At 32.5% G+C, this 44,450-nt stretch carries 38 protein-coding genes and 2 tRNA genes; 20 read left to right on the forward strand and 20 right to left on the reverse strand.

The annotated features are described in order from the left end of the window. On the reverse strand, positions 1-457 hold a 457-nt coding region (locus ABJD66_RS09015; protein ID WP_348130636.1), incomplete at its 3' end, for a DUF1599 domain-containing protein. A 116-nt stretch (positions 458-573) separates the two neighbouring features. Between ABJD66_RS09015 and folP the strand changes: the two genes are divergently transcribed. From folP to ABJD66_RS09030, 3 genes are read left to right on the forward strand one after another with little or no spacing between them, the layout of a single operon-like run. Continuing rightward, positions 574-1,410 carry a dihydropteroate synthase gene (gene folP, locus ABJD66_RS09020; RefSeq protein WP_348130639.1) on the forward strand — a complete coding sequence of 279 codons (837 nt, stop codon included), beginning with the start codon at positions 574-576 and terminating at the stop codon, positions 1,408-1,410. Positions 1,411-1,454: 44 nt separating this feature from the next. Then, complete coding sequence (gene cdaA / locus ABJD66_RS09025; protein ID WP_013621882.1) at positions 1,455-2,243, forward strand: diadenylate cyclase CdaA; 789 nt, start codon at positions 1,455-1,457, stop codon at positions 2,241-2,243. Position 2,244: 1 nt separating this feature from the next. Then, positions 2,245-3,024: a DUF3667 domain-containing protein gene (locus ABJD66_RS09030; protein WP_348130642.1), complete on the forward strand. Its 780-nt coding sequence runs from the start codon at positions 2,245-2,247 to the stop codon at positions 3,022-3,024. Position 3,025: 1 nt separating this feature from the next. Here the strand turns inward: ABJD66_RS09030 and ABJD66_RS09035 are convergent, their stop codons facing one another. After that, complete coding sequence (locus ABJD66_RS09035; RefSeq protein WP_303543987.1) at positions 3,026-4,801, reverse strand: ABC transporter ATP-binding protein; 1,776 nt, start codon at positions 4,799-4,801, stop codon at positions 3,026-3,028. Next, complete coding sequence (gene truA / locus ABJD66_RS09040) at positions 4,794-5,546, reverse strand: tRNA pseudouridine(38-40) synthase TruA (RefSeq protein WP_100896570.1); 753 nt, start codon at positions 5,544-5,546, stop codon at positions 4,794-4,796. Before truA ends, ABJD66_RS09035 begins: the two co-directional genes overlap by 8 nt. Positions 5,547-5,684: 138 nt before the next feature. Between truA and ABJD66_RS09045 the strand changes: the two genes are divergently transcribed. The 3 genes from ABJD66_RS09045 (at position 5,685) to ABJD66_RS09055 (ending at position 7,456) form a co-directional block, all read left to right on the forward strand. Then, positions 5,685-6,179: a metallophosphoesterase family protein gene (locus tag ABJD66_RS09045; protein WP_100896571.1), complete on the forward strand. Its 495-nt coding sequence runs from the start codon at positions 5,685-5,687 to the stop codon at positions 6,177-6,179. 165 nt (positions 6,180-6,344) lie between these two features. Continuing rightward, positions 6,345-7,178 (forward strand): helix-turn-helix domain-containing protein, encoded by an 834-nt coding sequence (locus tag ABJD66_RS09050; protein ID WP_303543982.1) that lies wholly within the window; start codon positions 6,345-6,347, stop codon positions 7,176-7,178. Positions 7,179-7,264: 86 nt separating this feature from the next. After that, positions 7,265-7,456: a hypothetical protein gene (locus ABJD66_RS09055; protein ID WP_303543979.1), complete on the forward strand. Its 192-nt coding sequence runs from the start codon at positions 7,265-7,267 to the stop codon at positions 7,454-7,456. Between the two features lie 61 nt (positions 7,457-7,517). Here ABJD66_RS09055 and ABJD66_RS09060 read toward each other — a convergent pair whose 3' ends face one another. Beyond that, positions 7,518-7,928: a DUF4293 domain-containing protein gene (locus ABJD66_RS09060; RefSeq protein WP_348130648.1), complete on the reverse strand. Its 411-nt coding sequence runs from the start codon at positions 7,926-7,928 to the stop codon at positions 7,518-7,520. A 197-nt stretch (positions 7,929-8,125) separates the two neighbouring features. On the opposite strand from ABJD66_RS09060, the gene rho reads away from it, so the two are divergent. Then, positions 8,126-9,790, forward strand: a complete 1,665-nt coding sequence (gene rho / locus ABJD66_RS09065) for a transcription termination factor Rho (RefSeq protein WP_348130651.1) — start codon at positions 8,126-8,128, stop codon at positions 9,788-9,790. A 121-nt stretch (positions 9,791-9,911) separates the two neighbouring features. After that, positions 9,912-10,547 carry a hypothetical protein gene (locus ABJD66_RS09070; protein WP_348130654.1) on the forward strand — a complete coding sequence of 212 codons (636 nt, stop codon included), beginning with the start codon at positions 9,912-9,914 and terminating at the stop codon, positions 10,545-10,547. A 961-nt stretch (positions 10,548-11,508) separates the two neighbouring features. Here the strand turns inward: ABJD66_RS09070 and rpsT are convergent. From rpsT to proS, 4 genes are all read right to left on the reverse strand, one after another. Beyond that, complete coding sequence (gene rpsT, locus ABJD66_RS09075; RefSeq protein ID WP_013621871.1) at positions 11,509-11,760, reverse strand: 30S ribosomal protein S20; 252 nt, start codon at positions 11,758-11,760, stop codon at positions 11,509-11,511. Positions 11,761-11,806: 46 nt separating this feature from the next. Then, positions 11,807-11,878 (reverse strand) — tRNA-Glu (locus ABJD66_RS09080). Positions 11,879-11,958: 80 nt separating this feature from the next. Further along, a tRNA-Glu gene (locus tag ABJD66_RS09085) sits at positions 11,959-12,030 on the reverse strand. An 80-nt stretch (positions 12,031-12,110) separates the two neighbouring features. Beyond that, entirely contained in the window at positions 12,111-13,589 is a 1,479-nt protein-coding gene (gene proS, locus ABJD66_RS09090) for a proline--tRNA ligase (RefSeq protein ID WP_348130657.1), read from the reverse strand. A gap of 98 nt (positions 13,590-13,687) precedes the next feature. Here proS and ABJD66_RS09095 point away from each other — a divergent pair, with 98 nt between their 5' ends. Further along, complete coding sequence (locus ABJD66_RS09095; protein ID WP_348130660.1) at positions 13,688-14,914, forward strand: hypothetical protein; 1,227 nt, start codon at positions 13,688-13,690, stop codon at positions 14,912-14,914. Positions 14,915-14,959: 45 nt separating this feature from the next. After that, the gene (locus ABJD66_RS09100; RefSeq protein ID WP_348130663.1) at positions 14,960-16,459 is read left to right on the forward strand and encodes an outer membrane protein transport protein; all 1,500 of its coding nucleotides are present in this window, start codon (positions 14,960-14,962) and stop codon (positions 16,457-16,459) included. Between the two features lie 67 nt (positions 16,460-16,526). Here the strand turns inward: ABJD66_RS09100 and ABJD66_RS09105 are convergent, their stop codons facing one another. Further along, positions 16,527-17,909, reverse strand: a complete 1,383-nt coding sequence (locus tag ABJD66_RS09105) for a T9SS type B sorting domain-containing protein (RefSeq protein ID WP_100896580.1) — start codon at positions 17,907-17,909, stop codon at positions 16,527-16,529. A gap of 126 nt (positions 17,910-18,035) precedes the next feature. Continuing rightward, positions 18,036-19,835: a T9SS type B sorting domain-containing protein gene (locus tag ABJD66_RS09110; RefSeq protein ID WP_348130666.1), complete on the reverse strand. Its 1,800-nt coding sequence runs from the start codon at positions 19,833-19,835 to the stop codon at positions 18,036-18,038. 137 nt (positions 19,836-19,972) lie between these two features. Between ABJD66_RS09110 and folE the strand changes: the two genes are divergently transcribed. The 7 genes from folE to ABJD66_RS09145 all read left to right on the forward strand — a co-directional run bounded on the left by folE (position 19,973) and on the right by ABJD66_RS09145 (position 25,718). Then, on the forward strand, positions 19,973-20,653 hold the full coding sequence (gene folE / locus ABJD66_RS09115) for a GTP cyclohydrolase I FolE (RefSeq protein WP_100896582.1): 681 nt from the start codon (positions 19,973-19,975) through the stop codon (positions 20,651-20,653). A gap of 15 nt (positions 20,654-20,668) precedes the next feature. Then, complete coding sequence (gene cysS, locus ABJD66_RS09120; RefSeq protein ID WP_348130669.1) at positions 20,669-22,153, forward strand: cysteine--tRNA ligase; 1,485 nt, start codon at positions 20,669-20,671, stop codon at positions 22,151-22,153. An 11-nt stretch (positions 22,154-22,164) separates the two neighbouring features. Further along, entirely contained in the window at positions 22,165-22,389 is a 225-nt protein-coding gene (gene yidD, locus ABJD66_RS09125) for a membrane protein insertion efficiency factor YidD (RefSeq protein ID WP_100896584.1), read from the forward strand. Positions 22,390-22,492: 103 nt separating this feature from the next. Continuing rightward, complete coding sequence (gene lgt / locus ABJD66_RS09130; RefSeq protein ID WP_348130674.1) at positions 22,493-23,449, forward strand: prolipoprotein diacylglyceryl transferase; 957 nt, start codon at positions 22,493-22,495, stop codon at positions 23,447-23,449. A gap of 1 nt (position 23,450) precedes the next feature. Then, the gene (locus ABJD66_RS09135; RefSeq protein ID WP_303541259.1) at positions 23,451-23,942 is read left to right on the forward strand and encodes a DUF192 domain-containing protein; all 492 of its coding nucleotides are present in this window, start codon (positions 23,451-23,453) and stop codon (positions 23,940-23,942) included. 5 nt (positions 23,943-23,947) lie between these two features. Next, positions 23,948-24,466, forward strand: a complete 519-nt coding sequence (locus tag ABJD66_RS09140) for a GNAT family N-acetyltransferase (protein WP_100896587.1) — start codon at positions 23,948-23,950, stop codon at positions 24,464-24,466. Positions 24,467-24,476: 10 nt separating this feature from the next. Further along, positions 24,477-25,718, forward strand: a complete 1,242-nt coding sequence (locus ABJD66_RS09145; RefSeq protein ID WP_348130679.1) for an ATP-binding cassette domain-containing protein — start codon at positions 24,477-24,479, stop codon at positions 25,716-25,718. A gap of 53 nt (positions 25,719-25,771) precedes the next feature. Here ABJD66_RS09145 and secDF read toward each other — a convergent pair whose 3' ends face one another. Both secDF and ABJD66_RS09155 read right to left on the reverse strand, forming a co-directional pair. Beyond that, a complete protein-coding gene (secDF, locus tag ABJD66_RS09150) occupies positions 25,772-28,774 on the reverse strand; it encodes a protein translocase subunit SecDF (protein WP_303541251.1) in 3,003 nt (1,000 codons plus the stop codon). Positions 28,775-28,919: 145 nt separating this feature from the next. After that, the gene (locus ABJD66_RS09155; RefSeq protein ID WP_100896590.1) at positions 28,920-29,846 is read right to left on the reverse strand and encodes a malate dehydrogenase; all 927 of its coding nucleotides are present in this window, start codon (positions 29,844-29,846) and stop codon (positions 28,920-28,922) included. A gap of 255 nt (positions 29,847-30,101) precedes the next feature. On the opposite strand from ABJD66_RS09155, the gene ABJD66_RS09160 reads away from it, so the two are divergent. Further along, complete coding sequence (locus ABJD66_RS09160) at positions 30,102-30,503, forward strand: hypothetical protein (protein WP_198519452.1); 402 nt, start codon at positions 30,102-30,104, stop codon at positions 30,501-30,503. A gap of 80 nt (positions 30,504-30,583) precedes the next feature. On the opposite strand, the gene ABJD66_RS09165 is transcribed toward ABJD66_RS09160, so the two are convergent. The 3 genes from ABJD66_RS09165 to asnB all read right to left on the reverse strand — a co-directional run bounded on the left by ABJD66_RS09165 (position 30,584) and on the right by asnB (position 35,590). Next, positions 30,584-31,585, reverse strand: a complete 1,002-nt coding sequence (locus ABJD66_RS09165; protein ID WP_348130684.1) for a DUF6588 family protein — start codon at positions 31,583-31,585, stop codon at positions 30,584-30,586. A 72-nt stretch (positions 31,586-31,657) separates the two neighbouring features. Beyond that, positions 31,658-33,598, reverse strand: coding sequence for a DNA topoisomerase (ATP-hydrolyzing) subunit B (gyrB, locus tag ABJD66_RS09170; RefSeq protein ID WP_100896592.1), 1,941 nt, complete (start codon positions 33,596-33,598; stop codon positions 31,658-31,660). 327 nt (positions 33,599-33,925) lie between these two features. Further along, entirely contained in the window at positions 33,926-35,590 is a 1,665-nt protein-coding gene (asnB, locus tag ABJD66_RS09175; protein ID WP_348130688.1) for an asparagine synthase B, read from the reverse strand. Positions 35,591-35,833: 243 nt separating this feature from the next. On the opposite strand from asnB, the gene ABJD66_RS09180 reads away from it, so the two are divergent. Continuing rightward, positions 35,834-36,361 carry a DUF2911 domain-containing protein gene (locus ABJD66_RS09180; protein ID WP_303541239.1) on the forward strand — a complete coding sequence of 176 codons (528 nt, stop codon included), beginning with the start codon at positions 35,834-35,836 and terminating at the stop codon, positions 36,359-36,361. Between the two features lie 81 nt (positions 36,362-36,442). Here the strand turns inward: ABJD66_RS09180 and ABJD66_RS09185 are convergent, their stop codons facing one another. From ABJD66_RS09185 to ABJD66_RS09205, 5 genes are all read right to left on the reverse strand, one after another. Further along, positions 36,443-38,062, reverse strand: a complete 1,620-nt coding sequence (locus ABJD66_RS09185) for an amidohydrolase (RefSeq protein WP_348130691.1) — start codon at positions 38,060-38,062, stop codon at positions 36,443-36,445. Between the two features lie 80 nt (positions 38,063-38,142). Beyond that, positions 38,143-38,781: a hypothetical protein gene (locus ABJD66_RS09190; protein ID WP_100896596.1), complete on the reverse strand. Its 639-nt coding sequence runs from the start codon at positions 38,779-38,781 to the stop codon at positions 38,143-38,145. A gap of 4 nt (positions 38,782-38,785) precedes the next feature. Next, positions 38,786-39,058, reverse strand: coding sequence for a hypothetical protein (locus ABJD66_RS09195; RefSeq protein WP_348130694.1), 273 nt, complete (start codon positions 39,056-39,058; stop codon positions 38,786-38,788). A gap of 83 nt (positions 39,059-39,141) precedes the next feature. Then, on the reverse strand, positions 39,142-40,911 hold the full coding sequence (locus tag ABJD66_RS09200) for a TonB-dependent receptor (RefSeq protein ID WP_348130697.1): 1,770 nt from the start codon (positions 40,909-40,911) through the stop codon (positions 39,142-39,144). Between the two features lie 30 nt (positions 40,912-40,941). After that, positions 40,942-43,965: a tetratricopeptide repeat protein gene (locus tag ABJD66_RS09205; RefSeq protein WP_348130700.1), complete on the reverse strand. Its 3,024-nt coding sequence runs from the start codon at positions 43,963-43,965 to the stop codon at positions 40,942-40,944. A gap of 173 nt (positions 43,966-44,138) precedes the next feature. Here ABJD66_RS09205 and ABJD66_RS09210 point away from each other — a divergent pair. Next, the coding region (locus ABJD66_RS09210) for an ATP-binding cassette domain-containing protein (RefSeq protein WP_348130703.1) at positions 44,139-44,450 on the forward strand (312 nt) is incomplete at its 3' end.

Genomic DNA, 44,450 nt, shown 5'->3' on the forward strand with positions numbered 1-44,450 from the left:
TAGTTTTTCCTTTGTTGTCTTCTATTTGCTTAACACGCAACAACTTTTGTAAAATAAGATCTGTTAAAGAGCTAACACGCATTTCTCTCCAAGCCTCACCATAATCGTGATTCTTATTTTCCATTAACGTTTTTGTAATGGTAATATGTTTATTGTAAAGTTCTACAGCTTCAGCAACATCCAAATCTGGTTGTTCTACAATGCCTTTTTCAATTTGCACCAATGCCATAATAGCATAATTAATAATGCCAATAAATTCAGATTTTTCACCTTCATCTACCTTTCTAACATCGTTCTCTTGCAAACCACGTATACGTTGTGCCTTAATATAAATCTGATCTGTTAAAGACGGTAAACGTAAAATACGCCAAGCACTACCATAATCTTTCATTTTTTTTTGAAAAAGCTCACGGCATTCTTTTATAACCGCATCATATTGTTCTGATGTATTCTGCATTTATCTTGTGTAATTTGTGTAAATTTCGCTTAAAATTTTGAACTAATCAAAAGTAAGGGTTTTATCTTAAATCATTTATTTTTAAAAAGTTTATAAAAATCATTTTAACACACAGTATGACAATTAATTGCAAAGGAAATTTAATAGACCTATCTACACCAAAAGTAATGGGAATATTAAACCTTACGCCTGACTCTTTTTATGACGGCGGAAGTTATAAAGATGAAAACGACATTGTAACCAAGGTTGATAAAATGCTTGCAGATGGCGCTACTTTTATAGATGTTGGCGCTTATAGTTCTAGACCAAATGCAACTAACATCTCTGTTGATGAAGAAATTAATCGTATTGTACCAGTTGTAAAACTGCTTGTAAAAAAATTTCCTGGCATTATACTTTCTATTGATACTTTTAGGAGTGCTGTAGCTAAGGCCTGTTTAAATAATGGTGCTGCATTAATTAACGATATTTCTGCTGGTGCCTTAGATGATAAAATGATGAGCGTAATTGCAGAATACAAAGTACCGTATATTATGATGCATATGCGTGGTACTCCAGAAACTATGCAACAACTAACTACATATACAAATGCAACTTTAGACATAAAGCAGTATTTTGCTAAAAAACTTGCTGAAGCAAGAGCTTTAGGTATTATAGATTTAGTAGTTGATCCTGGTTTTGGATTTGCAAAAACTACAGAACAAAACTTTAGCGTATTACAAAACTTAGACCTTTTTAAAACAATGAATGTACCAGTACTTGCAGGTATTAGCAGAAAATCTATGATTTATAAAACGTTAGACACCACTGCTAATAATGCTCTAAATGGTACAACTGCATTAAACACTATTGCTTTAACAAAAGGAGCTAATATTTTAAGAGTACATGATGTTAAAGAGGCTGTAGAATGTATTACTCTTTATACTGCTTTACAGTTAAATGAAACCTTATAATTTAATTACTCATTTTTTTTATAATTTTACAAAAACCCTTTTACTTGGATTTTCTAAATTTTCTTGATTTTAAAATAACAGATATTATAGACATAATTTTAGTGGCTGTACTACTGTACTACATATATAAGCTAGTACGTGGCTCTGTTGCTATTAATATTTTTATTGGTATTGTAATTGTTTGGGCACTTTGGAAACTTACCGAATTGTTAGATATGAAAATGATTAGCAGTATGGTTGGCGGGTTTATGAATATTGGATTAATTGCCCTAATTATTGTTTTTCAGCAAGAGTTGCGTAAGTTTTTATTAATGATAGGTTCTACCAATTTTGCCACAAAACGTAATTTTATAAAACATTTTAAATTTTTAAAGCAAGAAGCTATGACTACAGATACCAATGTAGAAGCCATAGTAAATGCTTGTGATAAAATGGGTAAATCTAAAACAGGAGCACTACTGGTTTTAGAACGCACTAACTCTTTAGACTTTGTAAAAAGCACTGGAGATAAAATGAATATTGAAATTACCCAGCCTATTTTAGAAAGTATTTTTTATAAAAATAGTCCGTTACATGATGGTGCTGCCGTTGTAGAGAATAATACCATTGTTGCTACCAGAGTAATACTACCAGTTTCACAAGAGCGTACCATACCATTACGCTTTGGATTAAGACATAGAGCTGCAGTTGGTATTACAGAAAAAACCGATAGTTTAGCACTTGTTGTTAGCGAAGAAACTGGCACCATATCTTACATAAAAAACGGAGAGTTTGTACTTTACAAAGATTTAGACGAACTTACAAGTCTTATTAAAGAGGACTTAATATCTTAAAATGAATTGTAAAAATTGTGCAAATAGTCTACAAACAGACTATTCTTTTTGTCCAGATTGTGGTGCAAAAGTTATTAGAAATAGACTTACTATTAAAAATTTACTTAGTGACATTACGGAACGCTACTTTAACCTAGACAATACTTTTTTACGCACTTTTTTACATTTATTTACAAAACCAGATATTGTTATAAATGGTTATGTAAATGGCACAAGAAGAAAATACGTTAACCCTATTAGCTATTTTGGTATTGCACTAATGTTAGCAGGTTTTTTAATGTTTTTTATGCGCAAGGTTTTTGATTTTGAAATAGATCTTGATGCTTTTGACCAGGGAATGAATCCTGAGTTTACTAAAAAAATGACAAATGTACTATATGATTACTCCTCCTTATTTTTTATAAGCTACATACCTGTTTTTTTAATTGTAGGCCTCATTACATTAAACAAAAGAAAACACATACTAGCAGAATATACAATTAGTGTAATTTATAGTTTAGCTCAATGGAGTATTTTATCTTTTTTTACAAGTATGCTCGTGATTAGTTCTTTTCCACAATACTATTCTAACTATAGCTTACTGCTAACCCTATTTTTAATTTTATATTTTATTTACGTACAACAAAAGTTAAATAAGTACTCTGCTTGGCAAATAATTTACAAATCAGTGTTATTTATAGGAATACTATCTACTATATTCATAGGAACAGTAACTTTTATAATGATAGTTGCTATGGTTACAGGCCATTTTAATCCTGTAGATTTTGTTCCGGCAAAATAATTTAAGCTACTTCATCTGCTACAAACTGTGCTTGGTAAAGATTGTAATAATAACCTCCTTTTTTAAGTAACTCTTTATGTGAACCGCTTTCTATAATATTACCTGCATCCATAACAATAATTTTGTCCGCTTTTTTTATAGTTGCCAAACGGTGTGCAATAACAATAGATGTTCTGCCTTGCGTAATTTTTTCGGTCGCCTTTTGTATTAATTGCTCTGAGTATGTATCTACAGAAGATGTAGCCTCATCTAAAATTAAAATACTTGGGTTACTTACATAAGCACGTAAAAAGGCTAACAATTGGCGTTGTCCACTAGATAGCATAGAACCACGCTCTTTTACATTATACTGGTAATCATTAGGAAGACTTGTAATAAAATCATGAACAGATATTTCTTGTGCTGCCTGTGTTATTGTGTCTAACGTTATATCTTCATTTTTTAAAGAAATGTTATTTTCTATGGTATCAGCAAATAAAAATACATCTTGCAATACAACCGCTATTTTATCTCTTAATGATGCTAACTTGTAGTTTTTAATATCAACACCATCAACCAAAATTTCACCAGAATTTATTTCGTAAAAACGGTTTAATAAATTTATAATGGTAGATTTTCCTGCTCCTGTAGCACCAACAATAGCTATTGTTTCACCAGCTTTTACATCAAAAGAAATTCCGTGTAAAACCTCTTCCCCTTCTACATATCCAAAATGCACATTTTTAAAAGAGATGTCTCCTTTTATAGATGGTTTCTCAAAAGATCCTTCATTTGTAATTGTGTCTTCTCTGTCTAATATTGCAAACACTCTATTAGCAGCTACCATACCCATTTGTAGTACATTAAATTTATCTGCTATTTGCCTTAATGGTCTAAATAACATTTGTGAGAGTTGTATAAACATAAATATGGTACCCAACTCATCTAGGTCATTATTTAAAACAACACGTAAACCACCGTACCATACAATTAAACCAATAGCTACAGATGAAACAATTTCTGCAATTGGAAAAAAGATAGAGTTGTACCAAACTGTTTTTAACCAAGCGTTTCTATGTTTTTCATTTATAACTCTAAACTTTTCTTGCTCTACTTTTTCTCTATTAAAAAACTGAACAATTTTCATTCCTGTTAAGCGCTCTTGTACAAAAGTATTTAGGTTAGATACTTGCGCCCTAACATCTATAAAAGCAACCTTCATTGCCTTTTGAAAAACGCGTGTAGCATAGATTATTATTGGCATAATAGCAAAAACTATAAGTGCTAATTTCCAACTATAAAATAGCATTACACCCGCTACAACTACCATTTTTAAAAGATCAGAAACAATCATAAAAAAACCTTGACTAAAGATTTCTCCAATACGCTGTATATCTGTTACTGCACGTGTTACTAGTAAACCTACCGAAGAATTATCATAATATTTCATTTTAAAACTAAGCATATGCTTAAACAGTTTTATTCTAATATCTTTAATAACAGATTCTCCCAACCAGTTAGCGTAATACACAAATGAAAGCTGACTTAACACTTCTAAAATTAACACAACCATCATTAAAACAATAATGTTTAACAACAATCCGTGATCTTTATTTTCTAAAGCTGTATTTACAATTTGCCTTAGTAAAATTGGACTTAAAACTGCAAAAGCAGATAAGGATATTGCAGCAATTACAACACCATAAAAAGTAATTTTATACGGTTTTGTAAACTCTAGCAATCGTTTTAACAGCGTATAGTCAAACGCTTTTCCTGTATCTTTTTCTGTTTTAGCCATTCTTCTTAATAATATTTTCGGGGTACAAAACCTGCGTTAAATATAATGCTTTTGCTGGCACAGAAGTACCTGCCTCTGCCCTACTTTTACTTGCTATAATTGTGCGTATGTGGTCTACAGTAATTTTACCCGTGCCAACATCTAAAAGCGTACCAACAATGGCTCTTACCATATTACGTAAAAACCTATCTGCAGTAATTGTAAACACAAATTTATCTTCTTTTTGCTCCCACACTGCTTTTTTAACATTACAGTAATAGGTTTTAACATCTGTTTTAGATTTAGAAAAACACTCAAAATCCTGTTTACCTAATAATAATTCGGCAGCTCTATTCATCTTTACAACATCTAATTGTTGCTTAACATAGTGTGCTGTAGACAAACTAAAAGGGTCTTTTTTATGTGTAACTAAATATTCGTAAGTACGTTCTGTAGCATTAAACCTAGCATGGGCATCTTCAGGAACCTCATAAATATTTTGCACCGCAATATCATCTGGCAAAAAAGAATTTAACCTACGTATTAGATCTTTAGAGTCTGTTATAGTTACCACATTAAAATGTGCATACATTTGCTTAGCGTGTACACCAGCATCTGTTCTACCAGCACCCATTAAAGAAACTTTTTCTTTTAAAAGTGTACTAAATGCTTTTTCTAACTCTTCTTGTACAGTTATAGCGTTTGGCTGTATTTGCCATCCGTGGTAAACTGCTCCAAAGTATGAAAATGCCACAAAATATCTCAAATTGAATTCCTATTTTTGTAAGCTACAAAGATACTTAATATAAGTAAGATTTTAGCAGCCAGTAAAACGTATTACTTTAATTAAAGATTAAATTATGCCGCTACTTCTTTTCAATTTTATAAAAACTAATTAATTAGAATGACAAAAATTTTATTACTGTCTGATACACATAGCCATATTGATGATGCTATTTTAAAATACGTTAAGCAAGCTGATGAAGTCTGGCACGCTGGTGATATTGGTAGTTTAGATGTTACAGATAAAATAAAAGCTCTTAAACCTTTAAAAGGTGTTTATGGTAATATTGATGATGACAAAGCTAGACTAGAGTTTCCGTTAGACAATAAATTTATGTGTGAGAAGGTAGCAGTTTGGATTACACATATTGGTGGCTACCCAGATAAATACAATGTACGCATAAGAGAAGAGATAAAAGTAAATTCACCTAAAATATTCATTAGCGGACACTCGCACATTTTAAAAGTTATGTTTGATAAAAAATTAAACTTATTACATATGAACCCTGGCGCCTGTGGCAAACACGGTTTTCATCAAGTACGTACTATGCTCCGCTTTACAATAGATGGCGAGGACATAAAAGATTTAGAAGTAATAGAACTTGGCAAAAAATAAATTTTAAGTAATATCACAAATTTTGCTTTTAACAGGGTGACAAATAATTATTTATAATTTTTATATAACTCGTGTTTTTTTATATTTACAATAACAAACCATAATATTAATATTAGACGAGTATATACCAAACTTACATTATTAACCACATATTTTCCCCAATTTATGATTAATAACTCTAAAATTACTGTTGTAGATTTAGAAACCTACAAAGCAGACCCTGAAATACATAATAATAAAAATTTTTATAAAATATGTATTATTCACCCCAAAAGTAAATTACATTATCCTAGTAAAACAATAACTATAGATAAAACAGTTTTAGTTTTTACAAATCCGTCATTAGTTTACAAATGGGAACCCATATCTGATGAACAAATAGGATACTCTTGCTTATTTAACCCTACTTTTTTAGCTAAAAACACAAACGATTTAGAAAAAAAATGTCCTTTATTTAAATTAGGATCCAATAATATTTTTTATTTAAATAATGAGCAAGAAAAACACGTTACAACTATTTACAAAAAAATAGAAGCAGAATTAAAAAGTAGCTATAAAAATAAAGATGCTGTAATAAGTAACTATATAAGTTTATTAATACATGAAGCTCTTAAACTAGAGACAAATTCAGAAAACAACAATCCTAAATGTGCAGCATCTAGAATTACTTCTTTGTTTTTTGAACAATTAAATAAACAGTTTCCTATAAAAAATACAAACACATGTATTACTTTAAAATCTCCTAAAGACTTCTCAGAAAACTTATCTATACATATTAATCATTTAAACGACTCTGTAAAAAGTATTACAGGTAAATCTACATCTACTCACATAAAAGAAAAATTAATTGCAGAAGCAGAAAATATGCTTTACAATACAGATTTAAATATATCTGAAGTTGCATATTGCTTAGGTTTTAACTATCCAAATAACTTTAGCAAGTTTTTTAAAACAAATACAGGCAAATCTCCTTTAGAATACAGAACTGTTATTCTTTGATTTTTATATGCTATGGTTTGATTTTGATACTTTTTTACAAGAATCAATATTTAATTTTACTAAACCAAACCCATATATAGTCTTTTATGATTAATGATATTGAACTAAAAGGAAGAACTAAAACCGAAGTTCTTAACCTTTTTGGCTCTCCTACAAAGGGAGCAATTACTAATGTTTGGACGTATAAAATAACGTCTAACAATTTAGATAAAGAAATAACTATTTATTTTGACCCAGAAAACGGAAAAGTGCTTTTATACGATGATGAAAAAGTATAAAAAGTAAAAAACCCGGGAACAACCCCGGGTTTTACGCACTAATATAACTAAGATGTTAGGTTTAACGCAAGCGATCAACAGATTTTACAAGATCTTCATCCTTTTTAATGAACCTATTGGCTAACACTAAAAATACGATAGAAAATAGTGGAATCAACATCCCAATACCCTTCTCAGAAACAACAGTTTCTCCGGATAAGTTTAGCGATCGGGAAACGAAAAATCCTAGTATAAAAAGATTACATATCATATTCAACCTGTTTAAAACAAATTGATTTTTTCTATTTCTAAATAATAAAATGGACAAAAAAGCTAATACAGCAGATATATAAAAAGCAATAGAAATGTACATTTCATCTCTAGCAAAAATAATAGTTCCGTTGTCTAATGTCCATAAGCTAGCAAAAAAAGGAAGCACAGCTGCCAAGACAACTACTACTAATAAAAAAACAGTTTGTATTCTCTGAATCATTTTTTTCTTTTTTTGAAAAAACAAAAATAGCGTCTTTTTAAGATTTATCAATGAAATATTAAAAATAATTTGTAATATTGCTACAGAATATTAGTAATATCGCTTACCGACAGGGACTTTCAAGTCCAAATAAGTACCCAAATTACACACTTCAAGATTTCATATTTTTCAACAAAGTATAACTTATTCAACATTACATGTTTGAGATTTCCGATTTAAAAGCAAAAAAGCTTCCTGAGTTACAGGATATTGCAAAAGGTTTAAATGTTCCTAAGTTTAAAACATTAAAAAAACTAGATTTAGTTTATCAAATTTTAGATGTACAAGCAGCTAACCCTAAAGCGGTAGAAGAAGTTGTTGTAAAAGAACCTAAAAAAACTGAAGAAAAACCTGTTGCTAAGGCAAAAACTGCTGAAAAACCTAAACCACGCCCTGTAAAAAGAGAGCGCGTTTTAAGAGAAAAGCCTAAGCCAAAAGCAAAAGAAGAAACAACTACTGAAGAAGAAAAAAAGGAACCAGCTGCAAAAAAAGCTCCTCTTCCTAGAAAAGCGCCCGTAGCAAAAACTACTAAGCCAACTACTTCTCCAGAAAAAAAACCTGTACATAGGAACTCACCTCAGCAGGGACAAAAAAATAACAATCAGCACAAAAACCAAAACAAAAAACCACAACATCAAAAAAACCAAAGAGACAAGAGTAATTTTGATAAAGACTTAAAAAACAGGTATAAAGAACCAGAATTTGAGTTTGATAGTATTATTGCTAGTGAAGGTGTTTTAGACATTATGCAAGACGGTTATGGTTTTTTAAGATCGTCTGATTATAACTACCTTTCTTCTCCTGATGATATTTATGTATCACAATCACAAATTAGATTATTTGGTTTAAAAACAGGAGACACAGTATTAGGAAATGTACGCCCACCAAAAGAAGGTGAAAAGTATTTTCCGCTTATTAAAGTAAATAAAATTAATGGTATAGATCCACAAGTTGTGCGTGACCGCGTTTCTTTTGAACATTTAACACCATTATTTCCTCAAGAAAAATTTAACCTTGCAGACAGGCAAAGTAATATTTCTACAAGAATTATAGATTTGTTTTCACCAATTGGTAAAGGACAACGTGGTATGATCGTTGCACAGCCAAAAACTGGTAAAACAATGCTTTTAAAAGACATAGCTAACGGTATTGCTGCAAACCACCCAGAGGTTTATCAAATTGTATTATTAATTGATGAACGCCCGGAAGAGGTTACAGATATGCAACGAAATGTACAAGGAGAAGTAATTGCTTCTACCTTTGACAAAGAACCATCTGAACACGTACGTGTAGCTAACATTGTACTAGAAAAAGCAAAGAGGTTAGTAGAATGTGGCCATGATGTGGTTATCTTATTAGATTCTATTACACGTTTAGCAAGAGCATACAACACAGTACAACCTGCATCTGGTAAAGTATTAAGTGGTGGTGTAGATGCCAACGCTTTAAACAAACCAAAACGTTTCTTTGGAGCTGCTCGTAATATAGAAGGTGGCGGATCATTATCTATTATAGCTACAGCACTTACTGAAACCGGTTCTAAAATGGACGAGGTTATATTTGAAGAATTTAAAGGAACTGGTAATATGGAGCTTCAGTTAGATCGTAAAATATCTAACAGAAGAATATTCCCTGCTATTGACCTTACATCTTCTAGTACACGTAGAGATGATTTATTACTAGATAAAGAAACTATACAACGTATGTGGATTATGCGTAAGTATCTTGCAGATATGAACCCTGTAGAAGCTATGGAGTTTATAGAGCAACGTTTTAAACAAACAAAAAACAACGAAGAGTTTTTATTGACAATGAATCAATAACAAACAACTTTACTACATAAAAAAATCCTACTAATTAATTTTAGTAGGATTTTTTATTTCTTGATTTTCAGAATACTACAAAAAAGTGACTATATTTATGCGACCGTAAAACCCAATACTTATGATGACCAATAAAATGAAAGCTTTTTACTTTATCATATCATTATCAATACTAGTAGTTAGTAGTTGTGAAAGTCCTAAAAAGCAACAGGAAGAACATCCAGAACTAGCCAAAGAAGTAAAACCACCTTCTGAAATAATAAGCACAAAAAAAGCTCAGACTCTTTTTGATAGCTACTCTAAAAGAAGGGCTCCACTAATACAAGAATATGAAGACAAGTTAGATCCTAGTACAACTTTTGATGTTGCTAGATATGGTTATTATGACCTTGAAACTTTAAAAAATTACATTGCATTTATAGAGCAAGAAGCCAAAAAAGCAGATGTAAAAATTAGCACCTTGCGATTTTACCTAGCTAATTACCCAGACAGCAAAGAATACAAGCACCCTAAACAAAATACATTTTTTATAGCACCTACAACCACTGTAGACGGTAAAGAGTATCCGTTTTCTGTAATTACTGATGGTAAAACATACAAACCAAAGTTTTTAAAAGATAACTTTATTATAAAACCATTTGAGAAAACTAACACAGAAGAGGCTTCTTTTTTTCCTAATATTTCATTTTTTGATGAAGATGACGAGCAGAGTTTAATTCTGAATGAATTTGGTTTATTTCCACCCCCTTACAATTAGAAATTAATGCCAAATATAACATTATACATTATTTTATTTTTTTACGCTTTAACGTTAGCTTTTGCACTATGGCGTTATCCTAAATATTACAATACCGCATTAAAATATTATCCTATCTTAATAGCATATACACTTGCATCAGAAGCAATTGGTATTGCCATTAGGATATATCCAGATTCAATAATGTTACCTATATCCAAGTTTTACCAAAACTACAATAGACCTATTTATAACGTATTTAACATCATATTTTTTTTATATTTTTTTAATCTTTATAAAAACTACACAGATAGTCTTGCTCTAAAAAAATATATAAAAATTGGAAGCTCCTTATTTATAGCAATTAGTATCTCAAATATTTTTACACAAGACTTCCTTACAGACGGACAAATACTAACTTATGTTACTGGTGGGTTTTTATTGATACTGATTATTCTAAACTACCTAAACAAAATAGATTGGCTACAAAACAAAAAAGACCCCATTAAAAATATACTATACTGGCTTAGCTGGGGGTTATTAATTTTTTATTCAGGCTACCTACCTCTTAAATTATCATATCACTTTAAAATAATAAAAACAATGGATAGTTACATAATAACTAGATGGCTTCATTTTAGCCTCATCATAATTATGTATTTATGTTTTGTATATGGTTTTATTAAAATGAAACGCAAATTAGTTAAAGAATAAAACAAACAGTTTAGATTAATACTCATACACCTTAATTACAGAAGCTAGAAGAGGTTTAACTAAACAATGTAAAAAATTATAAAAGCTAAGAATTACTAAACTTAAAAAAGCTCTAAAACAATTATAAACTTTTAGTTTAGTGCCCTAAATATATACCTATTCTACTCATTGTTTTATCAAAATAAAAGATGATAACAAAAATGACAAAACAAAAAAAAGCGCTCTTTATAAAAAGAGCGCTTTTAATATTATTACTAAAAAATAGAACTTATAAAGCTGCTACTTGTTTAGTTAATTTACTTTTAAGGTTAGATGCCTTGTTAGCGTGTATAATATTACGTTTAGCTAACTTATCTAACATACTAATAACTGTAGGCAACATAGTTTCGGCAGATTTCTTATCCTCCTCAGCGCGTAACTTTCTCAATGCATTACGCATTGTTTTGTGCTGGTACTTGTTACGTACACGTGCTGCTTCGTTTCTTCTTATTCTTTTTAATGCTGACTTGTGATTTGCCATTTTATTTCTCTTATTATGTTTTTAACGGGTTTCACCCCAAAAATTGTAGTCCGTAGGGGAATCGAACCCCTGTTACCAGGATGAAAACCTGGCGTCCTAACCCCTAGACGAACGGACCATTATTACTATTTGTATAGTAGCGTACAAAATAAAGAAAACTTTATCTAATTACAAAACTATAACTGCTTTAAGAACTTGTAGTCCGTAGGGGAATCGAACCCCTGTTACCAGGATGAAAACCTGGCGTCCTAACCCCTAGACGAACGGACCATTAACTTTTTGCGTAATGCGGATGCAAAAATACAACTATTTTTAATTATTGCAATACCTAAGTCAATTTTTTTTAAAAATTAATATGCTTTAGCAAATAACACCCTGTGTTTAGAGGGTTTACCTGTTACCATACAACTGCCATTTTCTTCTTTTGCATCCATAGGAATACATCTAATAGTGGCTTTTGTCTCATTTTTAACCTTCTCCTCTGTCTCTTCTGTGCCATCCCAATGCGCAGATATAAATCCGCCTTTGCTTTCTAAAACTTCTTTAAACTCATCATAAGAGTTTACTTCTGTTATATGGTTGGTTCTATAATCTGCTGCTTTTTTGTAAATGTTCTTTTGTATATCATCTAATAAAAATTCAATTTTACCAACAATATCATCCGCATTTACAATTTGTTTTTCTAATGTATCTCTACGAGCTACCTCATAAGTACCATTTTCTAAATCTCTTTTACCTATTGCAATACGTACCGGAACACCTTTTAACTCGTACTCGTTAAATTTAAACCCTGGTTTGTGTGTATCTCTATTATCAAACTTAACAGAGATTCCTTTAGCTCTAAGTTCTTTTACTAACGGATTTACTTTTTCTGAAATAGCATCTAATTGTTCATCTCCTTTATAAATTGGTACAATAACAACTTGTATTGGCGCTAATTTAGGAGGTAAAACCAATCCGTTATCATCACTGTGCGTCATAACTAAAGCCCCCATTAAACGAGTTGAAACTCCCCAAGATGTAGCCCAAACGTGCTCTTGCTTTCCTTCTTTAGATGCAAACTTAACATCAAAAGCCTTAGCAAAATTTTGTCCTAAAAAGTGAGATGTTCCTGCTTGCAAAGCTTTACCATCTTGCATTAATGCCTCTATACAATATGTTTCTACTGCACCTGCAAAACGCTCACTAGGAGTTTTAAGTCCTTTGATAACTGGTACTGCCATAAAGTCTTCTGCAAAGTCTGCATAAACATTCATCATTTGTTCTGCTTCAGCAATTGCTTCACTTTCTGTAGCGTGTGCTGTATGTCCCTCTTGCCAAAGAAATTCTGCTGTACGTAAAAACAAACGTGTACGCATTTCCCAACGCACTACATTAGCCCATTGGTTAATTAATAAAGGTAAATCTCTGTAAGACTGTATCCAACCTTTATAGGTATTCCATATAATTGCTTCACTAGTTGGGCGTACAACCAACTCTTCCTCTAGCTTTGCATTAGGATCTACTCTTAATTTACCCTCGTTATCAGGATCGTTTTGAAGTCTATAGTGTGTAACTACAGCACACTCTTTAGCAAAGCCTTCTGCATTTTTCTCTTCAGCTTCAAACAAGCTTTTAGGTACAAATAAAGGAAAATAGGCATTCTCATGACCTGTTTCTTTAAACATCCTATCTAGCTCTGCTTGCATTTTTTCCCATATTGCATATCCATACGGCTTAATAACCATACATCCACGAACTGCTGAATTTTCAGCAAGATCTGCTTTTACAACTAGTTCATTATACCATTTGGAATAATCTTCGGCTCTTTTAGTTAACTTCTTGCTCATTATTAGTAGTTTGGCACAAATATTGTGTTTTTATCAATAAATAAATTATAGTTCGACAAAACTAACTATTTTTACATTGTACAACAATTAAATTTAATATGATGATATATTCCCAATCCATCCAAAAAATTAAAAAAGTTGCTTTTAGCCTTTTAGTTGGCTCATTAATTGTTTCTTGCGGTTCTTACCAAGATGCATCTTATTATGACAACGACGGCATATATTCTAGCAGCACTCCGCAAACTGTAGAAACAGCTCCTGTTGACAACACTAATGAATATCAGGACTTTTTTGGCCAGCAAGCTAATGAATATAGCGCTATTTTAGATGGTGAGGTATTTACTGATGTTGACGAATACTATAGTGATGTGCAAGATGAAGATGTTGCAAATAACTACAACGGAAATCCAGGATGGGGAGATAACCCTACGCAGGTAAGCATAAACATTCATGATAACGGATGGAATAATTACGGAGGTTTTTATGACCCTTGGGGTTATGGTTACGGTGGTATTGGCTACTACAATACTTGGGGACGTCCTTGGGGATGGAACAACTGGGGATACAGAGGTTATAACAGTTTTGGCTGGGGCGGATTTGGTTATGGCTACGGATGGGGCAATCCTTATTACGGAAGAAGATACTACAACCCTTACTACAATAACAGATATTACAACAATAGATTTTATAATGGCTACGGCAGAAACTCTTATGCTTACAACAATAGCAGAAGAGGTCGTTATGACAATGTTATATATGCCAATAATAGAAACACATACACACGCTCTAGCAGATCTAACCTAAACACGGGAATATCTAGATCTAATGTTAATTACAGATCTGGGAAATCTGCAACATCATCTAGAAGTAATAATAGCTACAGATCATCTAACACATACAGTAATAGATCTGGTGTTAGTGCAGACGGTATAAACCGTAATAGAACCTACAGAACAAGTCGTAGTACTAGAACGCAACCTAGATACAGCACTAGCTCTAGAAGCAACACATACAACAGAGGCAATAATACAAGAAGTGGAAATACTTATAGCCGTAGCAGCAACAGCAGCGCTAGACCAACTACTACAAGAACTACTAGATCTAGTTCTACGTACACAAGACCATCTTCTTCAACAAGAAGCTCTGGTACATACAGAAGTTCTGGTAACAGCTCTAGAAGCTCAGGAACAACTACAAGAAGCAGTAGTTCTTCTAGGTCTTCGTCCGCAAGAAGTTCTTCTTCAAGCAGCAGATCATCATCTAGCAGTAGATCTTCGTCAAGTGGAAGATCATCTAGCGGAAGGTCTTCAGGTAGAGGCAGATAATATAGATACACTTTAAAACAAAAACTAATTATAAAAACTCAAAGGATGAAAAATTATATCGCCTTAGCGTTTGGCTTGGTATGTAGTATTGCCAGTGCACAAAACATAAATGATGCATTACAATACAACCAACAAAACTTAACAGGTACAGCCCGTTACCAAGGAATGAGTGGTGCTTTTGGTGCTTTAGGTGGAGACTTATCTGCTTTAAACACAAACCCCGCTGGTGCTGCAGTCTTTAACAATCATTTGTTTTCTGCAACATTATCTAACTACAACAAAAAAAATGATGCAAATTATTTTAGGACAAACAGACAGGCAACAAGAAACGATCTAGAGATTAACCAAGTTGGTGGTGTGCTTGTTTTTAAATCTAACAACTCCGACTGGAAAAAAATTGCAATTGCAGCCAATTATGATTTGGTTCAAAATTTTGATAACAATTTTGAAATATCAGGAAATAGCAACCAAGGTATAGATAAATATTTTTTAAGTTATGCTAACGGTGTTCCCTTTGGCCCTCTATTAAAAAGAGACGGTGAATATTTAGAAGAAGCTTATTTAGATATTGGAAAAAACCTAGGTTTTGTAGACCAACAAGCATTTTTAGGTTATTATGGAGGACTTATTAATCCGGTTGACGAAACTGATGACAACAATATCGCTTACACTAGTAATGCAAATTACAATACTGTAGATCAAAACTACATAGAAAACACCAATGGTTACAACAGCAAATTTATTTTAGATTTTGCTACACAATACCAAGACAATTTATACTTGGGAGCTTCTTTAAACTTCCATAGTATAATGTATGATAAATACACAGAATTTACTGAAACAGGATACGAGTCTGGTCCTATTACAAGAACTACGTTTGACAATTACTTACACACAGAAGGTAATGGTTTTTCTTTTGCTTTAGGGGCAATTGCTAAGTTAAATGAAGTTGTTAGGGTTGGTGCTAGTTATGAGTCCCCTATTTGGTACAGATTAACAGACGATACATCACAACGTATATCTTCAGATGAAGCAGACGACGATATTAGTTTTATCAATTTTAATGTTATAAACTTATACGAAAGATATACTATTAAAACACCTAGTAAATTAACAGGTAGTTTAGCACTTGTTTTTGGAAAAGATGGTTTACTTAGTTTAGATTACGGGTACCAAGATATGAGCAATGCAGAAATTAAACCAACAAGTGATTCTGGTTTTGCAGCTGCTAATGATCAAATATCTAATGAGCTAGGAGCTGTTTCTACAGTTAGACTTGGTGGTGAATATAGAATTGAAGACATTAGCTTAAGAGCTGGTTATAGATATGAACAAAGTCCTTATGAAGATGAAAACACTATTGGAGATTTAAACGGGTTTTCATTAGGTTTTGGATATACATTTGGCCCTAACAGAATAGATATTGCTTACAACAGAACAGAACAAGATGTTAACAAGCAATTATTTAATGCTGGCTTAACTACTCCTGCACAAGTAAATATTGCAAATACAAATGTAACTTTAGGATATACTGTTAATTTTTAAAAAATTAACACAGTACTAAATAAAAAAAGCAGCCGTTGGGCTGCTTTTTTTATTCTTTATACAATTATTATCTTTTTAAAGTAAAATGATTTTGTAACGTTTTTGCAACAATTACACCAGCTTCTGGTTCTGCATATTCCATACGAAACCAATAATCTGACTCGGGCATTTTTTTACCATTAAATGTACCATTCCAAGTTACTCCTGGCGCAAGTTGTTTTAACAATTTACCATACCTATCGTAAATATAAACTTTAGCATCTACTAATTCTTCAATACCAAGCACATTCCAACCATCGTGAACGCCATCTCCATTGGGAGTAAAGAATTTAGGATACCCAATTACCAAAAACGGAATTTCTTCAGATGTACCACAACCAAACTTATCATTTACAATTAATGTGTTTTGACCTGGAGGAACATCATGAAAAAGTGTTTCATCTTGAAACTCACCGCCATTTATAGCATACTCATAACTACTTGTTCCGTTTACTACAATATCAATTACATTTCTATCTACTAAATAATCTACAACTGTAATTTCTATGTCTGCAGGATTTGGGGGAGCGTGAAAATTTATTAAAACATCATCTGTTACTAAAGGTGGCGTACCAGAAGCTGTAGTTATTTCTACAAAATACCTACCTGTATTAGGACTTGTAACTGTATACTCAGTACCAGTAGCTAAATTTGGATCATCTATAACACCATCATCATCATAGTCTACAGACCAAACAACACTTGCTACATCTGGCCCTACTGGAGATCTAAAAGCATTTAAAACTATATCTGGATCACCTTCACAAGCATCTACATCTAAGCCCAAAAACTCATCTCTAAAAGTACAATCCAATGCATCTACATCTTCTGTAAAGGTTAAAGTAAAAGGCTCTGGATCACCATCAAAATTAGTATTGTAATTATTTATCAAAATATAATAGATTTCACCTTCTGCTATATCTAATAACTCATCATAAGTGTTTTTACTACCTTTTACAAAAGCAAAACCATCTTGCCCAGATTCCGGATTTGTTCCTAAACCTGTAAAAGCAGTATTATTAGCTTCGTAATTACAACGAACCGGTTGTGCTGTACCATCGCTTATACTTGCACAGTCTGTATCTGGTCCGTAAACAGCAAAATCCCACTCTGCCGTATCACTATCTGCAGAAATATCAAAACCTATTACACCGTCTTTTAAAGCTCTAAACACGTACCAAGACGTATTATTCTCAATGTTTGCAGAGCTATTACTACCCTTTTCTAAACAACCTGTTTGTCGTATTACATCGGGATCAAAATCATCTATATCCCCTCTTCCATCTGCAATTCCGCTTATTGGTGCATCTCCGCATACTGGTATTGACGATCTACAATCTGGGGTAAATTGCGCGTTACTAAGTAGTGTAAAAAAAAGAAATCCTACAACTAGTTTATATTGTGCTCGCATAAAGTATTTACTTGGTTGGAATGTTACATAACCATATTATAAGCGGCAAATAATAAAATTTATTGCATTACATCGAATATTTTTTTGCATAATCGACGAAATACCAATTTTACTTCTAGTTAAAATTTATCGTTTTAAGGTAAAATGACTACTGATATGTTTTGCAGTGACCATATCTCCTGTAGTATTTATATAATTTAGTTTAAACCAATAATCAGACTCAGGCAATAACTTACCTCCATAAGTCCCATTCCAAGAGTCGTTTCCTCGCAACTCTTTTAATAATTTACCATATCTATCAAAAATATGTACTACTGGCTGTTGCAAAGATTCCATTCCAACTATTTGCCAAGTATCGTTAACACCATCACCATTGGGAGTAAAATAATTATCAAAACCCACTACAACAATATCTTCTGTTACAAAACCACATCCGTTTTTATCTATAATAGACACCGTATGTGCACCCGCAGATACATTTGTAAAAACATTACTGTCTTGCACAAGAGAACCATCAATTTGATACTCAAAATCTCCATCAATATCAGTTTCTACAGTTACTTTATTATTCGCATTAAAATCTTCAATTATTATAGTAGAGATTGATGGTGTTTGACCTACAATAACATCTACAGTTACGCTATTAACACAAGTAATACCCATATTGGTATAACTAATATCTAAAACATAGGTTCCTGCTGAAGATACCTGAATAGTAGGTGTTGTTTCTCCACTTTGCCAATTGTAACTATAATTAGTATTTGGATTAGTTTCCCCTATTGTTTCCGAAGTTGCTCCTTCACACAAAAAAACTTCTGTATCTACTGTAGAAATAGGAGTCTCTACAATTGTAAAATTAAACTCCTCAGACACATCAAAACATTTAGAATTTTTTACTGATGTTGTTCTTACATAAACGGTAGTTGCACCAACCGCAGGACTGTATTGCATTGGCAAACTTAAAGCATTATTAAAAGCATCTGAGGGGGTTGCGTGGTAGCTTATAATAAAATCTGATGCAGACTGGCCACCCAGTGCTTCACTATTTTTAGACGTTAAATTAAATGGTAAATCCTCTTGACACAAAGTAACATCTGAAATAGAATTTGTTATTGGTGCTGTAGAAAAAGCAATTTGAACATCACTTATTAAAACATCTGCAGTATTAGAAATCACTTCTACCCTATACATTGCATCTGTAGTTACATCTAAAGTAGCATTTGTTTCACCTAAAATTTCTGTAAACCCTAGACCTACATCCCTGTACCAAGTATATGATGCTGTATTTGGTGTAGTAGCATCTAACCTAACAATATCACCATCACAAACTGCAATTGGCGGCCCCAATAAATTACTAATAATAGAGCAGTCTAATGCTGTATTTGGGTAGTCTATAAATATTTGTCCAGAAAACTGAATAGAAAAACCAGAGTTTAAATTGCTAAAATTGTTAATTAACAAGTAGTATTCTTCACCGGCTTCAACCGTTAACCAATCTTCATATTGCACATTAGTTGCTCCCGTTGGGTCCTCTCCTACTCCCGTAAAAGCATAACCGTCATCATTATCAAAAAAATTACAACGTACAGGATCTCCTAAACTACTACAATCACTTGCTTTATATAATGCAAAATCCCAATCTTCTGTAGTATCAAAACTAATATTAAAACCTAATTCACCAGCTTCTCCAGTTTTAAACCTATACCAAGCAGAGTTAGATTCTATTGCCCCAGACAAAGTACGCTCTAAACAACCAGTTTCTGCTGCGCCACCAAAATCGTCTACTCCATAACCATCTGTACCACCATTAGTTGGCGTATTATTACAAATAGGTATAGCATTACTACAATCTGCAGATACTTGCGCACTAACAGACAGCAATCCTAAAGTAAAGAAAAAAAACGCTATTGCGTAAAACCTTTTCATAGATTGGCAAAAGTTTATAATATGTAAAACTAAACCTTAACAAACTTTAGCACTAATTAATGTTGTCAAACACCTTAAACTATAACATTAAGTGCCATAATATGTATATCTTTGCATTTCTAAAAAATTTTAGGCTGATGAAAATAGAAAGCACTATAGAAGGGTTTGATGAAGAAATGGATAACGACCATTTATCTGCAGCTGAAAACACCCCTTTAAGAGAAGACGCTTTTGATCTTAATGACGACCAAAAGATAGAAAAAATACAAGCCAGTGTTAGAGATATATTAACTACACTAGGAATGGATTTAACAGATGACAGTTTAAATGACACTCCTAAGCGTGTGGCAAAAATGTTTGTTAAAGATATTTTTGGAGGCTTAAATCCTGATAAAAAACCAAAATCTTCTTCATTTGATAACAAGTACAAATACGGAGAAATGTTGGTTGAAAAGAATATTACACTTTACTCTACTTGTGAACACCACTTACTACCAATAGTTGGTATTGCACACGTTGCATACATATCTAAAGGTACGGTTGTTGGTTTATCTAAAATGAACCGTATTGTAGATTACTACGCAAAAAGACCACAAGTACAAGAAAGACTAAACATACAAATTGTTAGAGAATTACAAGAGGTTTTAGGAACAGAAGATGTAGCTTGCGTTATAGATGCAAAACACCTTTGCGTAAACTCTAGAGGTATTAGAGACATACAAAGTAGCACTGTTACTGCAGAATATGGCGGTAAATTTAAAGAACAAGCTACCCGTAAAGAATTTTTAGACTATATAAAGCTAGACACCAACTTTTAAACCCCTTTAGCCATAATGCAACTTTACAAAAATCAGACAATAAAAGTTTACAATTCCCTTTCTGGAAAAAAAGAAGAGTTTAAACCTATAAACGACGGACACATTGGTATGTATGTGTGTGGGCCAACTGTTTACAGTAATGTACACTTAGGCAATTGCCGTACGTTTATGTCTTTTGATATGATTTTTAGGTATTTTAAGCATTTAGGGTATAAAGTACGCTATGTACGTAATATTACAGATGCTGGCCATTTGGTTGATGATGCTGATGAAGGTGAAGATAAAATTGCAAAAAAAGCGCGTTTAGAACAAATAGAACCTATGGAAGTAGTACAACGCTACACCGTAGATTTTCATAACACGCTACAAAAATTTAATTTTTTACCTCCAAGTATAGAGCCTACTGCCACAGGACATATTATAGAGCAAATAGAAATTATTAAGGATATTATTGAAAAAGGATTTGCATACGAGGTTAACGGCTCTGTGTATTTTGATGTTGTTGAGTTTAACAAAACAAACAACTACGGTATTTTAAGCGGCAGAAAACTAGAAGATATGATTGCTAATACTAGAGAATTAGCAGCACAAAGCGATAAGAAAAATCCGCAAGATTTTGCACTTTGGAAAAAAGCAGAACCAGAACATATTATGCGCTGGCCTTCTCCTTGGGGAGATGGTTTTCCTGGTTGGCACTTAGAGTGTACTGCAATGAGTACTAAATATCTAGGTGAAACTTTTGACATTCACGGTGGCGGTATGGATTTAAAATTCCCGCATCATGAATGTGAAATTGCACAAGCACAAGCAAGCAATGGCGCCTCTCCAGTAAATTATTGGTTACACGCAAATATGCTTACATTAAACGGTAAAAAAATGTCTAAATCTACAGACAATAACATTTACCCTAATGAGATTTTTAACGGCGACAACAACATATTAAGCAAGGCATTTTCACCATCTGCCGTTAGGTTTTTTATGATGCAAGCACACTACACAAGTATTTTAGATCTTAGTAATGATGCTTTATTAGCATCTGAAAAAGGATACCTAAAACTAATGGAAGCTATTGCATCTTTAAAAGCAATAGAAACTGGTAATAAAACTGAATTTGACTTAGCAGCTTGGCAACAAAAATGTTATGATGCTATGAATGACGATTTTAATTCACCTATTCTAATTGCTCATTTATTTGAAGCCGTTAAGCACATTAACCTAATAAAAGATGGTAAAAAAACTATTACCAAAGAAGACAAAGAACTATTAGAGAATACTCTTAATGCCTTTGTATTTGATATTTTAGGACTTACTGGTGTTAATGAAGATTCTAACGGAAACTCAGAAAAACTAGAAGAGGTAGTAAACCTGCTAATACAATTACGTAATGATGCACGTAGCAATAAAGATTTTGCATTATCAGATCAAATACGTGACCAATTATTAGCAATGGGTATACAGCTTAAAGACGGTAAAGACGGTACTACTTTTAGTGTATCTTAAAATAAATTAAAATGATAAAAAAAATACTGATAGCACCACTTCTTCTATTAGTAAAAATATATCAAACAGTTATATCTCCTTTAACTCCGGCTAGTTGCAGATACTCTCCTACGTGCTCACAATACACGGTAGAGGCTTTAAAAAAGCATGGTTTATTTAAAGGCGGTTGGTTAGCCACAAAACGTATTTTTAGTTGCCACCCTTGGGGTGGCAGCGGCTACGACCCTGTTCCATAGAACAGCAATAAAATAATAGGATAAAATTAACTTATAATCACAGTTTCTTTTTTAGCCCCTTACTCAAAATACGTATATTAGCCATTCACAAAACGGAAAATAGATGCATTTTTTAAGTATATTATGGAACCCTAACGAAACTTTATTCAGTCTTGGACCAGTACAAATAAAATACTACAATCTACTATGGATTACCTCTTTTGCTTTAGGCTGGGTAATTATAAAAAAGATTTTTACTAACGAGAAAAAACCAATAGAGCAGTTAGATTCTTTATTTTTATACACCGTTATTGCTACAATGTTAGGCGCACGTTTAGGACATGTTTTCTTTTATGACTGGGCTCACTACCAAAACCATTTAATAGAAATATTATTACCAATTAGAGAAAACCCTAGCGGAAGGCTTTTTGGAATAATAACAGGTTATGAGTTTACAGGTTTTGCAGGTCTTGCTAGTCACGGTGCAGCATTGGGTGTAATTATAGGTATGTATTTATACAACAGAAAGTACCCTGATTATAAAATATTATGGTTGCTAGACAGACTAGTTGTTCCTGTTTCCTTAGGAGCTTTTTTTGTTAGACTAGGCAACTTTTTCAATTCTGAAATTAATGGAAAAATCACTGAAAAAGCATTTATTTTTGCGACAAAATTTATAAGAGATTCTGATGATATGCCAGCTTCTAGAGCTATGGCTTTAACAAAAGAAAGAACTGTAAGCGCAGCTTATAAAGCTATAGAAAACAACCCTAAATTTGCTTCAATTTTAGAAAGCATTCCTTTTAGACACCCTGCACAATTGTATGAAGGTGTTTGCTATATTTTTGTTTTCATCATATTATCATACTTCTATTGGAAAACAGATAAAAAGGACAAAGGCGGATTTTTATTTGGCTTATTTTTAATGCTATTATGGACCATCCGTTTCTTTGTAGAGTTTGTAAAGAAAAGTCAAGGTGGATTTGAAGAGTCTTTAGGCACATTATCTACAGGGCAATGGTTAAGTATTCCTTTTATACTAATAGGCGCATATTTTGTATTTAGACCTAAAAAAGCTTAAAATGAAAACATTAAAGAATTATTCTTTTTTATTAATTGCTATTATTTCTTTAGCATCAAGCTGTAAAGAAAACAAAACAGAAGTTATACAAACTCCTGAACCTGCTTTTACAAAAGAAGGTACTTTAACAATTACAAAGAGTACAGATAACACTAAAGCGTTAACTTTAGATATAGAAATTGCCGAAACAGATTACGAAACGCAAACTGGTTTAATGGAAAGAACTAGTATGAAAGAAAAACAAGGAATGTTATTTATTTTCCCTGATTCTAGAGTACATTCTTTTTATATGAAAAATACTAAAATAGCTTTAGATATTATTTATATTGATGAAAACTTACGTATTGCCAGTTTTCAAGAAAACGCAAAGCCATTAGACGAAACTGGCTTATCTAGTAAAGTACCTGTAATGTATGTTTTAGAAATTAATGCAGGATTATCTGAAAAATATCTGTTAGAAGTAGGCGACAAAATAGATTTTACTAAACTATAATTACAATGAAGTATCTTCTAAATGGCGAATCTTCTGAAAGATTATTATTTAGAAAATTAGTGCAATCTGACTTTAAAGATTGGTTGCCTTTTCATCAAGATCCAAGATCTTCAGAGTTTTGGGATGGCATTCCACAAGATGCCAATACAGCTTGCAAACAACAATTTAACAGAGCTTTTGAGCGCTACCAGTTTAATCTTGGTGGTATGAATGCGCTTATTTGTAAAAAAACAAATAAATTCATTGGCTTGTGTGGCTTACTGGTACAAACAGTAGACGATAAAGATGAATTAGAAATTGGCTACTCTATTCTTCCTAAATATTGGAAAAAAGGATACGCTACGGAAGCAGCTATAAAATGCAAAGAATATGCTTTTTCTAATAACTTTGCAGATTCTTTAATATCTATTATTCATATAGATAATATCCCCTCACAAAAGGTAGCCATAGCAAACGGAATGCACTTAAGCAAAACTACCAGCTACAGCAACAACCCAGTAGACATATACAGAGTATATAAATAAATTACAACTAATGCCACAGCATTACACCATTTTTACAAGCAACACATCTAATACAAAAGTATTTATTACATCTTTATTTAAAGGAAGCCATAATGCTGAATTTAACTTTTTAAAAGAAAAAAAGGTTGCTTTATTCTCTAAATCAGAAATACATAAATTTATTAGGGAAGAAGAAATTCACGATATAAAAACTATAACAAACAACACCTCTCAACATTTAAAAACAATGTCTAGTGGTGAGCAAAAAAAAGCATTACTTAACTACATTTTATCCCAAAAGCCCGATTATATTATTTTAAACAATCCTTATGATAATTTAGATGCAGCTTATCAAAAAACATTAAAAGATTTACTAATTAACATAGCTAAAGAAACCAGCTTAATTTTAACAATAAGCAGAATTGAAGATATGCTACCCATTGAGTCTAGCATATATAAATTACAAGAGAGTAATTTAAAAGCGTTTTCGTCATTAGAGACATATGTAACATCATTAAGTAATGAGCACACATTAAAACAACTTAAAATACTTAACAACACTAACGTTATTAACCACAAAAGCAAAGAACTTATTAGCTTTAAAAATGTTTCTGTTTCTTTTGAAGAGAAGCAAGTATTACAAAATATAAATTGGCAAATTAACAAAGGAGATTTTTGGCAGCTTATAGGTAAAAATGGAAGTGGAAAAACTACACTCCTATCTATGATAACCGGCGAGAACAGTAAAGGGTACGGACAAGAGTTGTATTTATTTGGACAAAAAAAAGGAACAGGAGAAAGTATTTGGGATATAAAAAAGAAGATTGGATACTTTACACCATCAATAGTAGACAGTTTTAAAGGAAACCACACGGTTAAAAATATGATTATTGGAGGTTTTACAGATGCTATTGGTCTTTACACAAAACCAACCGAAACTCAAATACAAATTGCTGAACAATGGTTAAGCATAGCGCAACTATTAGATTCAAAAAATAAATTATTTAATGAGATTACTGTGGGACAGCAACACTTAGTAATGCTATTAAGAGCTATGGTAAAACAGCCATTAGTATTAATTTTAGACGAACCAACAACTGGCTTAGACGATAAAAGTGCTTCATTATTTGTGAATCTTGTAAACCATATTGCCAGCAAAAAACAAACAGCAGTAATATTTGTATCTCACAGAAAAGAAAAAAATCTAGAACCCAGAGCTATATTGGAGTTACAAATTACACCAAAAGGTTCTACAGGAAATATTTTAAAATAAAAAAGCTGCTTACAAATTGTAAGCAGCTTTTTTTATCTTTTACAGATTAAGAATTATTCTTTGTCTTCTACAACAACATCTTCTTTACCTGATTGTATTCTTTTCTTTAAAGTATCAAACATAACTGGTGTTGCAATAAATAAAGATGAGTACGTACCTACAATAACACCTATTATCATAGCAAACATAAACCCTCTTAAAGATTCACCACCAAAAATAAAGATAGCAAGTAATACTACTAAAGTTGTTAAAGAAGTATTTAACGTTCTACTTAATGTACTGTTTAATGCTAAACCTACATTATCACCAGAACTCCATCCTCTTTCTCTTACTATTTCTCTAATACGGTCAAAAACAACAACGGTATCATTTAAAGAGTAACCAATTACTGTTAATATTGCCGCAATAAATGCTTGATCTATCTCCATATTAAATGGCATCACCTTACCTAATAAAGAGAACACACCTAATACTACTAATACATCATGGAATACCGCTACAACAGCTCCTAAAGAGAATTGCCACTTACGGAAACGGAATAAGATATATAAGAAAACTACAAATAACGATCCTAAAATTGCCCAAACAGCATTTTTCTTAATATCATCTGCAATAGTTGGTCCTACTTTTTTAGATTTTAATATACCTATAGACACATCATCTGTACCACCATTATTAAACTCCTCTAGAGTTAAACCACTTGGCAATAAGTTTTGTAATGATGTAAATAATTTTTCTTGAATTTCTTCATCAACAGCTATATCCTCTGCGTCTACTTTGTATGAAGTAGTTATCATTATCTGATTATCCTCACCAAAAGTTTTAACATTAGTACCACTACCAAATACTTCACTTAAGTTTGAAGAAATTTCAGCTGTATTCACATTCTGATCAAAACGAACCTGGTAAGTTCTACCTCCAACAAAATCTACACCTTGCTGCAAACCATTAGTTGTTAAAGAAAATAATGCTACAATAATTAATAATCCAGAAATGATATAAGCAATCTTTCTTTTCTTAAGGAAATCTATACTTAAGTTCTTGAAAAGGTTTCTTGTTAATCCTGTACAGAATTCTAAAACTTTTCCTTTACTACCTGTATAACCTTCAACAAATAATCTAGTTACAAATATTGCTGTAAATAAAGATGTTGCAATACCTATTAATAAAGTAGTAGCAAAACCTTTAATTGGTCCAGAACCAAATATAAATAAGATAATAGCTGTTAGACCAGTTGTAATGTTTGCATCTAAAATAGAAGACAATGCATTACTAAAACCATCAGATATAGCTAAAGCCTGACCTTTACCTTTTGCCAACTCTTCTTTTATACGCTCAAAGATAAGTACGTTTGCATCAACAGACATACCTATTGTTAATACAATACCAGCAATACCAGGTAATGTTAATACAGCACCTAAACTTACAAGCACACCAAATATTAATAAGATGTTTAATAACAATGCAATATCTGCAGCTACACCGGCTTTACCGTAATAGAAAACCATCCAAACTAATACCAATGCCATTGCAATTAAGAAAGACATTAAACCACTATTAATAGACTCATGTCCTAATGATGGCCCAACAACTTCTGACTGAATAATATCTGCTCTAGCAGGTAACTTACCAGCTCTTAGAACATTTGCAATATCTTTTGTTTCTGTAATTGTAAAATCTCCAGAGATTTCTGTACTACCACCAGATATACCACCTACAACAGAACAACCTGGAGCAGTATAAACTCTATTATCTAAAACTACAGCAATACCAGTTTGGTTTAAGTTAACCTCACTTGTAAATTTTTGCCATTGTTTAGCCCCTTTAACGTTCATATCCATACCAACTGCTGGTCTGTTAAACTGGTCAAACTGAGCACGTGCAGCACTAACTACATCTCCACTCATTTTAGGAGCATTATCTCTATTACCTTTTAATGCATATAAGCCAACAACCTCAGAACCCTTAGAAGGACGTTCCCAAGCAAATTTAACGTGCTGTATAGCATTTGGTATTAATCTTTTAATTTCTGGCATACTAAGGTACTCATTAACCTTAGCCGTATCTTTTATGGCAAATTCTGCAATAACAAAACCTGCACTAGGAATTCCTTTTATTAAATCTCCTAAAGGATTTATTTGTGTAGCCACATCTAAAGAATCCTGAGTAACATCTGATAATAAAGAATCTATTTCAGATTCTGGTTTAGACTCAGTATCTTCTGCAGTAGCCGTTTTTGTATCTACTAAAGATCTTAACTTTTCATTAGCTGCATTTATAAATTGCATAACGTTAGGATCGTTTTTAGGATACGTTTCCCAAAACTCTAACTGTGCAGTACTAGAAAGTAACTCTTGTGCTCTTGCTTTATCTTTTGCCCCTGGTAATTCTACCAAAATACGACCAGATGTACCTTCTCTTTGTATGTTTGGTTGTGTAACACCAAAACCATCTATACGTTCTCTTAATACTTCAAAAGCAGATTCTACAGACTCATCAATTTTTTTACGAATGATAGATTTCACTTCTTCATCAGAAGCTTCCATAGATTTTATTTCTTCACTTAATGATTTTGTAAAGAAAATATCAGGAGAAGCATATTTTAAATCACCCTTATTAGCATCAAAAGCTTCAAAAAATAAATCTACATATGTTTTATCACTGCTTTTAGAAGCCTCATCAGCATCTTCTAAAGATTTAAGAAAAACAGGGTTTTTAGTATTATTTGCTAAACCAGATAAGATATCTTTTATCTTAATTTGAAGCGTTACATTAATACCACCCTTAAGGTCAAGCCCCTTGTTTAATTCTTTCTTTTTAGCTTCTTCATAGCTAGTATAACCAAATACAGATTCGCCTCCAATAGAGTCTAAATATCTAGTTTCCAATGCTTCTCTTTTGCTTGCAAAATCATTTTCTGATTCAGAAATTTTGCTAGCTGCATAAGTTGCTGCTTCATTTTCAATCTTACTACTTATAAAAGTATAGGATAATTGATAGATACTTACGATCCCAAATAAAAAAGCAAACAGCTTTATAAGTCCTTTATTATACATTAGTTTTTGTTTATTATTGGTAATTTTATATAGCGTGCAAATATATCATTTAAGATAAGAATTGCCAATATATTTACAATATTATATAAAATAAGGGTGTACAAATAAATTTGTCACCCTTATTCTAATCAATTTCTTATAAATATTATAATTCTAAAAGTGCGTTAGTTTTAGAAACTCCTGCTGCACTTTCTTGCATTTTTGCTTTTTCAGCATCACTAAGTTCAATCTCTACTATTTTCTCTATACCGTTTTTACCTAAAATAACTGGCACACCAATGCAAAGATCATTTAAACCGTACTCACCCTCTAACAAAGTAGAACATGGGAACATTTTCTTTTGATCACAAGCAATAGCCTGTACCAAACCAGAAACTGCTGCACCTGGAGCATACCAAGCACTTGTTCCTAACAACTTAGTTAATGTAGCACCACCAACTTTGGTATCTGCAGCAACTTGCTCTAATCTTTCTTCAGATAAAAACTCAGAAACCTTTACACTGTTTCTAGTAGCGTGCGCTGTTAATGGAACCATTCCTGTATCACTATGACCACCAATAACCATACCGTCTACATCAGAAATAGGAGCTTCTAAAGCCTCTGCTAATCTGTATTTAAAACGTGCACTATCTAAAGCACCACCCATACCAATAATTCTGTTTTTAGGCAATCCTGTAGTTTTATGTACTAAATATGTCATTGTATCCATTGGGTTACTAACAACAATTATAATTACCTCTGGAGAGTGCTTAATTAAGTTTTCTGAAACTGTTTTTACAATACCAGCATTAATACCAATCAATTCTTCTCTCGTCATTCCTGGTTTACGAGGAATACCAGATGTTATAACAGCAATATTAGAACCTGCAGTTTTAGAGTAATCATTAGTAGAACCAACAATTTTAGTATCAAAACCATTTAAAGATGCTGTTTGCATTAAGTCCATTGCTTTACCTTCTGCATATCCTTCTTTAATATCTAACACAACAACTTCTGATGCAAAATTTTTAATTGCAATGTATTCTGCACAACTAGCGCCTACTGCACCTGCACCTACTACCGTTACTTTCATAAGTATATATTTATTTAATTTTTAATGATTTGTTTACTGACCGTAAAAATAAAGAATTTTAACATTATAAATAAGGTATACAGCAACTTTAATATTCTTTTATAGGTATTAAAATGATTAAAACTTAGTTTAATGTTAAAGAAAGATGTATTTAAACGAAAAACCACAAAAAAAGGTGCTATACATCGATAATAATGAAATACACAACAAAATACTGCGTTAGAACAATATCCAAATTAATAAAAATACCTACTTATGAAAAAACCCCTACATTTTTTCATAGCGACTTTTGTGTACATTACAATATTTAGTTGCTCTGAAATTCCCGAAAACAACGATCCTATTCTTGGAATATGGGCTAAAACAACAACATCAGAATCTGGCGTAGATTCTAAACAAGAATGGATTTTTAACGATGCATACAAAGGAAGGTTTCATAGTTACACTAATGATAACGTGGCTTTTTTAACTGATTTTAGATGGGTAATAGAGGGCGACACCTACACTATTACGTATCCAGAGACTGATATGCCAAGTGACCAAGTAAAGATTAAAACAACAGAAGCAGCCAATAGCACAGAAAGAACCTCTGAAAATGCTTCTGCTACCGTTATATTAGAAGAAACAAACGGAGAAACTTTGGCCTTTAGAGAATAAAGCATAATAAAGTTTTTCTACCCAAAAAAGCCCTAGAAACTAATCTAGGGCTTTTTTATTCTTTTTAATATTATTACTTACTATCTAAAACCAAAATTAACACCAAAAGACAAGTTGTTATACTTTGCCATAGAGTAATCTGCGTGTATTCTAAAAAATCCTAACTTTAGCTTTGCACCAATGTTACCTGTAACACCACTAGCATCTGATTTTATAGAAAAAGGATCTGTATAGGTATCTCCTATAAATGGACCAGACTGAACCCTGTAAGTACCTAACACATCTACAGTAGATTTACCCGTTAAGTATCCTAAACCGCCATAAAAGTTAATTATTGGCATTTTAGTAGACACAACTGCCTGAAAAACCCAGGTATTCATTTTCATATCTAATCGTTGGTTTTCACCTGCAATTACACCTTGGTCTGTAAAATCATACATACCTGTTAAATGCGTATACCCAATAACACCAGATATTGCAACAGGTAATATTTTATCTGCTGGTAAGAGCTTAGTAAAATCGTGCTGCAGACCAACACCAAACATACCTACTTCTACATCATCAGTCTTTATTTTTGGTAAAAACCTAGCTTTTATTTCTGTTCCTTTTATTAAACCTACACTGGCTTGTATAAATGCAGACGGTACAAAGTTTATATTTTCTGATGCTAAACCAGATGGAAGTTCAAATTCTTCTCTAAATAATCCGTTTTCATCTTCAACAAAAACATTTATACCTTCTATATCTCCTAAACCTGAAGAAACTTCTTTGGAAATACTACCATCTACAAATTGCAAATTTTCATAATCCTCTGTATTTAATATAAATGATTTTTTATCACTTGGAGACTGCGCCATATTACCAATAATAGAAATCTCAAAACCTCCTAAAGGTTTTGCGTCTGCAGTATTATACCATCCTCCAGAGATACTATAAAGCATACCTTCGGACACAGGTGATAAATAATCATTAATAAACTTATTTGCATCATCTACACCTGCAGCAAAAACTTCATTTGCGCTAGATTGGGCAGATGTGTAAGCACTTAACGCCAAGAAAATAACTAAACTAAACTTTTTCATAGAATTGTTTTTTTTATAAAACTAAAAAACTCGCACCAATGGTGCGAGTTTTTGTTGTATAAACTTACTTTATTATGCATCAATGTTTGCATAAACGGCATTTTTCTCTATAAACTCTCTTCTAGGAGGTACTTCATCTCCCATTAACATTGAGAATACACGGTCTGATTCTGAAGCACTTTCAATAGTAATTTGTCTTAATGTTCTAAAATCTGGATTCATTGTAGTATCCCACAATTGCTCCGCATTCATCTCCCCAAGACCTTTATACCTTTGTATACCTACGCTACCATTAAAGCTATCAGCAATTTCATCTCGTTCTTTGTCTGACCAAGCATACCTTTTCTTTGTTCCTTTTTTAACTAAGTATAATGGAGGTGTTGCTATATAAATATGCCCTGCCTCTATTAATTCTCTCATAAAACGGAAGAAAAAAGTAAGAATTAAAGTTTCAATATGACTACCATCTACATCGGCATCACACATAATAACTACTTTATGGTATCTTAATTTTTCTAAGTTTAGTGCTTTACTATCTTCCTCTGTACCAATAGTAACACCTAGAGCTGTATATATATTTTTAATTTCTTCGTTTTCAAAAACCTTATGTTGCATTGCTTTTTCAACATTTAAGATTTTACCACGAAGCGGTAATATTGCCTGAAAATTTCTGTCTCTACCTTGCTTGGCAGTACCACCCGCCGAATCTCCCTCTACAAGGAACACTTCGCATTTTGTAGCATCTTGCTCAGAACAATCTGATAATTTTCCAGGTAAGCCACCTATACTCATTACCGTTTTACGCTGTACCATTTCACGAGCCTTAGTAGCTGCATGACGTGCTTGCGCAGCCAAAATAACTTTCTGTACAATTACTTTAGCATCATCCGGATTTTCTTCTAAATAATTAGTCAACATTTCTGATACCGCCTGACTTACTGCAGAAGATACTTCTCTGTTTCCTAATTTAGTTTTTGTTTGCCCTTCAAACTGTGGTTCTGCTACCTTTACAGATACAATTGCAGTTAAACCCTCTCTAAAATCATCACCTTGAATTTCAAACTTTAACTTCTCTAACATTCCTGAAGCATCTGCATACTTCTTTAAGGTAGATGTTAAACCTCTTCTAAAACCAGAAAGGTGTGTACCACCTTCATGTGTGTTAATGTTATTTACGTAAGAGTGAAGATTTTCTGAATACGATGTGTTATACACCATAGCAACCTCTACAGGAATACCATTTTTTTCACCTTCCATAGAAACAACTTCACGAATAAGTTGCTCTCTGTTACCATCTAAGAATTTTATAAATTCTTTAAGACCTTCTTCAGAAAAGAAAACTTCTGATAAAAACTCTCCTTTTTCATCGGTAACTCTTTTATCTGTAATTGTTATAGTTACACCTTTGTTAAGGTAAGCTAACTCTCGCATTCTACTAGAAAGCGTTTCATAGCTATACTCAGTAGTTTGCGTAAAAATAGTATCATCAGGATAAAAAGTAACTATTGTACCAGTTTCATCTGTATCACCTATACTTTTTACAGGATACAAAGCTTTACCTTTAGAATACTCTTGTTCCCATATTTTACCTTCTCTAAAAACAGTTGCTTTTAGATGGTTAGATAATGCGTTAACACAAGATACACCTACCCCGTGCAAACCACCAGATACTTTATATGAATCTTTATCAAACTTACCACCTGCACCAATTTTAGTCATTACAACCTGTAATGCAGAAACACCTTCTTTTTTATGAAGACCTACTGGTATACCCCTACCATTATCTTTGGTAGTGATAGAACCATCTTCATTTATTGTTACACTAATAGTATCACAATGACCACCCATTGCCTCATCAATAGAGTTATCTACTACCTCGTAAACTAAGTGGTGCAAACCTCTAACACCAACGTCACCAATATACATTGAAGGACGCATACGTACGTGCTCCATACCCTCTAGGGCCTGAATACTGTCAGCTGAATAATTATTCTTTTTTGCTTCTTCGCTCATTATATATATATTATTGTGCTTAATTTCATCATAAAAAATACAACCTAACAAATATAAAATATTGAGTTCTTAATTTTAAACGGTTTTAAGACTGTTTTAAAATAGTTATTAACATTTTCTTTGCAACAGAGAACACTGCTTAAACACGCTTAAATTGATTTTTAAGATGTATTTGATATAAAACTCAGATTTTACAAATTATAAAATAAAATAAAATGCTCTTAAAAGGCTTTAAACGAAAAGGAGCACCAATACATTGGTGCTCCAAAAAGACTAATTATAATTAAAACCCTAGAATAGGCTATAATTCAAGTTATATTTTACTTTTTAATATGCTTCATCATGTACGTTAGCTATTGCTCTACCAGAAGGGTCGTTCATATTTTTAAACGCTTCATCCCATTCTAAAGCTGTTGCTGTACTACAAGCTACACTTGCCTCTTGCGGTACACTTAATGCTGCTGCATCACTAGGAAAATGTCCTTCAAAAATAGTTCTATAATAATACTCTTCTTTGTTTAATGGTGTATTAATAGGAAAACGAAATGCTGCATTTTCAATTTGCTCATCTGTTATTTCTTTCTCAACCAATTCTTTTAAAGTATCAATCCAGCTATATCCTACACCATCAGAAAACTGTTCTTTTTGTCTCCACGCTACGCTTTCTGGTATCATATCTTCAAACGCCTTACGAACTACCCATTTCTCCATACGTTCCCCGTTAATCATTTTATCTTTAGGGTTAATACGCATAGCAACATCCATAAATTCTTTATCTAAAAATGGTACACGACCTTCAATTCCCCAAGCAGCTAAACTTTTATTAGCCCTTAAACAATCGTACATATGTAACTTATCTAATTTACGTACAGTCTCTTCATGAAACTCTTTTGCATTTGGCGCCTTATGAAAATACAAATAACCACCAAATAGCTCGTCTGCGCCTTCACCAGACAATACCATTTTTATACCCATAGACTTAATAACACGTGCCATTAAGTACATTGGTGTAGAAGAACGAATGGTAGTAATATCATACGTTTCTATGTTATAAATAACATCTTTAATAGCATCTAAACCTTCTTGAATTGTAAATTTAATTTCATGATGTACAGTACCAATATGATCTGCTACTTTTTTTGCAGCAGCCAAATCTGGTGATCCTTCTAATCCAACAGAAAAAGAGTGTAGTTGTGGATACCAAGCATCTGCTGTATCACCACTTTCTATACGTTTTTGTGCATATTTTTTTGCAACAGCAGAAGTTACAGAAGAATCTAAACCACCAGACAATAATACTCCGTATGGTACATCAGACATTAACTGTCTGTGAACCGCTGCTTCTAAAGCTTCTTTTACTTCTTGTATGCTAGTTTCGTTTTCTTTAACAGCATCATACTCCATCCAATCACGAGAGTACCATTTTTTTAACTCACCATCTTTACTATGTAAGTAATGACCAGGAGGAAATAATTCTATTTTTGTACAAGTACCTTCCAATGCTTTTAATTCTGATGCAACGTAGAACGTACCGTTTTTATCCCAACCCATATACAAAGGAATAATTCCCATATGGTCACGAGCAACAAAATATTCATCTTTATCGGCATCATAAATAGTGAAACCAAAAATACCATTTAACTCATCTAAAAAATCCACTCCCTTTTCTTGATACAAAGCCAAAATAACCTCGCAATCAGATTCTGTCTGAAAATCATATGTACCTTTAAACTGCTTACGTAATTCTCTGTGATTATATATTTCTCCATTGGCAGCTAATATTAATTTACCATTAGGACTTAATAATGGTTGTTTACCAGAAGCCGGATCTACAATTGCCAAACGCTCGTGTGCTAAAATAGCTTTATCGTCTGCGTATATACCACTCCAGTCTGGACCTCTATGTCTAATTTTTTTAGACATCTCTAACAACTGAGGTCTTAAAGCCTCAGTGCTTTCCTTTACATCAAATGCACAAACTATTCCACACATATTATTAATCTTTATATCAATTTGATTACAAAGATGAATTAAAGGTTTCAATTTAAAAACACATACGCTTATATTGATTTCAATTTGAAACATTTTAAACTATATTACAAGTTATTTAATACGAAGAAAGAGTATTGCAATAAAAAAAACAATCATTTTGTAAGTTGGCATAATTTTAGCGACCATATAATTCATTACTGCGAAAATGTCGCTAAATTTGAAAAACACAAAAAACAAACATTTATGAAAAGATTAATTGCATTATCAGCACTTGTATTAACTATGGTATTTACTACTAACGCAACTGCTCAAAAATTTCCTGGCTTAGATAAAAGTCCGGCCGACATTGCCTCTCAACCATCTAGCTACAAAATTTCAAAAAAGAACATACGTGTTGTTTATAGTCGCCCTCAATTAAAAGGAAGATTAGTAAAAGATTTGGCTCCTGCAGGAAAAGTATGGAGAACTGGCGCTAATGAGGCTGCAGAAGTTACTTTTTACGCAGATACAAAATTTGGCGGTAAAACAGTAAAAGCTGGTACTTACTCTTTATTCTCTGTACCTGGAGAAAAAGAATGGACTGTAATTTTAAATAAAAACTTAAACCAATGGGGTGCTTACTCTTATGAGAAAGATGCTGACGTTATTAGAGTTACAGGTAATGTATCTAAAAGTAAAGACGCTATAGAAGCTTTTTCTATTACTTTTACAGATACTGATATGGTAATGGGCTGGGGAACTACTATAGTTTCTGTACCTTTTTCTATTTAATTAGCAGTACACTTTAAATATAAAAACCCGAAGCTACATATAGCTTCGGGTTTATTTTTGGGCTTTTAAGTTTTTCTATAACTATTTTACTTGCTTACCTCCTATAAAAACTTGTTCTGCTGTTATGGTTGGAATATTAGAAGCTTCAACCTCCATAATATTATCACTTAAAATTACAAAATCTGCTTTTTTACCTGGCTCAATACTTCCTTTTTCATTTTCTTCAAAATTAGAATAAGCAGCCCAAATTGTCATCCCTTTTAATGTCTCTTCTCTAGACAAAGCGTTTTCCATTTGAAAACCACCTTCTGGATAGTTTTTAGTGTCTTTTCTGGCTACAGCTGCATAAAACGTTAAAAACGGACTTACACGTTCTACCGGGAAATCTGTTCCTAAAGCAACAACACCAGCTATATCTAATAATTTTTTAAATGCATAAGCACCTTTTACACGCTCTTCTCCCAGCCTGTCTTTTGCCCAGTACATATCACTAGTTGCATGCGTTGGCTGCACAGATGGTATAATTCCTAGTTTAAAATAATCAAAATCTTTTGGCGCAATAACCTGTGCGTGTTCTACTTTCCAACGTCTGTCTTTTGTATTTTTTAATGCCGATTTATAAGCTCGTAAAACCGCTACATTAGCAGAATCTCCAATAGCATGCGTATTCATTTGGTAGTCGGTTTTTGCAATTCTTTTAGCAAGACTATTTATTTTTTCTACAGGAGTTACCATAGCACCATAATGATTGTGCTTGTCCGAGTACTCTTCTTTTAAAGCCGCACCTCTAGAACCTAGTGCACCGTCTCCGTACACTTTTACAGAACGAACATTTAATCCGTCTGTTTTTACAATTCCTTTAGTTAAGTAATAATCTAAATTTTCTTTGTTTGCACTTATCATAGCATAAACACGGATATCCATTTCTCCGTTTTGCTGCAAGCTATCTATAATTTCTATAGTTTGCTTATCTAAACCTGCATCATTAACCGTTGTTAACCCATAATCTACACATATTTTTTCTGCATCTTTTAATGCTTGTGCTTGAGTTGCTATACTTGGTTTGGGCAAAACATCATCTATTAAAACCATTGGATTATCTACCAAAACACCTGTAAGTTCATTATTAACCTTTACAATTTCACCTCCACTAATTTTAGTGTCCTTTGTAATTTTAGCAAGGTCTAATGCATATTGATTTACAATGTATGCGTGGCCATCTACACGCTCCAAAACAACAGGAATTGAAGGAAAAAGAGAATCTAAAGCCTCTTTTGTTGGAAACTCTTTTACTTCCCAATCATTTTGGTCCCAACCTCTACCTCTTATAAATGTTTTGGTATTAGTTTTTTGAAAAGCAGAAACACGTTTTACCACCTCATCAAAACTTTTGGTATCAATTAAATCTACCACTTGCTGGTTCATCCCTAATCCAAAAAAATGACAATGCGCGTCTATTAAACCCGGAGTAATTGTTTTACCACCGGCGTCTATTGTTTTGTCTGATGCATACTTTTCTGCAATTTCTTCTGCAGTACCAACAGCTACAAATAAATCATCTTTTACAGCAAAAGCTTGTGCTTTTGCAAACGTAGAATCTACCGTATAAACATTTGCATTGGTAACAATATAGTCTACCTTTTCTTTTTTAGGATTACAAGCCGCAATTACCAGCAGTAATACAAGTGTTAATTTTTTCATTAGTTTTTGAGTTTTTTCAAAAATAACGAAATAATAAGATTTAAAATAAATTAATAAAAACGAACACCATAAGTATGGCATTATTTGCTTAACATACCAAGAATATATGTAGTACCAGAATCATAACCTGTACCAAAGAAAAGTTCATCTCTTGTTATAATTGATTCTACAAACAAGTATTTCCTTATTTTACACGTAAGCAAATCATCTTTTAACTCTTGCATTGCTTTTAAGGCAAGTAGATTTAACAGTCCGTTAAACACCAAAACTTTATACTTTTCACTTAGTTTGTGCTTTTCTATAAACACATCTAATTCCTCAAAATTGCTTAGTAACAAGTAGCGCCTTTTTGGTAGATATTTTGTATCAGAATTCCAATCTAAATCTTCATCTGGTTTATTTTTAGAACCTGCTATGTAAATTGTAGTTTTAATTTTTCCATTATCAAATTGTGGAAATGATAAATCAGCAAGTCCAAAATAGATTGATTTAATGTCTTTAGGTATAGATTCTCTTTTTAAAACCTCTACCAACCAATCTTTAAACTCTAAATATAGCTTGTGTTCATCTATATTTAAAATTGGGAAATTACGCCGCAATAAAACTTTTTTAATTTGATTGTAACCAAATTGAATATCTAAGGACTGCTCTATTTGCTTTTCAAATAGAGCATCTATAAGTTTCCAGTTTAATGCTTTGCTTAAATTATTATACAACATTTAATTAATCTCTATTAAATCTCCATATAATTTTAATTACTATTAAAACTACACCTAAAACCCACCACATACTTTCTTTAGAATCCTCTTTTACATATGTAGATACCTTATCTTTTGCTGCTATTTTTTCAGCTTCATTGGCATCTAACACAAAAGTATTACAAGTGTCTTCAAAAGTTGGTTTTCTACCAGTTAAAGAACAATTTATTCCTGTATTGGGATCAAATTTTCTTTTTTCACATTTTTTACACAGTACTAATTGTTCTGATAAATTCATTATAAAGTTTTAAATGGTTCATTAATTATTTATGAATCATTTACATAAAGTGAAACTTAATAACGTTTAAATATGTGTTTTTATTACCAGTTAAATTTATAAGTTGCCCCTGCAAGTACTTGGAAGCCCTGAACTGGATAATTTGCCCAACGTTGGTAGTTGTTATTTGCTATGTTTGCTGTTTTTACAAAAAGTGATAATTTCTCATCTAAACGGTAACCCACGTGCGCATTAGCATCAAAATAACTATCTAAAGTTACTACTGTAGACACAAAATCTTGTGGTTGTGTACCAGTTGCCGCAACAGAACCTAAATCTTCTCTTTCACCTACAAAGAATAAGTTAGCTCCCATAAACCATTTTTCATTAATTTGATAATCCAAAAATAAAGATCCCTTTACTTTTGGTAAGTTCCAAGCAGGATTGTCTGTTTCTGTTGTGTAGCTAAAAACCTCAGCATTTATACCTAAAGCAAAGTTTCTGTTTACATCTACATTTAACTCTCCAAAGAATGAAAATGTTTTTATATCATCATAAAAAATATCAAATGTATTCCCTAAATGATAATCTTTATCTTCATCTGCTCTAAAAGCATTTTCTGGATTTAACTTATATAAAGCTCTATTATTTTCTGCCGTATAAGATGCCTTTACATTGTAACCTAAATTAGTTAACAATTGCCCTTTTAAACCTGCATAGGCATTGTACTGACTATCGGTTGGTAAAATTGTAAGTGTTGGAGATACAAATGGATTCTCATCTACAAAATCGTGATAAGAATTTTGATGTAAATCTCCCTCTATACCGCCATATGCAATTGCTGTTTCTCCAGACAATCTGTATGAAGCTGTTACTGCAGGGTAAATATACAAGTTACTATCGCTAGCCTCTGTATCTAAACCATATACTACATTAGCTCCTAAATTTAAAGTAAGGTCATCTCTTAATATTACCAAGCTAGGGTTTACACCAAACTGTACCTGACCAAATTTAATTTCGCCAGTATTATCTGTGTTATTTAAACTAGCATTTTTAAATTTACCACCAAGGTAATCTAGTTTTACATTAAAGTTAATTAACTCATTAGAAATTGGCACTTCTACAGCTGCGTTAATAACCGCTCTATTTTCTCCGGATTCTGTTGCATCCCAAAAACGTCTTAACAATACATCACCACCTTTAATTAGGTAATCTTCCATCTTAAGCTCACCTCCAAGTTCTGCATCAAAATAATGTTGTTTTTCATCTATAAGACTTTCTGGTATTGTACCTAAAGCATCTTCTGTAACACCATACCAACTGTATAACTTATGTTGTAAAGCTAAATTGGCATTCCATTCTAAATCTCTTTCTCTTCTTGTATAAATACCTTTTACTTTAGTATCGTAAAAAACATTATCTACAGGAGCTTCTTCTATATCTCCACGAGAAGAATGATGGTTTAACCCTACATCTAAAGTTTCGTTTCTGTTAATAGGTCTGCTTGTATAAAAATCTACCAAAGCATTGTTGTAATTTCCCAAACCTAAAGAAGCATAAGAATTAAATAACTCCTCTGGTTTTTTCTTTTTTACAGCAGTGGCTTTACCCTTTGCTGGTGTAAATGTAGAAGCTACAGGCACAGAAAAAATACTATAATTAATTGGCTTTTTCTTTAATTCTACCGCCCCATTAATAACAGGTGTAGATTTTAGTTTAAAAGCATCTGCAATAGTTGGCTTGTATGCTTTTACTACCGTTACAGTCTCTGTTCCTAAATCTTTTTCTTCTTTATCCTTGTCTTTATCTTGTGCAAAGGCAATTGGTGCCAATCCTAAAAATAAAGTTATAGTTATATAGATATACTTTTGCATAGTGTGTTCTTAATATTAGTTACCTTTTTTTTAGTTGCCATCTGGACTTATAGACGAGTTGCTATGTGCTTCCTTGGTTTTAATAAGTCGCTGTTCTGTTTGTGCCTCTGCAACTATGTCTGGGTAACTGCTAAAGTTTTTTATAATATTTTCTAAAATATAATTTGCTTGGTAAGCGTCTCCCAATGCATCGTAATTTTTAGCCATAACTAACAAGCCTTTTCCTGCCCATTCTTTATATCCTGAAAAATCTTTAACCAATGTTTGCACTGCTGCAGAAGAAGCCTCATAATCTTGCTCCTTGTTTTTAAAGTATGCATTGTAATACCAAGCCTCTGCACCTCTTTCTCCTGTTGCTATTTTTTGTACCGTAGCATATGCTTCTTTTGCTTTAACCTCATCGTTGGTTTTAATAGCAGAACGTGCTATCATAATATGAGCATCACTTTTAATACGGTTATCTATGCTCTCTGTAGCTAACACTTTTTCTGCATAAGCAATAGTTTTGCTATAGTTCTTTTGATTGTAATAACCTTTCATTAAGTTAGACTGTGCAAAGGTTACATTTTGTTTAATATTTGCTGTTTGCTCTAGTTTCTTTAAGTAAGGAAAAGCATCTGTGTATTTATTATCTCCTATATAAATTTCACATACACGCGCTATTGCCTGCTCTGTAAATTCTGCAGCTCCTTGGTCTGCAACGTATTTATAATGTGGTAATGCATTTGCTTTTTGCCCTTTGCCAAAATACAATTGCGCTAGTTTAAAGTTTGCGTCTAAAATATGAGAACCGTTAGGAAATTCTTTAATGTAATTCTCATAACCTCTAATAGCCGCATCTGTTTTATTTTCTATAAATTGTTTTTCAGCAGAATCATAGGTAGCATTATCTAATTCGGAATCTGTAACTTCTACAAAATCTAAATCTCTAACCCAGTTTGCATACTCATCTACCCTACCAAGATCTACATAAACTAGTTTTGCTGTTGCTACAGCTTGTATTGCCTCTTGTGTTTTGGCGTGGTCACGCACAACTGTTTTAAATTTAGCTAAGGCTTTTTCATTTCTACTTGCGTTATAGTGCACTAAACCTTGGCGTAGTAATGCTCTTGGCACTAAACTACTTCCTTTATAGTCGCTAATTAATTTATTATATGCTTGTAAACCTAAATCTTCCTTACCTAATTTAATGTATGTGTTTCCTAACTCATACAAAGCATCATCCTTTAAAGTAGATTTGTTATACTTTGTTACAAAGCTTTTTAGTTCACTAATTTTAGTATCACTCTTACCAACAAAACCATAACTTAGAGCTCTTTGGTAAGCTGCATAATCTTTTTGTCCGCCTCTGTTTTTTAAAGCGATATTATACGTTTCAATAGCTGGCCAATACTTACTAGTTACAAAGTAGCAATCTCCCAAACGCAAATAAGCATCGTTTAACTTAGCCTCGTCTTCTGGTTTACTATCTGTATATTTTTTATAGTATGATGTTGCATTTACGTAATCATTCAGCTTAAAATAAGTATACGCTAAATTATAATCTAACTCCTTATTTTCTTCTGTAGAAACAGACATTGGATTTTGCTGAAAAGCCACAAACGATACCAAGGCATCATCAAACTTATTTACTAAATAAAGTGATTCTGCTTTCCAGAAATTTGCTCTGGCTTTAAATTTTGGTTCTTCGGCATTATCTAAAGACAAATTAAACGCATCTAAAGCTTTATTGTAATCTTGCTCTAAAAACAATTCTACGCCTCTGTAAAAAGCAACCTTTTGGTACGTTTCTTTACTAGCATAATTTTTATTCTTCTCTAACAACTCCAAAGCACCTTTGTAATTTTTAGATGTAATGTAAGAATCTACTAAAAGCTCTTGAATTTCTTTAGCGTGCTCACTATCTGGGTAGTTTTCTAAATATTTAGTTAGTACTGCTGGCACAGGCTCGTATGCATTACCAATTTCATAACTAAGTCTGGCATAGATTAAATAAGCATCTTTTTTAATTTGCTCAGAATAATCCATCTGAGATGCATTTTTAAATGCATTTAAAGCTTCTTGTTTTTTATCTAGTTTTAAATAACATTCTGCTAAATGGTAATATGCGTTTTGAGACACACTGTTATCTCCATCTATAATATTATTAAACTGGTCTATACCATTTGCGTAATCTCCTTGCTTATAGTAACTGTAACCAAGCAAATAATAATCTGTATTACTCCATTTACCACGTTTACCTTTGTATTCTGTTAAGTAAGGTATAGCATTATTGTACTGTTTTAGGTTAAAGTAACTTTCACCTATTATTTTATTTAATTCTGATACCTCATTCCTATCTGCTTTTGGCAACTGTTCTTTGGCAAGTGCTATAGCTTTTTCAAAATTACCAAGCTTAAAATTCATATCTGCTTGGTAGTATGATAATTTTTCTTTTAACTCGTCCTGATCTGTAATCTGGTCAAAACGCTCATTTGCCTCTTGGTAATTATCTTGCTCATAAGCAATATAACCTAAGTAATATTTTGCCTGAGAACCGTAGGTTGCCGAGTTGGTAACACGATTTAAATAACGTTCTGCGTCTTTGTATTTTTTAGATGAAAAAAGAGCGTACCCATTGTTAAACTCAAATCGTTCTTTGTCTTTCCTAGACATAGAAGATTGGTCTACTTTTGCATACCATTTTAAAGCGTGCGGATACTTACCCGTTTCAAAATAATAATCTGCCACATCTAAATAAGCCGTATTTCTTTTGGTAGACGTTGGGTAGTCTGCCACAAACTTCTCCATAAGTTTATCTGCACCAAGCTGATTAAGACGAATTGCAGCCGTAGCAATGTAGTAATGACTATTGGCTTTTGTCTCGTAATCATTGGTGCTTTTTGCCACTTCTTTAAAAACGGCTTGTGACGCTTGGTACTGCTTGTCGTTGTACAAAGACAGTGCTTTTACGTAATCTTTATTCTTGTGTGTGTAAATTTCTGTTTTTTGCGAATATCCATAGATAGACATCCCCATAAAACATAGGAGTATTGCAATTTTTTTCATTTTCATATAGACAAGGTCTTATAGTGATATACCTTTGTTAAATTATATAACGTTTAAAATGGCTAAAAGTATATTAAAACTAAGAAAAATATTTTTTACCAAAGCGCATTACTTTTACCCTTAAACTTATTACTTTTATATCAACAATAATACCAGTAAATTTATTTACCTCAAAATTTATGCAAGACACTATTTTAGAACTTAAAGACGTTTCCGTTTTTCAAAAAGACAGCCTTGTGCTTAATAATATCTCTTTGGAGATAAAAAAGGGCGAGTTTGTTTACCTTATAGGAAAAACAGGAAGCGGAAAAAGTAGTTTTATGAAAACCCTTTATGGTGACTTAGCATTAAAAGAAGGTAGTGGCACTATTGTAGATATAGATTTAAAAACAATGCAAGAAAAAGACATTCCGTTTTTACGCCGTAAACTTGGTATTGTTTTTCAGGATTTTAAATTATTACCAGACCGTACTATAAACAACAATTTACTT

The sequence above is a fragment of the Cellulophaga sp. genome (genome assembly GCF_039943695.1).
In the GTDB taxonomy this organism is placed as follows: domain Bacteria; phylum Bacteroidota; class Bacteroidia; order Flavobacteriales; family Flavobacteriaceae; genus Cellulophaga.

Bases quoted from the DNA above. Each gene is read 5' to 3' on its own strand.
- ABJD66_RS09185 (WP_348130691.1), bottom strand. From the start codon at position 38,062: ATGAAAAAATTAACACTTGTATTACTGCTGGTAATTGCGGCTTGTAAT.
- secDF (WP_303541251.1), bottom strand. From the start codon at position 28,774: ATGTATAATAAAGGACTTATAAAGCTGTTTGCTTTTTTATTTGGGATC.
- rho (WP_348130651.1), top strand. From the start codon at position 8,126: ATGTTTGAGATTTCCGATTTAAAAGCAAAAAAGCTTCCTGAGTTACAG.
- cysS (WP_348130669.1), top strand. From the start codon at position 20,669: ATGCAACTTTACAAAAATCAGACAATAAAAGTTTACAATTCCCTTTCT.
- gyrB (WP_100896592.1), bottom strand. From the start codon at position 33,598: ATGAGCGAAGAAGCAAAAAAGAATAATTATTCAGCTGACAGTATTCAG.
- ABJD66_RS09180 (WP_303541239.1), top strand. From the start codon at position 35,834: ATGAAAAGATTAATTGCATTATCAGCACTTGTATTAACTATGGTATTT.
- ABJD66_RS09190 (WP_100896596.1), bottom strand. From the start codon at position 38,781: ATGTTGTATAATAATTTAAGCAAAGCATTAAACTGGAAACTTATAGAT.
- ABJD66_RS09050 (WP_303543982.1), top strand. From the start codon at position 6,345: ATGATTAATAACTCTAAAATTACTGTTGTAGATTTAGAAACCTACAAA.
- folP (WP_348130639.1), top strand. From the start codon at position 574: ATGACAATTAATTGCAAAGGAAATTTAATAGACCTATCTACACCAAAA.
- ABJD66_RS09105 (WP_100896580.1), bottom strand. From the start codon at position 17,909: ATGCGAGCACAATATAAACTAGTTGTAGGATTTCTTTTTTTTACACTA.
- ABJD66_RS09035 (WP_303543987.1), bottom strand. From the start codon at position 4,801: ATGGCTAAAACAGAAAAAGATACAGGAAAAGCGTTTGACTATACGCTG.
- ABJD66_RS09060 (WP_348130648.1), bottom strand. From the start codon at position 7,928: ATGATTCAGAGAATACAAACTGTTTTTTTATTAGTAGTAGTTGTCTTG.
- ABJD66_RS09135 (WP_303541259.1), top strand. From the start codon at position 23,451: ATGAAAACATTAAAGAATTATTCTTTTTTATTAATTGCTATTATTTCT.
- ABJD66_RS09195 (WP_348130694.1), bottom strand. From the start codon at position 39,058: ATGAATTTATCAGAACAATTAGTACTGTGTAAAAAATGTGAAAAAAGA.
- ABJD66_RS09095 (WP_348130660.1), top strand. From the start codon at position 13,688: ATGATGATATATTCCCAATCCATCCAAAAAATTAAAAAAGTTGCTTTT.
- rpsT (WP_013621871.1), bottom strand. From the start codon at position 11,760: ATGGCAAATCACAAGTCAGCATTAAAAAGAATAAGAAGAAACGAAGCA.
- ABJD66_RS09205 (WP_348130700.1), bottom strand. From the start codon at position 43,965: ATGAAAATGAAAAAAATTGCAATACTCCTATGTTTTATGGGGATGTCT.
- ABJD66_RS09055 (WP_303543979.1), top strand. From the start codon at position 7,265: ATGATTAATGATATTGAACTAAAAGGAAGAACTAAAACCGAAGTTCTT.
- yidD (WP_100896584.1), top strand. From the start codon at position 22,165: ATGATAAAAAAAATACTGATAGCACCACTTCTTCTATTAGTAAAAATA.
- ABJD66_RS09145 (WP_348130679.1), top strand. From the start codon at position 24,477: ATGCCACAGCATTACACCATTTTTACAAGCAACACATCTAATACAAAA.
- asnB (WP_348130688.1), bottom strand. From the start codon at position 35,590: ATGTGTGGAATAGTTTGTGCATTTGATGTAAAGGAAAGCACTGAGGCT.
- ABJD66_RS09165 (WP_348130684.1), bottom strand. From the start codon at position 31,585: ATGAAAAAGTTTAGTTTAGTTATTTTCTTGGCGTTAAGTGCTTACACA.
- ABJD66_RS09160 (WP_198519452.1), top strand. From the start codon at position 30,102: ATGAAAAAACCCCTACATTTTTTCATAGCGACTTTTGTGTACATTACA.
- ABJD66_RS09070 (WP_348130654.1), top strand. From the start codon at position 9,912: ATGATGACCAATAAAATGAAAGCTTTTTACTTTATCATATCATTATCA.
- ABJD66_RS09200 (WP_348130697.1), bottom strand. From the start codon at position 40,911: ATGCAAAAGTATATCTATATAACTATAACTTTATTTTTAGGATTGGCA.
- ABJD66_RS09100 (WP_348130663.1), top strand. From the start codon at position 14,960: ATGAAAAATTATATCGCCTTAGCGTTTGGCTTGGTATGTAGTATTGCC.
- lgt (WP_348130674.1), top strand. From the start codon at position 22,493: ATGCATTTTTTAAGTATATTATGGAACCCTAACGAAACTTTATTCAGT.
- folE (WP_100896582.1), top strand. From the start codon at position 19,973: ATGAAAATAGAAAGCACTATAGAAGGGTTTGATGAAGAAATGGATAAC.
- proS (WP_348130657.1), bottom strand. From the start codon at position 13,589: ATGAGCAAGAAGTTAACTAAAAGAGCCGAAGATTATTCCAAATGGTAT.
- ABJD66_RS09155 (WP_100896590.1), bottom strand. From the start codon at position 29,846: ATGAAAGTAACGGTAGTAGGTGCAGGTGCAGTAGGCGCTAGTTGTGCA.
- ABJD66_RS09110 (WP_348130666.1), bottom strand. From the start codon at position 19,835: ATGAAAAGGTTTTACGCAATAGCGTTTTTTTTCTTTACTTTAGGATTG.
- ABJD66_RS09140 (WP_100896587.1), top strand. From the start codon at position 23,948: ATGAAGTATCTTCTAAATGGCGAATCTTCTGAAAGATTATTATTTAGA.
- ABJD66_RS09045 (WP_100896571.1), top strand. From the start codon at position 5,685: ATGACAAAAATTTTATTACTGTCTGATACACATAGCCATATTGATGAT.
- ABJD66_RS09030 (WP_348130642.1), top strand. From the start codon at position 2,245: ATGAATTGTAAAAATTGTGCAAATAGTCTACAAACAGACTATTCTTTT.